Annotated in this window: 49 protein-coding genes and 2 pseudogenes (1 of these 51 cut by a window edge); 31 read left to right on the forward strand and 20 right to left on the reverse strand. The window is 57.7% G+C overall.

Going from position 1 to position 57304, the window contains the following annotated elements:
• Positions 1-98: 98 nt before the first annotated feature.
• Both AC3WRD_RS08430 and AC3WRD_RS08435 read right to left on the reverse strand, forming a co-directional pair.
• Complete coding sequence (locus AC3WRD_RS08430; protein ID WP_007944009.1) at positions 99-470, reverse strand: YajD family HNH nuclease; 372 nt, start codon at positions 468-470, stop codon at positions 99-101.
• A 49-nt stretch (positions 471-519) separates the two neighbouring features.
• Positions 520-1206: a spermine/spermidine synthase domain-containing protein gene (locus AC3WRD_RS08435; RefSeq protein WP_011332930.1), complete on the reverse strand. Its 687-nt coding sequence runs from the start codon at positions 1204-1206 to the stop codon at positions 520-522.
• A 79-nt stretch (positions 1207-1285) separates the two neighbouring features.
• Here AC3WRD_RS08435 and AC3WRD_RS08440 point away from each other — a divergent pair, with 79 nt between their 5' ends.
• Positions 1286-1570, forward strand: coding sequence for a hypothetical protein (locus tag AC3WRD_RS08440; RefSeq protein WP_096819383.1), 285 nt, complete (start codon positions 1286-1288; stop codon positions 1568-1570).
• Here AC3WRD_RS08440 and AC3WRD_RS08445 read toward each other — a convergent pair.
• The gene (locus AC3WRD_RS08445; protein WP_096819382.1) at positions 1567-2040 is read right to left on the reverse strand and encodes a cyclic nucleotide-binding domain-containing protein; all 474 of its coding nucleotides are present in this window, start codon (positions 2038-2040) and stop codon (positions 1567-1569) included. The two genes, AC3WRD_RS08440 and AC3WRD_RS08445, sit on opposite strands and share 4 nt — an antisense overlap.
• 108 nt (positions 2041-2148) lie before the next feature.
• Positions 2149-4203, reverse strand: a complete 2055-nt coding sequence (locus tag AC3WRD_RS08450; RefSeq protein ID WP_102620225.1) for a S9 family peptidase — start codon at positions 4201-4203, stop codon at positions 2149-2151.
• A gap of 99 nt (positions 4204-4302) precedes the next feature.
• Here AC3WRD_RS08450 and AC3WRD_RS08455 point away from each other — a divergent pair, with 99 nt between their 5' ends.
• From AC3WRD_RS08455 to AC3WRD_RS08465, 3 genes are read left to right on the forward strand one after another with little or no spacing between them, the layout of a single operon-like run.
• Positions 4303-4803 (forward strand): MFS transporter, encoded by a 501-nt coding sequence (locus AC3WRD_RS08455; RefSeq protein ID WP_102620226.1) that lies wholly within the window; start codon positions 4303-4305, stop codon positions 4801-4803.
• Between the two features lie 16 nt (positions 4804-4819).
• Positions 4820-5596 (forward strand): class II glutamine amidotransferase, encoded by a 777-nt coding sequence (locus tag AC3WRD_RS08460; protein ID WP_003222625.1) that lies wholly within the window; start codon positions 4820-4822, stop codon positions 5594-5596.
• 14 nt (positions 5597-5610) lie between these two features.
• Positions 5611-6153, forward strand: a complete 543-nt coding sequence (locus AC3WRD_RS08465; protein ID WP_102620227.1) for a DUF2937 family protein — start codon at positions 5611-5613, stop codon at positions 6151-6153.
• 34 nt (positions 6154-6187) lie between these two features.
• Here the strand turns inward: AC3WRD_RS08465 and AC3WRD_RS08470 are convergent, their stop codons facing one another.
• Entirely contained in the window at positions 6188-7099 is a 912-nt protein-coding gene (locus tag AC3WRD_RS08470) for a LysR family transcriptional regulator (RefSeq protein WP_102620228.1), read from the reverse strand.
• Positions 7100-7243: 144 nt separating this feature from the next.
• Between AC3WRD_RS08470 and AC3WRD_RS08475 the strand changes: the two genes are divergently transcribed.
• From AC3WRD_RS08475 to AC3WRD_RS08490, 4 genes are all read left to right on the forward strand, one after another.
• On the forward strand, positions 7244-8530 hold the full coding sequence (locus AC3WRD_RS08475) for an MFS transporter (RefSeq protein ID WP_102620229.1): 1287 nt from the start codon (positions 7244-7246) through the stop codon (positions 8528-8530).
• A 61-nt stretch (positions 8531-8591) separates the two neighbouring features.
• On the forward strand, positions 8592-9344 hold the full coding sequence (locus AC3WRD_RS08480) for a 5-oxoprolinase subunit PxpA (protein WP_102620230.1): 753 nt from the start codon (positions 8592-8594) through the stop codon (positions 9342-9344).
• A complete protein-coding gene (locus AC3WRD_RS08485; protein ID WP_102620231.1) occupies positions 9341-10045 on the forward strand; it encodes a 5-oxoprolinase subunit B family protein in 705 nt (234 codons plus the stop codon). The genes AC3WRD_RS08480 and AC3WRD_RS08485 overlap by 4 nt, the downstream gene beginning before the upstream one ends.
• A complete protein-coding gene (locus AC3WRD_RS08490; RefSeq protein WP_102620232.1) occupies positions 10042-10959 on the forward strand; it encodes a 5-oxoprolinase subunit C family protein in 918 nt (305 codons plus the stop codon). Before AC3WRD_RS08485 ends, AC3WRD_RS08490 begins: the two co-directional genes overlap by 4 nt.
• A 104-nt stretch (positions 10960-11063) precedes the next feature.
• Here the strand turns inward: AC3WRD_RS08490 and AC3WRD_RS08495 are convergent, their stop codons facing one another.
• The 3 genes from AC3WRD_RS08495 to AC3WRD_RS08505 form a co-directional block, all read right to left on the reverse strand.
• Positions 11064-12242 (reverse strand): vWA domain-containing protein, encoded by a 1179-nt coding sequence (locus tag AC3WRD_RS08495; RefSeq protein ID WP_007956512.1) that lies wholly within the window; start codon positions 12240-12242, stop codon positions 11064-11066.
• Positions 12243-12254: 12 nt separating this feature from the next.
• Positions 12255-13100, reverse strand: coding sequence for an AAA family ATPase (locus tag AC3WRD_RS08500; protein ID WP_007911294.1), 846 nt, complete (start codon positions 13098-13100; stop codon positions 12255-12257).
• A 142-nt stretch (positions 13101-13242) separates the two neighbouring features.
• Entirely contained in the window at positions 13243-14319 is a 1077-nt protein-coding gene (locus tag AC3WRD_RS08505) for a DUF748 domain-containing protein (protein ID WP_102620233.1), read from the reverse strand.
• A 128-nt stretch (positions 14320-14447) separates the two neighbouring features.
• Here AC3WRD_RS08505 and cysK point away from each other — a divergent pair, with 128 nt between their 5' ends.
• The 3 genes from cysK (at position 14448) to AC3WRD_RS08520 (ending at position 18635) form a co-directional block, all read left to right on the forward strand.
• Positions 14448-15422, forward strand: a complete 975-nt coding sequence (gene cysK / locus AC3WRD_RS08510) for a cysteine synthase A (RefSeq protein WP_102620234.1) — start codon at positions 14448-14450, stop codon at positions 15420-15422.
• 187 nt (positions 15423-15609) lie between these two features.
• Positions 15610-16548, forward strand: a complete 939-nt coding sequence (locus AC3WRD_RS08515; protein ID WP_096819371.1) for an aspartyl/asparaginyl beta-hydroxylase domain-containing protein — start codon at positions 15610-15612, stop codon at positions 16546-16548.
• A 1223-nt stretch (positions 16549-17771) separates the two neighbouring features.
• Positions 17772-18635 (forward strand): DMT family transporter, encoded by an 864-nt coding sequence (locus AC3WRD_RS08520; RefSeq protein ID WP_102620236.1) that lies wholly within the window; start codon positions 17772-17774, stop codon positions 18633-18635.
• 57 nt (positions 18636-18692) lie between these two features.
• Here the strand turns inward: AC3WRD_RS08520 and AC3WRD_RS08525 are convergent, their stop codons facing one another.
• Together AC3WRD_RS08525 and AC3WRD_RS08530 are read right to left on the reverse strand one after the other, a co-directional pair.
• Positions 18693-19601: a DMT family transporter gene (locus tag AC3WRD_RS08525; RefSeq protein ID WP_096819367.1), complete on the reverse strand. Its 909-nt coding sequence runs from the start codon at positions 19599-19601 to the stop codon at positions 18693-18695.
• Between the two features lie 84 nt (positions 19602-19685).
• On the reverse strand, positions 19686-21311 hold the full coding sequence (locus AC3WRD_RS08530; RefSeq protein WP_102620237.1) for a methyl-accepting chemotaxis protein: 1626 nt from the start codon (positions 21309-21311) through the stop codon (positions 19686-19688).
• Positions 21312-21728: 417 nt separating this feature from the next.
• On the opposite strand from AC3WRD_RS08530, the gene aceK reads away from it, so the two are divergent.
• The 5 genes from aceK (at position 21729) to AC3WRD_RS08555 (ending at position 29862) form a co-directional block, all read left to right on the forward strand.
• Positions 21729-23450 carry a bifunctional isocitrate dehydrogenase kinase/phosphatase gene (gene aceK / locus AC3WRD_RS08535; protein ID WP_102620238.1) on the forward strand — a complete coding sequence of 574 codons (1722 nt, stop codon included), beginning with the start codon at positions 21729-21731 and terminating at the stop codon, positions 23448-23450.
• 135 nt (positions 23451-23585) lie between these two features.
• On the forward strand, positions 23586-27497 hold the full coding sequence (gene hrpA, locus AC3WRD_RS08540; protein WP_102620239.1) for an ATP-dependent RNA helicase HrpA: 3912 nt from the start codon (positions 23586-23588) through the stop codon (positions 27495-27497).
• 318 nt (positions 27498-27815) lie between these two features.
• Positions 27816-28937, forward strand: a complete 1122-nt coding sequence (locus AC3WRD_RS08545) for a beta-ketoacyl-ACP synthase III (RefSeq protein WP_096819363.1) — start codon at positions 27816-27818, stop codon at positions 28935-28937.
• 80 nt (positions 28938-29017) lie between these two features.
• Positions 29018-29632: an RNA polymerase sigma factor gene (locus tag AC3WRD_RS08550; RefSeq protein ID WP_102620240.1), complete on the forward strand. Its 615-nt coding sequence runs from the start codon at positions 29018-29020 to the stop codon at positions 29630-29632.
• Positions 29626-29862 (forward strand): anti-sigma factor family protein, encoded by a 237-nt coding sequence (locus AC3WRD_RS08555; protein ID WP_096819361.1) that lies wholly within the window; start codon positions 29626-29628, stop codon positions 29860-29862. The genes AC3WRD_RS08550 and AC3WRD_RS08555 overlap by 7 nt, the downstream gene beginning before the upstream one ends.
• A 135-nt stretch (positions 29863-29997) precedes the next feature.
• Here AC3WRD_RS08555 and AC3WRD_RS08560 read toward each other — a convergent pair whose 3' ends face one another.
• Positions 29998-31329 carry a putative porin gene (locus tag AC3WRD_RS08560; protein WP_096819360.1) on the reverse strand — a complete coding sequence of 444 codons (1332 nt, stop codon included), beginning with the start codon at positions 31327-31329 and terminating at the stop codon, positions 29998-30000.
• 280 nt (positions 31330-31609) lie between these two features.
• Here AC3WRD_RS08560 and AC3WRD_RS08565 point away from each other — a divergent pair, with 280 nt between their 5' ends.
• Entirely contained in the window at positions 31610-32734 is a 1125-nt protein-coding gene (locus AC3WRD_RS08565) for a GNAT family N-acetyltransferase (protein WP_102620241.1), read from the forward strand.
• Positions 32735-32749: 15 nt separating this feature from the next.
• On the opposite strand, the gene aqpZ is transcribed toward AC3WRD_RS08565, so the two are convergent.
• From aqpZ to AC3WRD_RS08590, 5 genes are all read right to left on the reverse strand, one after another.
• On the reverse strand, positions 32750-33445 hold the full coding sequence (gene aqpZ / locus AC3WRD_RS08570; protein WP_096819358.1) for an aquaporin Z: 696 nt from the start codon (positions 33443-33445) through the stop codon (positions 32750-32752).
• 187 nt (positions 33446-33632) lie between these two features.
• Positions 33633-35465: an ABC transporter ATP-binding protein gene (locus AC3WRD_RS08575; RefSeq protein ID WP_102620242.1), complete on the reverse strand. Its 1833-nt coding sequence runs from the start codon at positions 35463-35465 to the stop codon at positions 33633-33635.
• 88 nt (positions 35466-35553) lie between these two features.
• Positions 35554-36117 carry a peptidylprolyl isomerase gene (locus AC3WRD_RS08580; protein WP_096819356.1) on the reverse strand — a complete coding sequence of 188 codons (564 nt, stop codon included), beginning with the start codon at positions 36115-36117 and terminating at the stop codon, positions 35554-35556.
• 3 nt (positions 36118-36120) lie between these two features.
• Positions 36121-36924: an alpha/beta fold hydrolase gene (locus AC3WRD_RS08585; RefSeq protein WP_096819355.1), complete on the reverse strand. Its 804-nt coding sequence runs from the start codon at positions 36922-36924 to the stop codon at positions 36121-36123.
• 14 nt (positions 36925-36938) lie between these two features.
• Entirely contained in the window at positions 36939-37862 is a 924-nt protein-coding gene (locus tag AC3WRD_RS08590; protein ID WP_007956543.1) for a PA3225 family LysR-type transcriptional regulator, read from the reverse strand.
• Between the two features lie 49 nt (positions 37863-37911).
• Here AC3WRD_RS08590 and AC3WRD_RS08595 point away from each other — a divergent pair, with 49 nt between their 5' ends.
• The 3 genes from AC3WRD_RS08595 to AC3WRD_RS08605 all read left to right on the forward strand — a co-directional run bounded on the left by AC3WRD_RS08595 (position 37912) and on the right by AC3WRD_RS08605 (position 40085).
• The gene (locus AC3WRD_RS08595; RefSeq protein WP_085710332.1) at positions 37912-38226 is read left to right on the forward strand and encodes a 3-phosphoglycerate kinase; all 315 of its coding nucleotides are present in this window, start codon (positions 37912-37914) and stop codon (positions 38224-38226) included.
• A 165-nt stretch (positions 38227-38391) separates the two neighbouring features.
• Positions 38392-38991, forward strand: a complete 600-nt coding sequence (locus AC3WRD_RS08600; RefSeq protein WP_096819354.1) for an FMN-dependent NADH-azoreductase — start codon at positions 38392-38394, stop codon at positions 38989-38991.
• A 212-nt stretch (positions 38992-39203) separates the two neighbouring features.
• Positions 39204-40085 carry a carboxylate/amino acid/amine transporter gene (locus tag AC3WRD_RS08605; RefSeq protein ID WP_102620243.1) on the forward strand — a complete coding sequence of 294 codons (882 nt, stop codon included), beginning with the start codon at positions 39204-39206 and terminating at the stop codon, positions 40083-40085.
• On the opposite strand, the gene AC3WRD_RS08610 is transcribed toward AC3WRD_RS08605, so the two are convergent.
• Positions 40030-40935 (reverse strand): LysR family transcriptional regulator, encoded by a 906-nt coding sequence (locus tag AC3WRD_RS08610; RefSeq protein WP_102620244.1) that lies wholly within the window; start codon positions 40933-40935, stop codon positions 40030-40032. The genes AC3WRD_RS08605 and AC3WRD_RS08610 overlap by 56 nt on opposite strands.
• A 169-nt stretch (positions 40936-41104) precedes the next feature.
• Between AC3WRD_RS08610 and AC3WRD_RS08615 the strand changes: the two genes are divergently transcribed.
• Complete coding sequence (locus AC3WRD_RS08615) at positions 41105-41749, forward strand: hydrolase (protein WP_085648570.1); 645 nt, start codon at positions 41105-41107, stop codon at positions 41747-41749.
• Positions 41750-41811: 62 nt separating this feature from the next.
• Here AC3WRD_RS08615 and AC3WRD_RS08620 read toward each other — a convergent pair.
• Positions 41812-42417: pseudogene (locus AC3WRD_RS08620) on the reverse strand (mechanosensitive ion channel family protein); the annotation flags it as partial.
• Between the two features lie 698 nt (positions 42418-43115).
• On the opposite strand from AC3WRD_RS08620, the gene AC3WRD_RS08625 reads away from it, so the two are divergent.
• The 6 genes from AC3WRD_RS08625 to AC3WRD_RS08650 all read left to right on the forward strand — a co-directional run bounded on the left by AC3WRD_RS08625 (position 43116) and on the right by AC3WRD_RS08650 (position 50763).
• Positions 43116-44471: an AAA family ATPase gene (locus AC3WRD_RS08625; protein ID WP_139272986.1), complete on the forward strand. Its 1356-nt coding sequence runs from the start codon at positions 43116-43118 to the stop codon at positions 44469-44471.
• Positions 44464-45189 carry an HNH endonuclease family protein gene (locus tag AC3WRD_RS08630; protein WP_102620246.1) on the forward strand — a complete coding sequence of 242 codons (726 nt, stop codon included), beginning with the start codon at positions 44464-44466 and terminating at the stop codon, positions 45187-45189. The genes AC3WRD_RS08625 and AC3WRD_RS08630 overlap by 8 nt, the downstream gene beginning before the upstream one ends.
• 607 nt (positions 45190-45796) lie before the next feature.
• Positions 45797-46945, forward strand: a complete 1149-nt coding sequence (locus AC3WRD_RS08635; protein ID WP_102620247.1) for a hypothetical protein — start codon at positions 45797-45799, stop codon at positions 46943-46945.
• Positions 46945-47409, forward strand: a complete 465-nt coding sequence (locus AC3WRD_RS08640) for a three component ABC system middle component (RefSeq protein ID WP_102620248.1) — start codon at positions 46945-46947, stop codon at positions 47407-47409. Before AC3WRD_RS08635 ends, AC3WRD_RS08640 begins: the two co-directional genes overlap by 1 nt.
• Entirely contained in the window at positions 47406-49427 is a 2022-nt protein-coding gene (locus AC3WRD_RS08645) for a DUF3732 domain-containing protein (RefSeq protein ID WP_084323623.1), read from the forward strand. The genes AC3WRD_RS08640 and AC3WRD_RS08645 overlap by 4 nt, the downstream gene beginning before the upstream one ends.
• Positions 49428-49743: 316 nt before the next feature.
• Positions 49744-50763, forward strand: a complete 1020-nt coding sequence (locus tag AC3WRD_RS08650) for a DUF4365 domain-containing protein (protein ID WP_102620249.1) — start codon at positions 49744-49746, stop codon at positions 50761-50763.
• Between the two features lie 950 nt (positions 50764-51713).
• Here AC3WRD_RS08650 and AC3WRD_RS08655 read toward each other — a convergent pair.
• The gene (locus AC3WRD_RS08655) at positions 51714-52184 is read right to left on the reverse strand and encodes a helix-turn-helix domain-containing protein (protein ID WP_102620387.1); all 471 of its coding nucleotides are present in this window, start codon (positions 52182-52184) and stop codon (positions 51714-51716) included.
• Positions 52185-52376: 192 nt separating this feature from the next.
• Here AC3WRD_RS08655 and AC3WRD_RS08660 point away from each other — a divergent pair, with 192 nt between their 5' ends.
• The 3 genes from AC3WRD_RS08660 (at position 52377) to AC3WRD_RS08670 (ending at position 55835) form a co-directional block, all read left to right on the forward strand.
• On the forward strand, positions 52377-53105 hold the full coding sequence (locus AC3WRD_RS08660; RefSeq protein WP_084323627.1) for a metallophosphoesterase: 729 nt from the start codon (positions 52377-52379) through the stop codon (positions 53103-53105).
• Positions 53106-53886: 781 nt separating this feature from the next.
• On the forward strand, positions 53887-54333 hold the full coding sequence (locus AC3WRD_RS08665) for a DUF6957 family protein (RefSeq protein ID WP_256580638.1): 447 nt from the start codon (positions 53887-53889) through the stop codon (positions 54331-54333).
• Positions 54334-54512: 179 nt separating this feature from the next.
• A complete protein-coding gene (locus AC3WRD_RS08670; RefSeq protein ID WP_102620250.1) occupies positions 54513-55835 on the forward strand; it encodes a HipA domain-containing protein in 1323 nt (440 codons plus the stop codon).
• A gap of 50 nt (positions 55836-55885) precedes the next feature.
• On the opposite strand, the pseudogene AC3WRD_RS08675 reads toward AC3WRD_RS08670, so the two are convergent.
• Positions 55886-56682, reverse strand: a pseudogene (locus tag AC3WRD_RS08675) (transposase).
• 111 nt (positions 56683-56793) lie between these two features.
• On the opposite strand from AC3WRD_RS08675, the gene AC3WRD_RS08680 reads away from it, so the two are divergent.
• On the forward strand, positions 56794-57304 hold the 5' portion of the coding sequence (locus AC3WRD_RS08680) for a VOC family protein (protein WP_102620251.1). The gene runs 338 nt beyond the window's last position; the window shows 511 of its 849 coding nt (coding positions 1-511); it begins with the start codon at positions 56794-56796; the stop codon falls past the right edge of the window.

Raw genomic sequence — 57304 nt, forward strand, 5'->3', positions numbered from 1 at the left:
CTCCGCGTCCCCTTCAAAGCCGAACGCGGAGCGTCCGAAGAGGCGTTCCCACGCGGACGGTTCGACGCCTCGACGTGGGAACGATCAGAGTGGTGGACTCAGTCTTCTTTCTTCATCAACCCGGCCAGCGCCGCAAACGGGTTGTGCGTGGCCTTGGCGATTTTCGGCGTGCTCAGCGAGCCTTCGCCGAAGTACTGCTGGTCGGTGTAGCGCGAGTGTTCGTTGTCGTGGCAGTACAGGCACAGCAGTTCCCAGTTGGAACCGTCCTGCGGGTTGTTGTCGTGGTTGTGGTCGCGGTGATGCACGGTCAGCTCGCTCAGGCGCTTGCCGGAAAACTCACGGGCGCAGCGGCCGCACACATGCGGGTACATCTTCAGGGCCTTGTCACGGTAGCCCATTTCCTTGTCGCGCTGGTTGTCGGCGAGGATGCGATCCAGCTTCGAAGTGTTGGTCGGGGTGGACGAACTCATGGGTTCACCTTTGTAGAAAGACTAATGACGGTTATGACGCAAGTTTAGCTCAGCCCTTGAGCTTCTCGGCAATCCAGATCGTGTGGCGGGTGCCCTTGTTGCCGTGGGCGAAGACCTGCACTTCCTCGGCCTTGAAACCGGCCTTCTTCAATTTGTCGGAAAACTGCCGGTCGGCGCTGGCCGACCACACCGCCAGCACACCTTTGGGCCGCATCGCCTTGGCGCACGCGGCCAGGCCAGCGGCGGAATACAGCCAGCTGTTGGCCTTCTGGGTCAGGCCTTCGGGGCCGTTGTCGACGTCGAGCATGATCGCGTCGAAACCGTTCGGCTCGCTTTGCAGCACCTTGGCCACGTCTTCCTGACGGATCACGGTGCGTGGGTCGAGCAGCGGGCGCCCGGACTTTTCACCGAGCGGGCCACGGTTCCATTCAACGACACCGGGCACCAGTTCGGCGACCACCACTTCGGCGCTCTTGCCCAGATGCTTGAGCGCGGAGGCGAGGGTGAAGCCCATGCCCAGGCCGCCGATCAGCACGCGCGAGTTCGGTCGGCCGGCAACCTTGCGGCACGGGATCTCGGCCAGTGCGTCTTCGGAACCGTGCATGCGGGTGTTCATCAATTGCCCGCCGTCGCCGCCCTGGATCTTGATGACAAAGTCCTCGCCATACTCGAACAGGCACAGGGCTCCGCCGTTGTCAGGGATCGGCGTGGTGTCGAGCAGAACGAAACGTTTCATGGAAATCTCTAAAGAGGGGGAGGCAAGCAGGCGCGTTGGGAGTAGCCTGAACGCAGACTTCAGGCCAACGGAGCCCTTGATGAAGCGCACCATTCTAACGGTCATTACCCTGGCCGCGCTCTCGATAACTGCAGTGCAGGCCCAACAGACGATTCCCGTCAGCCCGACGCCGCAACCGGGTTCGCCCGGCACTGCGACGCCAACCCCGTATCCGCAGATCAGCCCGGTACCGATTCCCAAGACTGGTTCGGGCAGTGGCGGGCCACCGCTGGTGCCGATCGAGATGCCCAGCCCGCCGTCCAAGGATCAGCCATTGCCGGGCCTCGAACAGAACGACGGCAAGAGCAAATCCCCCGGCGGCTAGATCTGTTGCGCAGCCAGTTGGCCGTCGGCCATGCGCAGGCGTTTGGACAGGGAGACGGCGAGGGCGCGGATGATCTTGGCGGCGATTTTTGGCGCGTCGTTGAGCATTTTTTCCAGTGAATCCTTGCCGAGGTTGAGCAACTGACAGTTGCTCGCTGCCACGCAGGTCGCTGAGCGGCGTTCGCCATCCAGCACCGCCATTTCGCCGAACGCGCGGCCGCTGCGCAGGGTGGCCATGGTTACGACCTGGCCGTCGCTGCCGGTTTTCTGCACGGCCACCTGGCCGGTGTGGATGATGCACATGAAACTGCCGGCATCGCCTTCGCGAAAGATCGCTTCGCCTTCAGCCACGGTGCTGATGCTGAAGTAGCCCGATGCGGCGGCGAAATCCGCCAGTTGCAATTGATCGAACAGGCCGCAGTCCATCAGCCAGTCGCGGATTTCGTTGTTCAGCAGGGTTGGTTCTGACATGTCGTGCGGTCTTTTTGTTGTGTCGGTTTGCAGGCTCGCGAGCGGGCGCCGAGTTGATTATCGGCGCCCGGCGTCGGGAATTAAGACCTGACTGACCGGCGGAGTTCCTCAGGCGATACCCAGAACCTTGAAAACAAATGCATATTCGAGGGCTACGTCACGTAATCCCTGATAACGCCCGCTCATGCCGCCGTGGCCGGCGCCCAGTTCAGTCTTGAGCAGCAACGGATTGTCGTCGGTCTTGGTCGCGCGCAATTTCGCCACCCACTTGGCCGCTTCCCAGTACTGCACGCGGCTGTCGTTGTAGCCGGCGATCACCAGGGTTGCGGGATAAGCCTGCGCGGTAACGTTTTCGTACGGCGCGTAGGCCTTGATCCGCTCGTAGACGTCCGGCTCTTCGGGGTTGCCCCACTCGTCGTATTCGGTGACGGTCAGTGGCAGATCCGGATCGAGCATGGTGTTGAGCACATCGACGAACGGCACTTCGGCAATCGCCACGCCGAACAGCTCCGGACGCTGATTGAGCACCGCACCGATCAGCAAACCGCCGGCGCTGCCGCCGCTGATTGCCAGTTGCTGCGCGGTGGTAATGCCGTTGAGGATCAGGAACTCGGCGCAGGCAATGAAGTCGCTGAAGGTGTTGTGCTTGTGTTCCTGCTTGCCGGCGCGATACCAGGCTTCGCCCAGTTCACCGCCGCCGCGCACGTGGGCGATGGCGAACGCCATGCCACGATCCAGCAGACTCAGGCGTGCATGGGAGAACCAAGGGTCGAGGCTCGAACCGTAGGCGCCGTAACCGTACAGGTACAGCGGCACCGGTTTGCCGACCATTTCCCGCTTCATCACCAGGCTGATCGGTACCAGCGTGCCGTCCGGTGCACTGGCCCACAGGCGTTGGCTGACGTAGGCGTCGGCGTCGAACGGACCGAGTACCGGGGTTTCCTTGAGCACCTCCTGCGCGCCGTTGGCGAGGATCAGTTGCCGAACCTGAGCCGGACGATTCAACGCCTCGTAGCGCAGGCGGATACGGTCGCTTTCGAATTCCAGGCTGTTTTGCACATAGAGGCTGTAGGCCGCGTCCGGCAATTGCACGCGATAAGGCGCCAGACCGTGTGGGCGAACTTCGATGATCGGCAAACCGCCTTCGCGCAGGCTCAGGGTCAGGGCTTCGGCGTTGAGGGTCACGCCATCGAGCATCACCGAATCGCTGTGGGGAATCAGGTCCTGCCAGTCGGCTTCGCTCGGCGCGATGCCGGTGTCCGGCGCCTGATACAGGGCGAAATTGATGCCGTCGCGGTTGGTGCGGATGAACCAGGTCCATTCGCCGTCGAGTTTGCCGTGGTCGACGTCGTATTCGTGATCCTCGACCCGAGGCGCCAGGCAAGCGAAGGGCAGGTGCGGCTGATTGGCGTCCAGCGCCCAGACTTCGCTGGTGGTCTTGCTGCCCAGGGACAGCAGCAATTGCTGTTCGGAGCTGGCGCGGTAGCAATGCAGGAAGAAACGCCCGTCCGGCTCATGGAACACCTCTTCGGCGGCAGTGCCGTCGAGGCGGTAGCGGAACAGCTTGTGCGGACGATGGGTGTCGTCGAGCTCGCCGAAGAACAGCGTCAGGCTGTCGTTGGCCCAGGTCATGCTGCCGTCGCAGTCCTGGAATTCCAGTTCGCTGACACGCTCGCTGGACAGTTCCTTCACGAACAGCGTGTAAATCTCGTCGCCCGAGGCATCGACGCTGTAGGCCAGACGCTGGTGATCCGGGCTGATGCTGAACGCGCCGAGGGAGAAAAAGCCGCCATTGGCCAGGGCGTTCGGATCGAGCAGCAGCTGTTCGCGGCTTTCGTCGAGGGTCAGGCTGTCGTCGGCCGGACGCGGGCAGCGGTAGTGGCGGGGGTATTCGTCACCCGCAGTGGTGCGCGTGTAATACAGATACGGGCCCCATGGCGACGGCAGGGACAGGTCGGTTTCGAGAATCCGGCCCTTGATCTCTTCGAACAGGGTTTCGCGCAGTCCGGCCTGATCGGCGGTCTGCGCCTGCTGGTAGTCGTTTTCGGCCTTGAGGTAGTCGAGCACCGCGTCGGTGTCGCGTTCCTGCAGCCAGGCATACGGGTCGTGACCGGCATCCTTGCGGGCAATCGGGGCGCTGGTGACGTTGGCGGATACGGGCATGGAGGGCTCTCGAACATGACAAATGAGGACCGCACGGACGGCGGGGAAGCCTGATGTGCGAAAAGTCGTTACTATAAGCGCCTCTTTGCCTGCCTTGCCATGGACACCATGACCGAGAACGACTATCTGATCGCCTGGGGCCTTTACGCCTTTGCCGCCGTGGGCTGCCTGTTGGTGTGGATGCGCATGACCCGCTGGATGTGGCGCTGGCTGCGCGAGCCGCTGCGTGTGCTGATGGCGGTGCTGCTGTTCAGCCCGACCATCATCGACCCGGTGAAGGAAAAATTCGCCCCGTCCATTGCCATCACGGCGCTGGATCTGGCGTTCAAGGTGGGCAACAACGCCTTTCGTGCGATTTCCGAATTGCTCATGTACGCCATGATCGCGTTCGGCCTGTACCTGATTTTCGTGCTGATCCGCTTCCCGATCGAACACGCTTCGAAGGCTCGCAAGGAACAGGCCGAGGCCGCCCGCGCTGCCGCCCGTGCCGACGACGAACGTGACGGCGATCAACCGTTCGGCGCCGCCGGCGATGATCGTTATGGCCGTCCACCGCTGCCGAACAATCCGCAGCGCATGCGCGTCGAGCCGCGTCTGTAATCACGAGAGTCCGCACATGTGTGAACTATTGGGCATGAGCGCCAACGTGCCGACCGACATCGTGTTCAGCTTCACCGGGCTGATGCAGCGCGGCGGTCGTACCGGCCCGCACCGTGACGGTTGGGGCATCGCGTTCTATGAAGGTCGCGGGCTGCGGTTGTTCCAGGACCCGGCGGCTAGCTGCGAGTCGGAAGTCGCCAATCTGGTGCAGCGTTATCCGATCAAGAGCGAAGTGGTCATCGGCCATATCCGCCAGGCCAACGTCGGCAAGGTCTGCCTGTCCAACACCCACCCGTTCGTCCGCGAACTGTGGGGGCGCAACTGGTGCTTCGCGCACAATGGCCAGCTCGCCGATTTCACCCCGATCAAGAGTTTCTACCGCCCGGTCGGCGATACTGACAGCGAAGCGGCGTTCTGCGATTTGCTCAACCGCGTACGTGCAGCGTTTCCGGAACCGGTCGATATAGAAGTGCTGCTGCCGGATCTGGTCGCCGCTTGCGCCGAATACCGCAGCAAAGGCGTGTTCAACTGCCTGCTCAGCGACGGCGACTGGCTGTTCTGCTATTGCTCGACCAAACTTGCGCAGATCACCCGTCGCGCACCGTTCGGCCCGGCGCGGCTCAAGGACGTCGATGTGATTGTCGACTTCCAGGCCGAAACCACGCCCAACGACGTGGTCACGGTGATTGCCACCGAACCCTTGACCGAAAATGAAACCTGGACCCGCTACGAACCGGGCCAATGGAGCCTGTGGCGACGCGGCGAATGCGTAAGCCAGGGCACGACCGAATAAAGGATCTCTCCCCGATGTTGCTCAGTTATCTACGGCTGGTGTTGTTTGCGGCGGGCCTGTTGATCGGTGTCCAGGTGCCGGGATTCATCAACGATTACGCCAAGCGGGTCGAAGCGCATCTGATCGAGGCGCAGACCGGTCTGCGTGGCTTCCAGGGCACTGCCGAGCAGTTTTTCAAAGGTGATATTCAGGCGCTGGTCGCTCATTATCGCGCCAGTGAAGACCCTGTGTTTCGCAGCGATGCCGACAGCCTGAGCACTTTGCTCGCGCGTCAGACCGCGCTGGATAAGCAGTTCCAGGCCATGCAGGGCCCGTGGTACATCCGTGTGCTGCAAGTGGCGCTGGCCGCTGATCCGGACATCCGCAAGGAGACCTGGAACGGCTACAGCTATCAGATTCTGCTGACGCCGGAAGCGATGATCTGGGGCATGAGTGGCGCGTTGTTGCTGTCGTTCGGTCTCGAATGCCTGTTCCGTCTGATCGACTGGGTGGTGCTGGGCGGCAAGCGCCTGCGCCAGAGCCGGCCGATCGAAGACCGGGATGTGCGCGGGCTGTAAGCTTCGATGCATCGTTCCCACGCCGTGGGAACGATCAACTCAGAACGATGTAATCCGTGCCGACCTTGCGCGCATACCCCTCCAGCACCTGCTGACACAACGTCACAATCTCTTCGACCCATTCCACACCGACCCGCCACGACACCACGACCTGCAGGTTCGGCGGGCGCTGTTCGATGTCGAGCAAGGTCAGTTCGCCCCGCGCCAGTTCCTCGGCCACCAGCACCGGTGGCAGCGCGCCAATACCGAAGCCATCACGCAACAACCGGGTGATCGCCGACACCGAATTCACACAGTTCAACCGTGGCGCCAGCACGCCCTGGGCCTGCATCAGCGCCAGAATGTCCTGATGTGGCCGGGAGTTTTTCGAGTAGGTGATGATCCGTTCCTGCGCCAGGTCGGCGAGGCTTTGGTAGTTGCGGTTGTAGATCGAATTGCTGGCGACGATCCAGCCGATGGGGTGACTGGCCAGTTCCAGGCTGCGCACGCTTTCATGGCGTACCAGATCGGTTTGCAGGATCAGATCGAGAAAGCCTTTTTGCAGCTGATCGCAGAGGTTAAGCGACGTATCCGCCACCAGCTCGATTTCTACCCGTGGATACAGATCGGTCATCTGCGCCACCAGCGGGCTGAGCCAGGTGTGAATCACCGTGTCCATCACCCCGATGCGCACCCGGCCGACCTTGCTCGATCGGGTTTCGATCGACTGCTTCAGCGCCTGCATCGTGTCGAGCATCTGCTCGGCGTACTCCAGCACTTTCAGGCCTTCGGGGGTCAGGCTGACGCCGCGTGAGTCGCGCAGAAACAGCTTCACCCCAAGCTCGCCCTCGAGCACCGCGATCCGGCTGGAGATCGAAGCCTGGGTGGTGAACAGCTTGTCAGCGGTCAGGCGAAAACTCTTCAGCCGGGCGACCCAGACAAAGGTCTCGAGAAACTTCAGGTTCATGGCAACAAATTTTTCTTATGTCTTGGGCGGGTTTTTATTCGTTGGACGCGACCGGGTGACGCACCCAAAAATCGACGCATCCGGTCCCACGATAGGCGTCGTCGGGGCTACGAACAAGACCAATAATAATTGCGGAGATTTGCCATGAGTGCTCCCGACACCCTCCCTTTGTCAAAGGCCACGGCCCGTCCCGGACCGTTCGACTGGTATCGCAACATCAATCAGCAGGAGCGTCGCACCTTCTGGAGTTGCAAGATCGGCTACGGTCTGGACGGCATGGACACTCAGATGCTGAGCTTCGTGGTGCCGACCCTGATCGCGATGTGGGGCATCACCACGGGTCAGGCCGGGTTGATTCACACCAGCACGTTGATCGCCTCGGCCGTCGGCGGCTGGGTGGCGGGGATTCTCTCCGACCGCATCGGCCGCGTGCGCACCCTGCAACTGACGGTGTTGTGGTTCGCCTTCTTCACCTTCCTCTGCGGCTTCGCCCAGAACTACGAGCAATTGCTGATCGCCCGCACCCTGATGGGTTTCGGTTTCGGCGGCGAATGGACCGCCGGCGCGGTGCTGATCGGTGAAGTCATTCGGGCCAAGGATCGCGGCAAGGCGGTGGGCATGGTGCAATCCGGCTGGGCGTTGGGCTGGGGCCTGACGGCCATTCTGTATGCGCTGCTGTTCTCGGTGCTGCCACCGGAAGATGCCTGGCGAGCATTGTTCATCCTCGGCATCGTGCCGGCGGTGTTCGTGATTTTCGTCCGCCGTCTGGTGAAAGATCCGGAGATCTACCGCGAAGCCAAGGCCAGGCAAACTCCGGAAAGCCCGTCGAAGTTCTACGAGATCTTCGCTCCCGGCATGCTCTTCACCACGATCCGTGCTTCGTTGCTGACTACTGGTGCCCTCGGCGGCTATTACGCGATCACCTCCTGGCTGCCGACTTTTCTGAAGAACGAGCGCGGCTTGAGCGTACTCGGCACTGGCGGTTATCTGGCGATGGTGATCGTCGGTTCCTACGTCGGTTACGTGATCAGCGCCTATTTGACCGACCTGCTGGGGCGCAAGAAGAACTTCATCCTGTTCGCGGTCGGCTCGTTCACCATCGTTCTGCTCTACACCCAATTGCCGGTCAGCAATGGCGTGATGCTGTGGCTGGGTTTCCCGCTGGGCTTCTTTGCCTCGGGGATTTTCAGCGGCATGGGCGCGTTTCTGACGGAGTTGTTCCCGACGCGGATTCGCGGTTCGGGGCAGGGCTTTTGCTACAACATCGGCCGGGCGCTGGCGGCATTGTTCCCGCTGCTGATCGGGCTGCTCAGCCAGAAGGTGCCGCTGAGTGTAGGCATCGGTGCCTTTGCGGCAGTGTCCTACGGCGTGGTGATTCTTGCGGCATTGAGCCTGCCGGAAACCCGTGGCAAGCAACTGGACGCGCAGTAACTGATAACCTGCGACAACTGTCCTACAGCATAAAAAGATAACAGCTACAGGAGTGTTCACCGTGAGCCGCCTGCTATTGAACTGTGACATCGGCGAGAGCTTCGGCAACTGGACCATGGGTCTGGACGCGGAGGTCATGCCCTTCATCGATTGCGCCAACATTGCCTGCGGTTTCCACGCAGGCGACCCAAGCATCATGCGCAAGACCGTCAGCCTGGCCCTGAGCCACGGCGTGCAGATCGGCGCGCATCCGGCCTATCAGGATCTGGTGGGTTTCGGCCGACGTTCCATGGCGTACACCGCCCAGGAACTGCAAGACATCCTGCATTACCAGATCGGCGCCCTCGACGGCATTTGCCGTGCCCAGGGTGGAAAAGTCAGTTACGTCAAACCCCACGGCGCAATGTACAACGACATGATGGCCAACCCGGCGCAGTTGCGGGCGGTGATCCAGGCAGTCGCAGCTTACGACCGCAGCTTGCCGCTGATGCTGATGGCAACCCGCGACAACGCGGCGGCGCAACAGCTTGGCGACGAATACGGTGTAACCCTGTGGTTCGAAGCCTTCGCTGACCGCGCCTACGACAGCGCCGGCCGACTGGTCTCGCGGCAACTGCCGGGGGCGGTGCATCACGACGCCGAAACCATCATCGAGCAAGCACTGACCATCGCCCGGGGCGACAACCTCACCGCCAGCGACGGCAGCGCGCTGCACTTACAAGCCAACACCTTGTGCGTACACGGCGACAACGCCAGTTCAGTGGCGGCCGTGCAACGCATTCGTCAGGCCTTGAACGAGCAGAGCGCGCCATGAATCCGCGGGTGGAAGTGGTGGCACTGGATTGTCTGATGCTGCGCCTGTTCGATGAAATCGCCGAAGCCAACATGCCGTGGATGCTCGCCGCCAGCGAGCGGTTGCGCACGGTGTTCGGCGAGCATTTGATTGATCTGGTGCCGTCGTACACCACGTTGATGGTGCATTACGATCTGACCGAATTGAATCCGAGTCAGGCTCGGGATTTGATTGCCGAAGCCTTGATTGACCTTTCGCCCAATGCGCGAACCGGCGGCCAGTGTCACGTGCTGCCGGTTTGGTACGATTTGAGTGTCGGCCCGGAACTGAGCCTGCTGTCGCAGCGCAGTGGTTTGTCGGTGGAAGAAGTGATCTGCCGTCACAGTGCGCGTGAATATCAGGTGTTCGCCCTGGGTTTTGCACCGGGGTTTGCCTTCATGGGGCTGGTGGACGAAGTCCTGGCGGCCCCGCGTCTGAACACACCTCGCAAGAAAGTCGCCGCCGGCAGCGTCGGCATCGCCGAACGGCAAACTGCCGCGTATCCGGTGGTGTCTCCCGGTGGCTGGAACCTGATCGGTCGCACGCCGGCAAAACTGTTCGACCGTGAACGCGATGGCTACAGCCTCATGCAGCCCGGCGATACCGTGCGTTTCGAAGCAGTGAGCCACGCCGAGTTCATCCGTCTCGGCGGTGACGACACGCCTCTGGAGGCCCTGGCATGAGCCGACTGACAATTGAAGCGAGCACACCGCTGTGTCTGTTGCAGGACGCCGGACGATTCGGCGTGCGTCATCTGGGTGTGACCCAGGGCGGCGCGGCGGACTGGCGGTCGATGGCCTGGGCCAACTGGCTGCTGGGCAATGGCCTGGATTTGCCGGTGATCGAAATCACCCTTGGCGGGTTTGCGGTGGTGGCGGAGGACGACTGTCTGCTGGCGTTGGCTGGCGCCGATCTTGGCGCGCAGATTGACGGTGAAATGTTGGCGCCGTGGCGCAGTTTCAAACTGCGCAAAGGGCAGACCTTGAAGTTCACCCAGCCGTTGTTGGGGGCTCGGGCCTATCTGGCGGCGCCCGGTGGTTTCAGTGCGCCGAAAGTGTTGGGCAGCAGTGCCACGGTGGTGCGCGAAGAGCTCGGCGGCCTCGATGGTTTTGGCTTGCCGCTGGCCAAGGGTGCTTCGCTGAGTTATCAGGGCGAAACCCTGTTGGTGCGTGAGGTTTCGGCACAGCATCGGCCGGATCTGCGCCTCGACGCGCCGCTCGATCTGGTGCTTGGCGCGCAGATCGGTCAGTTCAGCGGGCAGAGCCTGTTCGATGCATTCAACAGTGCCTGGACGCTGGACAGCCGTGCCGATCGCATGGGCATTCGTCTGTTGGGGACGGCGTTGCAGTATCAGGGTAAGCCGATGATTTCCGAGGGCATCCCGCTGGGCGCGGTGCAGGTGCCGCCGGACGGGCAGCCGATCGTGTTGCTCAATGATCGGCAGACCATTGGCGGGTATCCGCGATTGGGAGCGTTGACGCCGTTGGCGCTGGCACGCCTGGCGCAGTGTCTGCCGGGGGCGAAGGTCAGGTTGCGCCCGGTGGTACAAGAAGTTGCACACCGGGAACATATCGAATATCTACAGCGCTTTACTTGATCGTTCCCACGCTCCGCGTGGGAATGCCGCCCGGGACGCTCCGCGTCCCAGTGACGCAGAGCGTCACTTGATGCATTCCCACGCAGAGCATGGGAACGATCCGCTTACTTGGACAGAAACCGCATCCCCTCTTCCAGCCCGCGCAACGTCAGCGGATACATCTGATCCTCGATCAGATCCCGCACGATATTGGTCGATGAGGTGTAGCCCCACGTATCTTTCGGGTACGGGTTAATCCAGATGAGCTTCTTGTACTTCTCCATGAAGCGCTGCATCCACACGTAACCCGGCTCTTCGTTCCAGTGCTCGACGCTGCCGCCGGCCTGGGTGATTTCATAAGGCGCCATGGCGGCGTCACCGATGAAGATCACTTTGTAGTCAGCACCGTACTTGTGCAGCAGGTCCTGGGTCGACGTGCGCTCGGAGGTACGGCGCATGTTGTTCTTCCACACCGATTCATAAATGAAGTTGTGGAAGTAGAAGTACTCCAGATGCTTGAACTCGGTCTTGCAGGCTGAGAACAGTTCCTCGCAGATCTTCACGTGGGCGTCCATCGAACCGCCGATGTCGAACAGCAGCAACAGTTTCACCGTGTTGCGCCGCTCCGGGCGCATCTGGATGTTCAGCAGGCCGGCGTCCTTGGCGGTGTGGTCGATGGTGCCGTCGATATCCAGCTCTTCCGCCGCGCCCTGACGAGCGAATTTACGCAGACGGCGCAGGGCGACCTTGATGTTGCGGGTGCCCAGTTCCACCGAGTCGTCGAGATTCTTGTACTCGCGCTGATCCCAGACTTTCACCGCTTTGCCCTGGCGCTTGCCGGCGTCGCCGACCCGAATGCCTTCCGGGTTGAAACCGCCGGAGCCGAACGGGCTGGTGCCGCCGGTGCCGATCCATTTGTTGCCGCCGGCGTGGCGTTCTTTCTGTTCTTCCAGGCGCTTCTTGAACTCTTCGATCAGCTTGTCCAGGCCGCCGAGGGATTGGATCTGTGCGCGTTCCTCGTCGGTCAGCGAACGCTCGAACTCCTTGCGCAGCCAGTCTTCGGGAATCAGCGCCTGCAAGTGGTCGTCGAGTTTTTCCAGGCCGTTGAAGTAGGCGCCGAACGCACGGTCGAACTTGTCGAAATGCCGTTCGTCCTTCACCAGAATCGCCCGGGACAAGTAGTAAAACTCGTCCATGTCGGCGAACGTCACGCGCTGTTTCAGCGCGTTGATCAGGTCGAGCAGCTCGCGCACCGACACCGGTACCTTGGCTGCACGCATTTCATTGAACAGGTTGAGCAACATGGCGTCAGCCTCTTAGCGGGTGCCGCGACGGCTCATGAACGCCAGGCGTTCAAGCAGTTGCACGTCCTGTTCGTTCTTCACCAGCGCACCGGCCAGCGGCGGGATGGCTTTGGTCGGATCGCGCTCGCGCAGCACTGCTTCGCCGATGTTGTCGGCCATCAGCAGTTTCAGCCAGTCCACCAGTTCCGAGGTCGACGGCTTCTTCTTCAGGCCCGGCACCTTGCGCACGTCGAAGAACACGTCCAGCGCTTCGCTGACCAGGTCCTTCTTGATGTCCGGGTAGTGAACGTCGACGATTTTCTGCAGGGTGGTGCGGTCGGGGAACGCGATGTAGTGGAAGAAGCAGCGGCGCAGGAAGGCGTCCGGCAGCTCTTTCTCGTTGTTGGAGGTAATGATGATGATCGGACGCTTCTTGGCCTTGATGGTCTCGTCGATCTCGTAAACGTAGAACTCCATCTTGTCGAGTTCTTGCAACAGATCGTTGGGGAACTCGATGTCAGCCTTGTCGATTTCGTCGATCAGCAGAATCACGCGTTCTTCAGACTCGAACGCCTCCCAGAGCTTGCCCTTCTTCAGGTAGTTGCGCACGTCGTGGACTTTTTCATTGCCCAGTTGCGAGTCGCGCAGACGGCTGACCGCATCGTATTCGTACAGGCCCTGATGGGCCTTGGTGGTGGACTTGATGTGCCAGGTGATCAGCTTGGCGCCGAACGATTCGGCCAGTTGCTCGGCGAGCATGGTCTTGCCGGTGCCCGGTTCGCCCTTGACCAGCAGCGGCCGCTCCAGGGTGATGGCGGCGTTGACCGCCAGCTTCAGGTCATCGGTGGCGACGTAGGCCTGGGTGCCTTCGAACTTCATCTGCTAATCCTCGAACGGTAACGCCGACCTGAACGGGCAGGGCGGGGGCGAAATAATCGGATGCCCGACTATAACGCGCGGCCCGGTCGACTGTGAACGCAGACGGCTTATTCAGTCTCTGAATGGGGCGTCACATGTTGACTCAACCCGCATCCGGCTTCGGACGCTCATACCGGGCATTGAATGCCTGGATGAATCCATTGCGCAAAATCTGCAAAAACGCTTCGAACGCGCTGATATCTTGCTGATGGACGCTGCCGCTGAGTTCGACCTTGGTTGCGAACTGGTTTTTGGCCTGGTTTTTCAGCACGGTTTCAGTGCCGCCGACCAGCGCCTCCCAGACTGAGCGGAAGATGCTTTTGTTCTTGTTTTCCACGTCCTGTTGCCAGTTGAACACTTCGACATCCCGCAGCAACGGCTTGATGTAGCCCGTCAGCTGGGCTTTTTTGGCCTGGGCCTCGATGACCACGTCGCCGTGGCCGGCGCTGAAGTCGAACTTGCCATAGGCCGAGGCAAAGTCGTTCATGCGCTTGAGTTCGAGGTCGCGGGCACGCAGGCGGAACTCGAAGTCTTCGAAGTTGCTCAGCGGGTCGAAGGTGGCGGAGGTTTCCAGTGGCGCCTGGCCCAGCAGCAGGGCCTTGCCTTCGAAGCGGGCATCACGCTTGCCCTGGGTGTCGACGACGTTGGTCAGGTTGTAAATGCTCGCTTCGACGTTCGTAGCGTTCATGTTCACGGGCGGTTTGGAGTTGAAGTTGCGGAAACTGATGCGACCATCATTGATCTGCACTTCGTCGAGGGTGATCGGCAGCAGCTTGCCCAACTGCGCGCGCCAGTCGGTGCCTTTACCGGTCTGGGAGTTCTGTTTGTTGGCACCGCCATCGACGAAATTGACTTCGGGTCTGAAGAACTTCACCTGCGCTACTACCGCGTGGTCGTACCACAGCGAATGCCAACTGACGGACAGATCGATCAACGGTGCATTGACGAACGGCACCGGTACCTTGCCGTCGACCTTGACGATCTTCAGTCCGTTGATCTTGTACGCACCGCGCCACAGGGCCAGGTCCACATCGGTGACCTGCCCACGGTAGTCGCCCATGTTGGCCAGCTTGTCATTCAGATAGTCGCGCACGAGAAAGGGCAGGGCGATGTGCAGGGCGATCAGTAGCACAACGACAGTGGTGAGGATCCACAACGGCCAGCGGTAGCGACGCTTCATGGCGGCAATTCCCGAACGGTGTTAAGCGATGGACTGCCGCCTGTAGCAGACGTTCGACCCGACTGGACTGGCAGGAGCAACAGGCTTACCTTGGAGAGCTGAATTCAACGCTGCATAAGGACCCAGCCATGAGCCGCATTTTTGCTGACAACGCCCATTCCATCGGCAATACGCCGCTGGTGCAGATCAACCGCATTGCGCCCCGTGGCGTGACCATCCTGGCCAAGATCGAAGGTCGCAACCCGGGCTATTCGGTGAAGTGCCGGATCGGCGCGAACATGATCTGGGACGCCGAAAGCAGCGGCAAACTCAAGCCGGGCATGACCATCGTCGAGCCGACCTCGGGCAACACCGGCATCGGCCTGGCCTTTGTGGCGGCCGCTCGCGGTTACAAATTGATGCTGACCATGCCGGCCTCGATGAGCATCGAGCGGCGCAAGGTGCTCAAGGCGCTGGGTGCCGAGCTGGTGTTGACCGAGCCCGCCAAAGGCATGAAAGGCGCAATCGAAAAGGCCAACGAGATCGTCGCCAGCGACGCGGGCAAATACTTCATGCCGTCCCAGTTCGACAACCCGGCCAACCCGGCCATCCACGAAAAAACCACCGGTCCGGAAATCTGGAACGACACCGACGGTGCGATCGATGTACTGGTGGCGGGCGTCGGCACCGGCGGAACCATCACCGGTGTGTCGCGGTATATCAAGAATACGGCGGGCAAACCGATTCTGTCGGTGGCGGTGGAGCCGGTGTCTTCGCCCGTGATCACCCAGGCGCTGGCCGGCGAAGAGATCAAGCCGAGCCCGCACAAGATTCAGGGCATTGGCGCCGGTTTCGTACCAAAGAACCTGGATCTGTCGATGGTCGACCGGGTCGAGCGCGTGACTGATGAAGAGTCCAAGGCGATGGCCTTGCGCCTGATGCAGGAGGAAGGGATCTTGTGCGGCATTTCCTGCGGTGCGGCGATGGCCGTTGCAGTGCGCCTGGCGGAAACCCCGGAAATGCAGGGCAAGACCATTGTGGTGGTGCTGCCGGACTCCGGTGAGCGTTATCTGTCGAGCATGTTGTTCAGCGATCTGTTCACCGATCAGGAAAACCAGCAGTAAGCGTCCCGTTGATTCAGGTCAGCCAGGGTTCAGGACCGATATGTTAATTAATGCTTTGTTGCGCAATTCTTAACACTGAATCTTGGGTCGGGCGGGTTTTTCCCGGAGCCGGTAGTGTTTATCATGGCCGGCCGCCATGTCGGGTAAATGACATTGCGTGGCGTTGTCTTTTTTCAAGGAGTTGTTGATGACCTTTTCGTTAGCCGCCAAGGTGTCGGTGTTGCTGCTGTTTGTGGGCAGCATCCTCTACGTGCATTTGCGCGGCAAGGCGCGTTTGCCGGTGCTGCGTCAGTTCGTCAACCATTCGGCGCTGTTCGCTCCGTACAACGCGTTGATGTACCTGTTCTCCGGCGTGCCGTCCAAGCCCTATCTGGATCGCAGCAAATTCCCGGAACTGGACGTGCTGCGCGACAACTGGGAAACCATCCGCGACGAAGCGATGCACCTGTTCGACGAGGGCTACATCCGCGCCGCCGAGAAGAACAACGACGCCGGTTTCGGCTCGTTCTTCAAGAAGGGCTGGAAGCGTTTCTACCTCAAGTGGTACGACAAACCGCTGCCATCGGCCGAAACCCTGTGCCCGAAAACCGTGGCACTGGTCAGTGCCATCCCCAACGTCAAGGGTGCGATGTTCGCGCTGTTGCCGGGCGGCAGCCATTTGAATCCGCACCGCGATCCGTTCGCCGGTTCCCTGCGCTATCACCTCGGTCTGTCGACGCCCAACTCCGACGATTGCCGGATCTTCGTCGACGGTCAGGTTTACGCCTGGCGCGACGGTGAAGATGTGATGTTCGACGAGACCTACGTGCACTGGGTCAAGAACGAAACCGAAAAGACCCGCGTTATCCTGTTCTGCGACATCGAGCGTCCGCTGAGCAACCGCCTGATGACCCGCATCAACCGCTTCATCAGCGCCTGGCTGGGTCGCGCCACCGCACCGCAGAACCTCGACGACGAACGCGTCGGCGGGATCAACCAGGCTTATGCCTGGACCAAGAACTTCAGCGACCGGTTCAGTGGTGTGGTCAAACAGTGGAAACGCCGCAATCCAAAGGCCTACCGCGTAATGCGGCCGGTGCTGGCGGTGGTGGTGTTGACGTTGCTGGGGTATTGGCTTTTTGGTTGAGGCTGGATGCAGAAATGAAAAACCGCTCACTTGAGCGGTTTTTTGTTTTCTGAATCAGGGACGTCCAGCGAGTAAGCTTGGTTCATCGATAGAGGTGCCAGTTGCAATGATCTGTAGGAGCCGCCGTTGACTGGCTGTCAGTACCGTCGGATCAGCTTCACCCTTCATTGCGTGCGGTTTTTTCTTTCTGGGGGACTTTTTTATTTCTTTGCGCATGTTCCCACCGTGGTTGATCAATATTTGAGCGTTTTTCACAATACTAGGCTCCCTACTGTTTTGACAAGACGACCATCGTTATCCAGACCGAAGCCGAGCTGTTCGTAAATTGGCACTGCTCCCTGGAATGGCTCTTGAACCTCGATCAAACTGCTGCCAATGATGCGGGCGTATTGCTCAATAGCCAGAACGGATAACGGTGCAACGCGGTTTTTCAATGGATGAGTTTCTCTTGGCCGCCCCTCCAGTCGTACGATTCGAATGCGTCGTCGACTTTTATTCGGGTTGGCAAAGCAAAGTCCGCACAGTTCAGATTCAAACCAGATTGCGATGTCGAGAGCGAGAGGTTCGCGTGCTTTCCATCCAATGACGTCTACCCATGAAAAGTGCGGGCTCTCCCAACATTCAAAAGCGCTCAGCGCCAACGAGTCGATAGGTCAAGAGTTGTGGGGCCAGCGATCTCCAGATCAATCTGGAGTTGAGTAGTGGCAGCGCGGGCAAGTTTTCTTGCCTGCGACTTGTACAACTGATACCGCAGATGATTCCGTTCCCTTGGCATGTGATCTCGCGCATTCCATATCCCCATCAATGGTCGTTGCAATTGCAAACGAGCCTATGCGCCTACCCTCAGCCTGTCGCTACTGGCCCTTTGTCCAACTCATTGCAATCCATGTCGCAGGCTGGTTATAGTCGGCGCTCGTGAGTTCTACGGCTCACCTTTCAACCCTTCAAAAAAGATCAGCCCAATGCCTGCATCCCTCATCAACGCGGTAGTCGATTCAGCGGTCAACGCTGGCGTCGTGCCGTGCGGGAATCAGCAGCCTGTGCAGATCAGTCATTACCCCCCACCTGTCAGTAGCACGCCGGTGTGCGCAGTCGTATCACCGCCGGGCGTTGGCGTTTCGGGCTGATCAGCGTTTTCTGCTGACCCCTGTGCCTGCCTGAAAAAACCTACTGAATTTCAGCTTCGGCTGAGTTGGCTATTTGCCTGACTACAGGTGGTATTCATGTTTGTCCTTTCGAAAAAGTCCGCGCTCGCGGCGGCGTCCACGAGCCTGTTCGTTCTGCTGTGGAGCAGCGGGGCGATCTTCTCCAAGTGGGGGCTGGCCCACGCTTCGCCCTTTGCCTTTCTGCTGATCCGTTTTGTGATTGCCCTGTGCGGGCTGGTGCTGCTGGTGCCGTTGCTCAAGTTGAAGCTGCCCAAGGGTGGCAAGCCGATGCTGTATGCGATGGCCACCGGGGTGGTGCTGTTGGGGGCTTACCAGATCTTCTATCTGCTGGCACTGGACCTGAAGGTCACCCCCGGCGTGATGGCCACCATCATGGGTGTGCAACCGATTCTCACGGTGGTGATCATGGAGCGTCAGCGCTCGGCGAGCCGCATTTTCGGTCTGGCGCTGGGACTGGCCGGTCTGATCATGGTGGTCTACCAGGGCATTGGTCTGGCCGGGATGTCTTTGGCGGGAATGCTGTTCGGTCTGCTGGCACTGGCGAGCATGACGTTCGGCTCGATCATGCAGAAGCGCATCACCGACAATCCCCTCGGCACGCTGCCGGTGCAGTATCTGGCGGGGCTGTTGTTGTGCGGGATCTTCGTGCCGTTCCAGCCTTTTCACTTCGAGCACAGCGCCGGCTTCATCGTGCCGGTGCTTTGGATGGGACTGGTGGTGTCGGTGCTGGCGACCTTGCTGCTGTACCGACTGATCGCCCGGGGCAATCTGGTGAATGTCACCAGTCTGTTCTATCTGGTGCCAGCGGTGACGGCGGTGATGGATTACCTGATCTTCGGCAATCGCCTGGCGGCGTTGAGCGTGTTGGGGATGCTGTTGATCATCGTCGGTCTGGTCTTTGTGTTCCGTAAACCGGCATAAGAAACGCGTATGAAAAAGGCCCGGGAGGAAACTCCCGGGCCTTTTTACATCTGCTGATCAGCGAGTCGCGACTTCTACCGGTTTCACCGCCGCCGGCTTCAACACCAGCCACAGCGCAATCGCGATCAATACCCCGCCATACACGTGGGCCATCGACAGCGGTTCATCGAGAAACAACGCGCCCCACAGCACGCCAAACGGCGGGATCATAAAGGTCACCGTCATCGATTTCACCGGCCCGATGGAGCTCAGCAGACGGAAGTAAATGATGTAGGCAAATGCGGTGCAGCCCAGACCCAGGCCCAACAGCGACAACCAGACATTCCAGCCACCCCAGCTCACCGGCGGCTGAGTGATGACGCTGTAGCCAAACAGTGGCAGCAGGAACAGGGTAGCGCCAAGCATACTGCCCAAAGCCGAAAGACGGCTGTCGAGCCCGCCGGCCTGATCCAGCCAGCGTCGAGCGAGGAACCCGGCGAAGCCGTAGCAGGTCGTTGCGAGCAGGCAGGCGACAGCGCCCATCAACAGCGGCAGGTCGAACGCGACCGGGCCGGCGCGGGTCAGCACGCCCACGCCGAGCAGGCCAAGGAAAACCCCGGCCAGTTTGGCCACTGTGAGTCTTTCGCTGAAGAACAGCCCGCCGATCAACACGCCCATCAGCGGTGTGGTGGCATTGAAGATTGCGGAGTACCCGGCCGGCAGCACCTGGGCAGCGACGGAATACAAGGTGGCCGGAACGCCGGAGTTGATCACACCCAGTAGCATCACGGTCTTGAGTTTGCCTTTGAAGTCCCAGCTGATGCGCATCAGGCCGAGGATCACCAGCAAACCGACCGCCGCGATCGAGACCCGGAAAAATCCGGTAGGAACGGTGCCGATCGTGGGGGCGATGATGCGCATGAACAGGAAGCTCGCACCCCAGATCGCGGCCAGCGACAACATGCGGAAAATATCGACAGGGCTCACGGGCAACTCCTTCCTTGATGGGGACGAGAGTGTTGCCGAGCGCCCTGACGATGGCAACCGCTAAACGGGCATTTAATTTTTCGCTCAGAGCACGAAGCGCGTCACCAGGCCGTTCAGGTCGACGGCCAGGCGCGACAGTTCCTGACTGGCGGCAGACGTTTGGGTCGCACCGGCGGCGGTCTGGGTCGACAGGTCGCGGATGGTCACCAGGTTTTCGTCGACTTCCCGGGCCACCAGCGCCTGCTGTTCGGCGGCGCTGGCGATCACCAGGTTGCGCTGATTGATCTGAGAAATCGACGCGGTGATTTTCTCCAGTGCATGACCGGCACTGTTGGCTCGGCGCAGGGTCTGGCTGGCCTGTTCGGCGCTGCTTTGCAACGCGCCGACCGTGGCGCCGGTGCCTTGCTGGATGCTGCTGATCATCAGCTCGATTTCTTCGGTGGAATTTTGCGTACGTTGCGCCAGCGAGCGAACCTCGTCGGCGACCACCGCAAACCCGCGTCCGGCCTCTCCGGCCCGTGCCGCTTCGATGGCGGCGTTGAGTGCCAGCAGGTTGGTCTGCCCGGCGATGCCGCGAATGACCTCCAGCACCTTGCTGATGTCCTGGGCCTGGGTCGCAAGACCCTCGGCCTGTTCGGAGGCGCCGAGCACCGCGCTGACCAGTTCCTGAATCGAGTTGATGGTCTCGCTGACCTGCACGTGCCCGTGCTTGCTGTCTTCGTTCGAGGCTTCGGACGCTTCGGCACTGGACACCGCATTGGCCGCGACTTCATCCACCGCCGTGCTCATCTCGGTAACCGCGGTGGCGGCTTGTTCGATCTGGTCGTTCTGCTGTTGCAGGCCGCGGGTGCTCTGTTCCATCACCGAACTCATTTCCTCGGCGGCGGAGGCCAGTTGCTGGGCTGACTCGCTGATGCCGCGAATGGTCGAGCGCAGATTGCCCTGCATTTCAGCCAGAGCGTTGAGCAACTGCGCGGCTTCGTCCCGACCCTCGCTGTCGATGCGACCGCTGAGATCCCCGGAGGCAATGCGCCGTGCCACGTTCAACGCCTGATTGATCGGCGCGGTGATGCTGCGGGTCAGCAGCCAGGCCAGCAGCAACGTGGCGATCAGGGCGATGACGATGATCGTGGCGACGATCCACAGCGCCTGCTGGTACATCGCCGCCGCAGACCTGGCGGCGGCATCCGCGCCTTGCTGATTGAGACTGATCATTTGCTCCAGGGTCTTGTCGAGCACCGTGCCCTGCGGCGCCAGTTCATTGGTCAGGCGCGCGTAGGCCTGATCGTTCTGTCCGGCGTCGATCTGCTTGAGGATCTGGTCGAGGATGCTCAGGTACTTGGCCGTGTCGGCGCCCAGACCTTCCAGCATCGCCCGTTCCTGATCGTTGGCGATCAGGGCTTTATGGTCGTCGAGGCGTTTGAGCAATTCCTGGCGTTGCGCGGTGAGAATGCCTTTGCTTCGTTCGCGAATGGCCGCCTGGGTGCTGGTGATCAGGCGCAGGGATTCGAGGCGGATGCTGGCGATGTTCGCTGCCGCGTCATGGATGCTTTCGATGCTGGGCATCCACGATTCTTCAATCACCGCCGCGCTCTCGCGCAGGGTTTTCATCTGTCCCAGGCCGAACAGGCCAACCACCACCAGCAGGCTGGCCAGAACGGCAAAACTCAAACTGGCGCGCAAACCTATGCGCAGATTCCGGATAGACATCAATGTGCTCCTTGGGCATTGGGGGAGAGGTCGTCCTCGTGGGCCGAGGATCTTGTTGTGAGGCGGGTGATGGCGGGCTGTATATCAAAGTGCCAGTATCTTGGTAAGGGCCGTTTTTGACCGACGCCGCGAGGAATGGACAGGCGTGAACACCTCGTGCAAAGGCGCGGACTAGAGATGTCGTTGATAAGTTGGATCCGAAACCCAGAGAAAACGCGGGCTGGCGCCGTGCAGGGGGAAGTGCCGTTCTGGATGTTTACTGACCGAACGGTCGATTCAAAAAACTTTGATAAAAACTGTGTCGCTGTACAACCCGGTCGAGGATTTGGCAGAAATTGCACTTCTCCTGCCCCCGCTTCCGTGGCTAAGCTCAGGCCTTCGAGCGCAGATTCTTCAATTCCCGCAGAGGTCTCATCTATGCCGCAGCAATGGCCAGCCACCGACATCGCCCGCATGATCCTCGATGGCTTTGACGATTACCGCGAGCATTTCCGGCGGATCACCGACGGCGCCCGGGAACGCTTCGAGCAGGCGCGCTGGCAGGAGACGCAAACCGCGTCGGCGGCGCGGATCAACCTCTACGAAGACAAGGTCAACGAAACCATCGCGCGCCTGCGCGAGTATTTCGAGCCGGACACGCTGATGGAGGTCAGTTGCTGGCCGTTGGTGAAAAGCGCCTACATCAGCATCATCGACCTGCGCTTCGACGATGAACTCTCCGAGACCTGGTACAACTCGATTTTCTGCGGCCTGTTCAGCCACGACCTGATCAGCGACGGCTGCATGTTCATCCACACCACCCGGCCGAGCCTGCGTCGCGCACGGGCTGCGCAGACCCGCACCTACAAGCCGCAAGGGCAGTTGTCGGGCATGCTCGCGAGCATCTTTGCCGATTATCGTTTCAGCGAGGCATATGCCGACTTGCCCCGCGACTTGCAGCGTCTGGAAGCGCAACTGCGCGAGAACCTGCCGGACTGGGTGTGCAAGGACCCGGAACTGAGCGTCGAGTTGTTTTCCTCGGTGCTGTACCGCAACAAGGGTGCCTATCTGGTCGGACGCATCTACACCAACGACGATCAGTGGCCGCTGGTGATTCCGCTGCTGCACCGCGAGGGGCGGGGGATACAGATCGACGCGCTGATCACTGACGAAGCCGATGTGTCGATCATCTTCTCGTTCACCCGTTCGTATTTCATGGTGGATGTGCCGGTGCCGGCGGAGTTCATCGGCTTCCTCAAGCGCATCCTGCCGGGTAAGCACATCGCCGAGCTGTACACCTCGATTGGTTTCTACAAGCACGGTAAATCCGAGTTCTACCGCGCCCTGATCAACCACCTGGCCAACACCGATGACCAATTCATCATGGCGCCGGGCGTGCGCGGTATGGTCATGAGCGTGTTCACGTTGCCGGGCTTCAACACCGTGTTCAAGATCATCAAGGACCGTTTTTCGCCGTCGAAAAACGTCGACCGCGCCACGGTGATCGAGAAGTACCGACTGGTAAAAAGCGTCGACCGCGTCGGGCGCATGGCTGATACCCAGGAGTTCGCCGACTTCCGTTTTCCGCTGAGCAAGTTCGATCCGGCCTGTCTGGCGGAATTGCTGGAAGTCGCGCCGTCCACGGTGTCGCTGGAAGGTGAAACCGTGCTGATCCGCCACTGCTGGACCGAACGCCGGATGACCCCGCTGAACCTCTATCTGGACAACGCCAACGAAGCCCAGGTACGCGAAGCGCTGGAGGATTACGGTCTGGCGATCAAGCAACTGGCGGCGGCCAACATCTTCCCCGGCGACATGCTGCTGAAAAACTTTGGCGTCACCCGCCATGGCCGGGTGGTGTTCTACGACTACGACGAAATCTGCTTCCTCACCGAAGCCAACTTCCGCCATATCCCGGCACCCCGTACGCCAGAGGACGAAATGGCCTCCGAACCCTGGTATTCGATCGGTCCGTTGGATGTGTTCCCCGAAGAGTTTCCACCGTTCCTGTTTGCCGATGCAGCGCAGCGCAAACTGTTCGATCAGTTGCATGGCGAGTTGTACAACGCCGATTACTGGAAGGGCTTGCAGGAGGCGATCCGGGCCGGAAAGGTTATCGACGTCTTTCCGTATCGGCGCAAGGGGCTGGATAACGAATAAAGCAGGCGCAAGCAGCAAGCTACAAGCGTCAAGTCAAAGGCCGCTTTCAACTTGCGGCTTGTAGCTTGGCGCTTGTAGCTGCTTTTCTGCGACAATCGCGTCCTTGCGCCACTAGACGACCGAATTGCGTACCCGATGACCGACGAATCGCCCTCCATCGACAAACTGCTGAAAAACCTCGATCACGCCATGCTCGCCGACCGCCACCGGCTGCGGCGGCAGTTGCTTGAGCTGCGCAAGAAACCTGACGAGGCCAAACTGGCCCAGTGGGTGGCGCGCATGCAGGCGTCCTGCGATCAGGTGCTGGCGCGCAAGGCCAGCCTGCCGGTGATCCGTTACGACGACAGCCTGCCGATTGCGGCCAAGCGTGACGAAATCAAGAAGGCCCTGGAAAAGCACCAGGTGCTGATCATCGCCGGCGAAACCGGCTCGGGCAAAACCACCCAGTTACCGAAAATCTGTCTGGAAATCGGTCGCGGCCAACATGGCCTGATCGGCCACACCCAGCCGCGTCGAATTGCGGCGCGCAGCGTGGCCAGCCGGGTCGCCGAAGAACTCGGTACGCCGCTGGGCGCGCTGGTCGGCTATCAGGTGCGCTTCGAAGACCAGAGCGATTCCAACACCCTGATCAAACTGATGACCGACGGCATCCTGCTGGCGGAAACCCAGAACGACCGCTACCTCGAACGCTACGACACAATCATCGTCGACGAAGCCCACGAACGCAGCCTCAACATCGATTTCCTGCTCGGTTACCTGAAAACCCTGCTGCCGCGTCGTCCGGACCTGAAGGTCATCATCACTTCGGCGACCATCGATCTGGAGCGTTTCTCCAAGCATTTCGATGATGCACCGATTGTCGAAGTGTCCGGCCGCACCTTCCCGGTGGACACCTGGTATCGCCCGCTGACGCTGGAGCAGGACGAAGAGGGCAACCGCGTCGAGGACGACCTGACCGTGGATCAGGCGATCCTCGCCACCCTCGACGAAATCGCCGCCTATGAGCGCAGCGAGCGCCGCAGTCCTGGCGACGTGCTGGTGTTCCTGCCCGGCGAGCGCGAGATTCGCGACGCCGCCGACATGCTGCGTAAAGCTCAGCTCAAACACACCGAAATCCTGCCGCTGTACGCGCGCCTGTCGCCGGCCGAACAGCAGCGGATCTTCCAGTCTCACCCGGGCCGTCGCGTGGTGCTGGCGACCAACGTCGCCGAAACGTCGTTGACCGTGCCGGGTATCCGTTACGTGATCGACAGCGGCACCGCGCGCATCAGTCGCTACAGCTACCGCGCCAAGGTCCAGCGGCTGCCGATCGAAGCGATTTCCCAGGCCAGCGCCAATCAGCGTAAAGGTCGTTGCGGTCGGGTCGAGCCGGGCATTTGCGTGCGCTTGTACAGCGAGGAGGATTTCCTCGGTCGGCCGGAATTTACCGATCCGGAAATCCTGCGCACCAACCTTGCGGCGGTGATCCTGCAGATGCTGCATCTGCGCCTCGGCGAGATCACGGATTTCCCGTTCATCGAGCCGCCGGACGGCAAGGCGATCAGCGACGGTTTCAACCTGCTGCAAGAGCTGTCGGCGGTGGATCGCAACAGTCAGCTGACCCCGCTCGGCCGCCAGTTGGCGCGCCTGCCCGTGGACCCGCGCATGGGCCGCATGCTGCTCGAAGCGGCAAAACTCGGCAGTCTGCAGGAAGTGCTGATCGTCGCCAGTGCCATGTCGATTCAGGACCCGCGTGAGCGTCCGCCGGAGCGTCAGCAAGCGGCCGATCAGGCTCATGCCCAGTGGAAGGACATCGATTCGGACTTCGCCGGTCTGGTCAATCTGTGGCGCGGTTTCGAAGAGCAGCGCCAGGCGCTGACTGCCAGCCCGCTGCGCAACTGGTGCCGCAAGAATTTCCTCAACTACCTGCGCTTGCGCGAGTGGCGCGATTCCCATCGTCAGTTGAGCCTGATCTGCCGCGACTTGCAGCTGAGCCTCAATAAAGAGCCGGCGGACTATCCGAAGCTGCACAAAGCGGTACTGGTCGGTCTGCTCAGCCAGATCGGTCAGAAAACCGAGGACGGCGACTATCTTGGCGCCCGTCAGCGGCGGTTCTGGATTCACCCGTCGTCGGGCATCGGCAAGAAGCGCCCGCAGTGGGTGATGACCGCCGAACTGGTGGAAACCACCAAGCTCTATGCGCGGATGGTGGCCAAGATCGACGCCGACTGGATCGAACCGCTGGCCGGGCACCTGATCAAGAAGAACCACTTCGAACCGCACTGGGAGAAAAAGCGCGGCCAGGTCGTCGCGTTCGAACAGATCACCCTGTTCGGCCTGATCGTGGTTGGTCGTCGGCCGGTGCATTACGGCCCGGTCGATCCGGTGGTCTCGCGGGAGCTGTTCATCCGCGAAGGCCTGGTGCGTGGCGAGATTCAGTCCCGGGCCAAATGCCTGACGGCCAACAAGCAACTGCTGGAACAGCTCGACGAACTGGAAGCCAAGGCTCGCCGCCGGGACATTCTGGCCGACGAGGAAACCCTGTTCGCGTTCTACGATGCGCGACTGCCGGCGGAGATCCACCAGACCGCGACGTTCGACAGCTGGTATCGCGTCAACAGCCAGAAAGACCCGCAACTGCTGATCATGCGCGAGGAAGACGTACTGGCCCGCGAAGCCAGCGAAGTCACCGCCCAGCATTACCCGGACACACTGCACATCGGCGACCTGGAACTGGCGCTGAATTATCACTTCGAACCGAATCACCCGCGTGACGGCGTGACCCTGCGCGTACCGGCACCGCTGTTGCCGATGCTGCCGCCGGAACGCCTGGAATGGCTGGTGCCGGGGCTGATCGAGGCCAAGTGCATTGCGCTGGTGCGTAACCTGCCCAAGGCCTTGCGCAAGAACTTCGTGCCGGTGCCGGACTTCATCAAGGCTGCGCTGCAACGCATGACCTTTGCCGAAGGTTCGTTGCCGCAAGCGCTGGGCCGTGAATTGCTGCGCATGACCGGTGCGCGGGTCAGCGACGAAGCCTGGGCGGAAGCTGAGCAACAGGTCGAAAGCCATCTGCGGATGAACCTGGAAATCGTCGACGGCCAGGGCAAGTTCCTTGGCGAAGGGCGGGATCTGGCGGAGCTGACCGCACGTTTCGCCGAAGCCAGCCAAGCTGCGTTGGCTGTGCCACAGAGCGCGAAAAGCCAGCAACCGGTGGAAGCCAAGGTCTTCGCAGCGGTGGCGGAAAAGACTCAGCAGAAGATTGCCGGGTTGTCGATGACGGTCTATCCGGCGCTGGTGGAGGAGGGCGGTACGGTCAAGGAAGGGCGCTTCTCGACCCCGGCCGAAGCCGAGTTCCAGCATCGCCGCGCCTTGCAGCGACTGTTGATGCAGCAACTGGCTGAACCGGCCAAGTTCCTGCGCGGCAAGTTACCGGGCCTGACCGAACTGGGCCTGTTGTACCGCGAACTGGGCCGGGTCGATGCGCTGGTGGAAGACATTCTGCTGGCCAGTCTCGACAGCTGCATTCTTGATGGCGAAGATCCGTTGCCTCGTGACGGCGCAGGTCTGGCCGCGTTGGCCGAGCGCAAGCGTGGCAGCTGGACCGAGCACGCCGAACGGGTGGCGCGTCTGACCCTGGAAATCCTCAAGCTCTGGCACGGTCTGCAAAAACGCTTCAAGGGCAAGATCGACCTGGCTCAGGCGGTGGCGCTTAACGACATCAAGCTGCAGCTCAGCCATCTGGTGTATCCGGGCTTCGTCCGCGAAACGCCGATGCTGTGGCTCAAGGAGTTGCCGCGTTATCTGAAGGCCGTCGAGCAACGTTTCGAAAAACTGGGCGCGCAGGTGCAGAAGGATCGGGTCTGGAGCGGCGAACTCGCCGGGCTCTGGACGCAATACCAGACGCGCGCGGCCAAACACGCGCAGGAAAGCAAACGCGATCCGCAGCTCGAGCTGTATCGCTGGTGGCTGGAAGAGTATCGGGTTTCGCTGTTCGCCCAGCAGTTGGGGACGAAAGTGCCGATCTCCGACAAGCGCCTGAACAAACAGTGGACACAGGTCGAACCCTAGCGAGTGCCTGATCGCTCCCACGCTCTGCGTGGTAGCGCTTCCCCGGACGCCCTGCGTCCGCTTTTGGGACGCGGAGCGTCCCTGGCTGCATTCCCACGCGGAGCGTGGGAACGATCACCAAAAGGCGCCAAATGCCAAGGTTTATGGCAAACTTCGCGCCTATAAACGCCGGCCCCGCGGTTTTGAGCCTTGTCAGCCGCGGGAGAGGTCGGAATAAAGCGATGCCAGGTTTTTGCGTCCCCTCTATGGGAATAGACCCTTTGCGTGTTGGCACGTCGGTGCCAGCACTTTCTGCCTGAACAGATTAGAGAAACGACCATGCATAACGTCGTCATCAGCGGCACCGGCCTGTACACCCCGGCCAACAGCATCTCCAACGAAGAGCTGGTGCAGTCTTTCAATACCTACGTCGCGCAGTTCAACGCCGACAACGCTGACGCCATCGCCAGCGGTGAAATCCAGGCCCTGACCGAATCCAGTGCCGCGTTCATCGAAAAAGCCTCAGGCATCAAGAGCCGTTTCGTCATGGACAAGGACGGCATTCTCGACCCTGCGCGCATGGCGCCACGCCTGCCGGAGCGTTCCAACGACGAGTGGTCGGTGCTTTGCCAGATGGCCATCGGTGCCGCCGAACAAGCCCTGCAGCGTGCCGGCAAGACTGCCGCCGACATCGACGGCGTGATCGTCGCCTGCTCCAACCTGCAACGCGCCTACCCGGCCATCGCCATCGAAGTCCAGGAAGCGCTGGGCATCCAGGGTTTCGGTTTCGACATGAACGTCGCCTGCTCGTCGGCGACTTTCGGCATCCAGCAAGCCGCCAACACCGTGCAACTGGGCCAGGCCCGGGCGATCCTGATGGTCAACCCGGAAGTCTGCACCGGTCACCTGAACTTCCGCGACCGCGACAGCCACTTCATTTTCGGTGACGCCGCCACCGCCGTCGTCATCGAGCGTGCCGATACGGCGACGTCGAAACACCAGTTCGACGTGGTCAGCACCAAACTGCTGACCAAGTTCTCGAACAACATCCGTAACAACTTCGGCTTCCTCAACCGCGCGGCGGAAGAGGGCATCGGTGCCCGCGACAAACTGTTCGTGCAGGAAGGTCGCAAGGTGTTCAAGGACGTCTGCCCGATGGTGGCCGAGCTGATCGGCGAGCATCTGGAAGAGAACAAGCTCAACGTTGGCGACGTGAAGCGTTTCTGGCTGCACCAGGCCAACCTGAGCATGAACCACCTGATCGTGCGCAAGTTGCTGGGCCGCGAAGCCACCGAAGAAGAAGCGCCGGTGATTCTCGACACCTACGCCAACACCAGCTCCGCCGGTTCCGTGATCGCTTTCCACAAGTACCAGGACGATCTGGCGGCCGGTTCGCTGGCGGTACTGAGCTCGTTCGGTGCCGGTTATTCGATTGGTAGCGTGATTCTGCGCAAACGCTGAGTCCGTGTTAAAAGATCGCAGCCTGCGCGCTTCTTCGGGAGCCGTCGCAGGCTGCGATTTTTTTTGCCCGTGAGGTATCGATGGCTGCAACGGATGACACTCAATTGCTCGAACGCCTGCTGGCCGGCGAGCAAAAGGCTTTCAAGGAACTGGTCACGACATACCAGAGCGCCATGCGCGCGGTGGCTTATGCGATTGTCGGTCAGCGTCATGTCGAGGAAGTGGTGCAGGACGCGTGGCTGTCGGTGGTGCGTCATATCGGCAGTTTCGAGGGCCGCTCCAGTCTCAAGACCTGGCTGCTGACCATCACCGCCAACTCCGCCAAGGGTCGCTACAAGCAGAATCGCCGGGAAGTGCTGATGGATGATCTGCCGTCGCCCCACGGCACCATCGACGACGACCGTTTTTCTCCCGGCGACGGTCACTGGCTGGTCGCACCGTTCGCCTGGCATCAGGACACGCCCGAGGCGCTGCTCACCGAGAATGAACTGCGCGAATGCCTGGAGCACACGCTGCTCAGCCTGTCAGAACTGCAAAGCAGTGTGCTGTTGCTGCGCGAGCGTCAGGGCCTGGAGCTGGAAGAGATCTGTAATCTTCTGGAGATCTCGCTCTCCAATGTCCGTGTGCTGCTGCATCGGGCACGCTTGAAGGTCTTCGCGACCGTGGAACATTTTGAGGAGACCGGCGAATGTTGACCTGCAAGGAGCAAGTGGCACGATCCAGCGATTATCTCGATGGCCAGTTGAGCTTTCGCGAGAAGCTGATGGTGCGTCATCACCTGATGTTCTGCCCCAATTGCCGGCGTTTCATTCGCCAGATGCGGCTGATGCAGGCGACGTTGCGCAAGATGCCGGAGAAACCGGAAGGGGATCTGGACGCGTTGGCCGAGCGCTTGGCCGAGCAGCGACGAAAAGACAATTCCTGAGGCAAAAAACAGCCCGGCACAACGGCGGCGAACGGATGATGGGGATCGCTGCTGCTGCGCCGGGCTGTAGGAGAAAAGCAGCTTCAAGCGACAAGTGAGGCATTCACTCGCGGCTTGAAGCCTGGCATTGCTGTTTTAGAACTTGGCTTCGGCATCCAGTTGCAGGGTGTTGATGTCGGAGTCAGTCTTCTTGAGGCTGGCGTTGGTGTAGTCCGAGTTAGCCATGAAATACGTGGCGCCCAGGGTGAAGTTCTTGTCCAGCTCGTAGCTCACTTTCAGCTTGCTGCCGCGCGAACCGGTGTAGCCGTTGGCGAAGTCGGAGTCGGTGAAGGCACCCACCACAGCGTTACGCTGTACATCGCGGTAGTTGTAGTCGATCCCGAAGCCGTAAACCTTGGTCTTGACGCCGGCCAGCCAGCCAGTGTCCTGGTCGTTGCTGGCGTCGTTGTTGTTGACGTACTGACCGTAGATCGACAGCGGTACTGGCAGGTTGGCGACGTCCAGCTGACCAAAGCCTTCATACAGTTTGAAGGTTTCGTTCGGGCTGTTGCCGTTGACGGCCAGGGCGCATGGCGCGGTCACGGTGCCGGTGGTCGGGCAGGCACTGTCCTTGTCGTTGTCGTAGGAATAGATACTGCCGCCCAGGGTCAGTTTCAGGCTGTCGGTCAGTGCGAAACGACCGCCCAACTGGCCGGCGTACAGGCGCAGGTCGTGCTTGAACTGCACGCCTTCGCCATCGACGTTGTCCTTGAGGGTGTAGTGACCGGCGCTACCGAACAGCTCGGCGCTGCCGTTCAGCGGGTACTTGTAGGTGACGGCCAGGCCTTCCGGGTTGATGTCGCTGTCCCAGATGATGTCGCCCATGCTCACCCAAGGCTGGTTCATTTTACCGGCGATCAGGTGCAGGTTCTTGATGGCGTCAGGGTGGTAGTCGACGTAACCCTGGTCGAGCCAGATCTGCTTCTTGTCGAAGTAGTTGTTCAGGTCCTGGTTGGTGGAGCGGGCGTCGTCGCTGCTGCCGGTGGCGATACGGATACCGGTGTCCACCTGCGGGTTGATTTCGGTGTAGGCACCCAGACGGGCACGAATGCGCTGACGGTCCTGGTCCTTGGCGTTCGGTACGCCATCGTTCTTGACGGTTTCCTGACGGAAACGCACGTCACCCTTGAACTGGGTCTTGGCAGCCCAGGCCAGTTTCTGGTCGAAGGTGCTCAGTTCGTTGGTTTTCTTCGCGGTCGCCGCGATCTGCTCGTTGGTCTCTTGCTGCGCCTGCTGCGCGATTTGCTGGGCCTTCTGATCCTGGGCCAGTTCAGTTTGCAGTTCTACGTACTGCGCCTGGGTAATGGAACCGTTGGCCTTGAGCATTTCGAGCAGTTTGGCGTCGACTGCGGCACTGGCCGGAACACTCATGGCCAGCAACAGGCCACCGCACAGGGCTGCCGCAGTTTTCGTGGAAGCAAGACGCATAGCAATCTCCGAAGATGAGAGGGATGGCTGAACCATCCTGGGCACAACCGACGATTTGAACGTCGGAAAACTGTGTCCGGGTAGAACCCGGCGCTCTAAAAACAGGCGCCAGTATCGCGATGGTTTATGACAGAGCAGTGGCACGGTGATGGCAGATTGATGACGATACAAAACTTCCGTGAACTATTGATTTAGAGCGCTGTCGCGCAATTGGTCGTGTGCAAGATCAAGGCGATGGGCGATACTCGCGAGGCTTTCAGGCCCGGATGTGGAGAGGAAAATGCCGTTGCAGCGCCTGCAAAAACTGTCGGAAATCGAACCGGCGCTCTGGGATGCACTGGTGCCGGACAACCAGCCGTTTCTGCGCCATGCCTTCCTCGGCGCGCTGGAAGACAGCGGCAGTGTCGGCCCGCACACCGGCTGGCAGCCGGAGCATTTGCTGCATGTCGAAGACGGTCGCTTGATCGCGGCGCTGCCCGGTTATCGCAAGTGGCATTCCTACGGCGAATACGTGTTCGATCACGGCTGGGCCGACGCCTGCGCCCGCGCCGGCATTGATTACTACCCCAAGTTCCTGAGCGCCGTGCCCTTCAGCCCGGTCAGTGGTCCACGGTTGCTGGCGGCGAACGTCGAGGATGGATTCGAACTGCTCAAGAGCCTGCCGGGCTATCTGCAAATCGAAGAACTCTCCAGCGCCCACATCAATTTCACTGACCCCTTCACCGACGCTGCCATGGCCGAACAACCGGGCTGGCTGCAACGCATCGGCTGTCAATATCACTGGCAGAATCGTGGCTATCGCGACTTCCAGGACTTTCTCGACGTGCTCAGTTCGCGCAAGCGCAAACAGATGCGCAAGGAGCGCGATCAAGTGGCGGGGCAGGGCTTCGAATTCGAGTGGCTGGAAGGACGAGAACTGGACGAGGCGCAGTGGGATTTTGTTTACGCCTGCTACGCCAACACCTATGCGGTGCGTCGTCAGGCGCCGTATCTGACACGGGAGTTTTTCAGTCTGCTGGCCGAGCGCATGCCGGAATCGATTCGTGTCGTGCTGGCCAAACAGGGTTCAAGGCCGGTGGCGATGGCGTTCAGTCTGGTGGGGGGCGACAGCTTTTACGGTCGTTACTGGGGTTGCCTGGCCGAGTTCGACCGGCTGCATTTCGAAACCTGTTTCTATCAGGGCATGGACTACGCGATTGCCCAGGGTTTCCAGCGCTTCGACGCCGGCGCCCAGGGCGAACACAAACTGATTCGCGGCTTTGAACCGGTGATCACCCATTCCTGGCACTACCTGCGTCATCCCGGCCTGAAAGCCGCCGTGAAGGATTTCCTTCAGCAGGAACGCGCCGGTGTTCTGGCTTACGCGGAAGAGGCGAGGAGCGCCTTGCCGTATCGGCAAGCCTGATCCTCGCCGCTGCCCTCAACTGTCTTCCTTGCCCAACCAGCGATAGACCACGCCGCCAACCACCGCGCCCAGCAACGGCGCGACCCAGAACATCCACAACTGCGCGATCGCCCAGCCACCGACCATCAGCGCCGGGCCCGTGCTGCGGGCCGGGTTGACCGAGGTGTTGGTCACCGGAATCGAGATCAGGTGGATCAGCGTCAGGCCCAGGCCGATGGCAATCGGTGCCAGTCCGGCCGGCGCGCGCTTGTCGGTGGCGCCGAGGATGATCACCACGAACATGGCGGTCATCACCAGTTCGGTGACGAACCCGGCGGCCATCGAGTATTTGCCCGGCGAGTGCTCGCCATAGCCGTTGGAGGCAAGGCCGGCGGCGATGTCGAAACCCTCCTTGCCGCTGGCGATGTGGTAGAGCAATGCCGCTGCCAGAATCCCGCCGATCACCTGGGCGATGATGTAGGCAGGCAGCTCTTTGGCCGGAAACCGACCGCCGACGACCAGACCGACCGACACGGCCGGGTTGAGGTGACATCCGCTGATGTGGCCGATGGCAAACGCCATGGTCAGCACCGTCAGACCAAACGCCAGGGCGACCCCCAGCACGCCGATTCCCATAGGTGAAGACGCGGCGATCACCGCACTGCCACACCCGCCCAATACCAACCAGAACGTACCCAACAACTCAGTGACTGAACGTTTGAACAGAGACATGAGAGTGTCCTTGATAGACGTGCTATCGAGACTGCATCGAGTTGTGCTTCCTTGCAGAATTACGACAGGTTCATCTCCAGAACCTTCGCTGATTACAGCAGGGATTCAAGGGATTTCCAGCAGGCGATAAAAAACCGCCAGAGCCCGTGGCAGAGGGGCTGTGGCGGTTTTTGTGTTTCGCGCAGGGTCAGTCGATGCCGACAAACCCTCCGGTCTGGTGCGCCCACAACCGCGCATACAACCCGCCATGGGCCAGCAGTTCGGCATGGTTGCCGCTTTCGGCGATCTTGCCGTTTTCCAGCACCACCAGCCGATCCATTCGGGCAATGGTCGAGAGGCGGTGGGCGATGGCGATCACGGTCTTGCCCTGCATCAGGGTTTCCAGGCTTTCCTGGATCGCCGCTTCGACTTCCGAGTCCAGCGCCGAGGTCGCTTCGTCCATGATCAGGATCGGCGCGTCCTTGAGCAGCACTCGCGCAATCGCGATCCGCTGGCGCTGGCCGCCGGACAGTTTCACCCCGCGCTCGCCGACATGGGCATCGAAACCGGTGCGACCTTCGGCATCCGACAGCAGCGGGATGAACTCATCGGCACGGGCCTTGCGCACCGCCTCCCAGAGTTCGGCGTCGGTGGCGTCAGGCTTGCCGTACAGCAAGTTGTCGCGGATCGAACGGTGCAGCAGCGAAGTGTCCTGGGTGATCATGCCGATCCGTGCGCGCAGGCTTTCCTGGCCGACTTCGGCGATGTTCTGGCCGTCGATCAGGATCCGCCCACCCTCGACGTCGTACAGGCGCAGCAGCAGGTTGACCAGGGTCGATTTGCCGGCACCGGACGGGCCGATCAGACCGATCTTTTCCCCCGGTTTGATGGTCAGGTTGAGGTCGCCGATGATGCCTTTCTTCTTGCCGTAGTGAAAATCCACGTGCTCGAAACGCACTTCGCCACGGGCCACGGCCAGCGGTTTGGCCTGTTCGTGATCGGTGACGCTGACCGGTTGCGAAATGGTCTGCAGACCGTCCTGGACCATGCCGATGTTTTCGAAGATCCCGGTGACCACCCACATGATCCAGCCGGACATGTTGACGATACGGATCACCAGACCGGTCGCCAGGGCGATGGCACCGACGGTGATCAGCGACTGCGACCACAGCCACAGCGCCAGCGCGGTGGTGCCGACGATCAGCAGGCCGTTCATGGTGGTGATCGCCACGTCCATGCTGGTGACCACACGACCGGCCATCTGGGCCTTTTCGGTCTGCTCCTGCATGGCTTCGCGGGCGTAGTGCTGTTCGAAGTTGGTGTGGGCGAACAGCTTCAGGGTGGCGATGTTGGTGTAGCCGTCGACGATCCGGCCCATCAGCTTCGAACGCGCATCCGAAGCCGCGACCGAGCGATCCTTGACCCGTGGCACGAAGTAATAGAGTGCGCCGATGTAAGCGGCGATCCACGTCAGCAGCGGGATCATCAGGCGCCAGTCGGCCTCGGCGAACAGCACCAGCGAACTGACCGCGTAGATCAGCACGTGCCACAGCGCATCCACCGCCTGCACGGCGGAGTCGCGCAGCGAGTTGCCGGTCTGCATGATGCGCTGGGCGATGCGCCCGGCGAAGTCGTTCTGGAAGAAGTTCAGACTCTGCTTGAGCACGTAGCTGTGGTTCTGCCAGCGAATCATGCTGGTCATGCCCGGGCTCAGCGTCTGGTGCACCAGCAAGTCGTGCAGGCCGAAGAAGATCGGGCGCAGCACCAGTGCAACCACCACCATCCAGGTCAGTTCGAAAGCGTGGTCGTGGAAGAAATTCGGATTCGGCGTGCCCTGGGCCAGGTCGATGATGCGGCTCAGGTAACTGAACAGTGCCACTTCGATCAGTGCGGCGAACAGGCCGACCACCAGCAGGGCGGCGAAACTTGGCCAGACCTGCTTAAGGTAATAGGTATAGAAGGGAAGAACACGGTTCGGCGGAGCCGCCGTCGGGGCGTCACGGAATATGTCGATCAGTTGTTCGAAACGGCGATAGAACATCAGATAACCGCCCGGAGTACGGGCTCTCCTTTTATCAGTGTGAGCGGCGTGACATCAGGTCAGCGCCGCTCGATACGCCCTGTAAAGCTTAGTCGATGCGCTTGGCCGACTTGATGATCACAGGGTCGACAGGCACGTTTTGCATGCCCTGTTTGGTGGTGGTCTGGGAGTTGACGATGATGTCGACCACGTCCATGCCCTTGACCACTTTGGCGAACACGGCGTAACCGGCGTCGCGGCCCGGATCGAGGAACGCGTTGTCGGCAACGTTGATGAAGAACTGGCTGGTGGCCGAGTTTGGATCGGAAGTACGGGCCATCGACAGGGTGCCGCGAACGTTGTGCAGACCGTTGCTGGCTTCGTTCTTGATCGGTGCCTTGGTGTCTTTTTGTGCCATCTGCTGGGTGAAACCGCCGCCCTGAGCCATGAAGCCCGGGATCACGCGGTGGAAAATGGTGTTGGTGTAGAAGCCGCTGTCGACGTACTCAAGGAAGTTCTTGGTACTGATCGGCGCCTTGACCGGGTCCAGCTCGATTTCGATGGTGCCGTTGGTGGTCACCAGTTCGACGTGTGGCGCCTTGGCCGGCGTGGCAGCCATCAGGTTGGCGGCGAACAGCACGGTGCCGGCGGCGAGGGCGATTTTTTTCAGCATGGTTCAGTGATCCTGAGGGTGAATATCGGCTGTGGCGAGAAACTCCAGCAGCGTTTGATTGAAACGTTCGGGTTGATCGAGCGGGGTGGCGTGGCGTGAATCGGCGATCACCACCAGCCGCGCATCGGGCAGCAGTCTGACATAGGTTTCTTTCAGCGAAACGGGGGTGTAGTCCCGGTCGGCGCTGACGACGAGCGTTGGACAGGAGATCCTCGAAAGTCGTTCCTGAACCCCCCAGCCAACAATCGCATCGAAGCTGGCGAGATAAGCACGTTTGTCGTTTTTTGCCCAGCGCTCGGCCATCTTCTGTCGCAAATCTGCCTGCTCCGGCTTGGGGAACAGCTTGGCGCCAAGGGCTTTGCCGATGGTGGCCAGGCTCAGCAGGCGCATCAGGCTCCAGCGCTTGAACCACTGCCAGTAATCGTCGCGGCTGCGCACCTTGACCTCGGGCGCGCTGTTGACGATGGTCAGGCTCTTGAGCATCTGCGGCTGATCAACGGCGAACTGGAAGCCGATCATGCCGCCCATGGACAGCCCGGCGTAGTGCACCGGGCCGAGCTTCAGGTGTTCGATCAGGGCGACGATGTCGGCGCTGAACCCGGCGATGCTGTAGCGTTCGCGGGGCTTGTCGGAACGGCCATGGCCGCGCACGTCCGGGACGATCACCCGGTATTGCGCGGCCAGTGCCGGGATCTGCATTTCCCAGTCCAGCGTGCTGGAACCGAGCCCGTGAACCAGCAGCAACGGATCGCCGTGGCCATATTCCTCGTAGTGCAGGTTGCAACCTTCATGCTCGAAATACGCCATCGGTGAACTCCGTGTCAGGCTTGTTCGGGGGCGGCGAACGGTGCGTCCAGCGGCAAGGTGTCGAAGGTGCGCAACAGTTCGACGAGGATCTGCGAGGCCGGGCCCAGCGGTTTGTCCTTGTTCGAATACAGATAGAAACTCGGATTGCGGCTGCCGCCCTGATCCAACGGTAGCAGCTTGAGCAGGCCTTCCTTCAATTCACGTTCGATCATGTGCCGTGGCAGCCAGGCAAAGCCCAGGCCGCTGGAAACGAAATTGGCGGCGGTGGCGAGGCTGCCGACGGTCCAGCGCTGTTCGGCACCGAGCCAGCCGACGTCCCGGGGTTGCTGGCGGCCGGAGTCGCGGATCACCACTTGCATCTGGGTTTCCAGGTCCTGGAAATTCAGCTCGCGGTTCAGCCGATGCAGCGCGTGTTCGGGGTGGGCGACGGCGACGAATTCCACGTCGCTCAACTCCGCGCCGAGGTAACCGGGAATGCTCAGACCGGTGATGGCCAGATCGGCTACACCTTCAAGCAACACTTCCTCGACACCCGACAGTACTTCTTCACGCAGACGCACGCGGCAGCCACGGCTCTGCGGCATGAACGCGGTCAGTGCGCGAACGAGGCGGGCGCTCGGGTAGGCGGCATCGACCACCAGCCGCACTTCGGCCTCCCAGCCTTGCTCCATATGATGGGCGAGGTCCTCCAGTTGGCTGGCCTGCTTCACCAGTTGTCGCGAACGCCGCAGCAACACGCCGCCGGCTTCGGTCAGCACTGCCTTGCGGCCGTCGATGCGCAGCAATGGCACACCGAGCTGGTCCTGCATGCGGGCGACGGTGTAGCTCACCGACGATTGCGAACGGTGCAGGGCCTCGGCGGCCTGGGCGAATCCGCCGTGGTCGACCACCGCCTGCAACGTTCGCCATTGATCAAGGGTCACGCGGGGCGCTTTCATCAATAGCTCCTCTTGTCCTAAGCTGGCTGTCCCTCATGGAGACTGCCGAATGAAAAAATTCTGTTGTGTGGTGCTGGCGCTGCTGCCGCTGACCGCGTTTGCGTATCCGATCGATGTGCAGAAGAATCTCAATGGCCTGAAGATCGACTACGAGTCCTTCGATACCGATAAAGACATCGGCTCCATCCGGGTCGCCAACTACGGCGAGGTCGACGCGGTCTGCAAAGTCGTATTCAGCAACGGCCCGGAGGCGCCGCGCACTCGCAATATCGAAGTGCCGGCCGGCAAACATACCAACGCCACCGCCAAGTTCTCCCGCGAGATCATCAAGCTGCGCGTCGAACTGAGCTGCAACCCGAAATAACACCCGCCTCTTTGTGGGAGCCCGTGTGCTCCCACAAGGTATGCGTCAGCTTATAAACGAATTTATCGATGCTTTATAGCAGTTATTTGCGCTTTTTCATCGATACGACTCTGTTTAACCTTCACTCCATCGACTTACAACATTCTCGGATGGAGGCTACACACCATGTCCCGCGTTCTGATCATCGAAAGCAGCGCCCGCCAGCAAGACTCGGTATCCCGTCAACTGACCCAGACCTTCATCAGTCAGTGGAAAGCGGCACACCCGGCCGATCAGATCACCGTACGTGACCTCGCCGTGAACCCGGTGCCACACCTGGACATCAACCTGCTGGGCGGCTGGATGAAATCCGCCGAACAGCGCAACGACAGCGAGCAATCCTCGCTGGATCGCTCCAACGCATTGACCGATGAACTGCTGGCCGCCGACGTGCTGGTGATGGCCGCGCCGATGTACAACTTCGCGATTCCAAGCACCCTGAAAGCCTGGCTCGACCACGTGCTGCGTGCCGGTGTGACCTTCAAGTACACCGAAACCGGCCCGCAAGGCCTGCTCAGCGGCAAGCGTGCCTACGTGCTGACCGCTCGCGGCGGCATCTACGCCGGCGGCCCGGCGGATCACCAGGAACCGTACCTGCGTCAGGTGATGGGTTTCATCGGCATCCACGACGTGACCTTCATCCACGCCGAAGGCATGAACCTGGGCGGCGACTTCCAGGAGAAAGGCCTCAACCAGGCCAACGCGAAACTGTCCCAGGTCGCTTGATATGTTAATCGCCAGATAATCGCCGATTGTTCTAGTGACCTGGCGCAACCCCTTCAAGGCTCTACGCGCATCGAACCTCCCTTTGCACTTGTTGCTCCTGAGTGCTGTAGCCCGATTGAACGCTTTAGCGAGATCGGGCTTTTTTTTGCCCGGGATTTAGCGATGGCCGGGAAAAACCGCTATCGTCGCCGCCATTCGAAATCGAGGCGACCATGGGCTATCTACTTATTGTCACGCTGATCCAGGCGTTTTCCTTCAGTCTGATCGGCGAATACCTGGCCGGGCATGTCGACAGCTACTTCGCGGTGCTGGTGCGCGTGGTGCTGGCCGGGCTGGTGTTCATCCCGCTGACCCGCTGGCGTTCGGTGGAGCCGGCGTTCATGCGCGGCATGTTGCTGATCGGCGCGTTGCAGTTCGGCGTGACCTACGTTTGTTTGTACCTGAGCTTCCGGGTACTGACGGTGCCGGAAGTGCTGCTGTTCACCATCCTCACGCCGCTGCACGTGACCCTGATCGAAGACGCGCTCAATCGCCGCTTCAATCCATGGGCGCTGATCGCGGCGCTGGTGGCCGTGTGCGGTGCGGCGGTGATTCGCTATGACCGGATCAACCCGGACTTCTTCATGGGCTTCCTGCTGCTGCAACTGGCCAACTTCACCTACGCCGCTGGGCAGGTGTTGTACAAACATCTGGTGGCGAAGCACCCGAGCGATCTGCCGCACTACCGGCGCTTCGGCTTCTTCTACCTCGGCGCACTCGCGGTGGCGTTGCCGGCGTTCCTGCTGTTCGGCAAATCCAACTTCCTGCCCGAAGCGCCGTTGCAATGGGGCGTGCTGGTGTTCCTGGGCCTGGTCTCGACCGCACTCGGCCTGTACTGGTGGAACAAGGGCGCATGCCTGGTCAACGGCGGCACCCTGGCGGTGATGAACAACCTGCACGTGCCGGTGGGATTGCTGCTGAACCTGCTGATCTGGAATCAGCACGAAGAGCTCGGGCGGTTGTTCCTCGGTGGCGGCGTGATTCTGGCGGCGGTGTGGATCAGTCGGTTGGGGATTCGCAAGCCGGCGCCAATTGCCCCACCAGAAACTCGATAAACGCGCGGGTCTTCTGCGGCACCCGCCGGGCTGACGAATACACCGCGTTGATGGTGATCGCCGGGGCTTGCCATTCGCACAGCACCGGCACCAGCCGCCCGGCGGCCAGCGCTTCTTCGACGATGAAGTCCGGCAGCAGCGCAATGCCCATGCCGGCCTCGGCCGCTTGCGCCAGCAGGTCGCCGTTGTTGGCGTGCAGCGGCCCGGTGACGTTGACGCGCTGGGTTTCCTTGCCATTGCACAGTTGCAGGCTGACGCCGCTCTGCAGATAGCCGTAGTTCAAGCATTGATGCGAGCGCAGATCCTGCGGGGTCTGCGGCGTGCCCGCGCGTTCGAGGTAAGCAGGGGAGGCGACCATGATTCGCGGCGCTGGCGCCAGTTGTCGGGCGATCATGGTCGAGTCGGGCAGGCTGGCAATGCGGATGGTCACGTCGAACCCGCCGCGCACCGGATCGACCTGCTGATCGCTGAGCACCAGTTGCAGCTCGATGTTCGGGTGCTGCTCGTGGAACAGCGGGATCAGCTTGCCCAAGCGCCGCAGGCCGAACGACATCGGCGCGTTCACCCGCAATACACCACGCAATTCGCCAACCCCGTCCCGGGCTCGCTGCTCGGCCTCGTCCAGTGCCGCAATCACTTCCCGCGCCGCTTCGAAATATTCGGCGCCAGCCTCGGTCAGGTGCAGGCTGCGGGTGGTGCGTTGCAGCAGTTGTACGCCGATGGCTTCTTCCAGCGCCTGAATCTGTTTGCTGACTTTCGACCGGGGCACGTCCATGGCCCGGGCGGCAGCCGCGAAGCCGTTTTCGCCGACCGTCACCACGAAGGCGCGCATGCATTCGATACGATCCATGATTGTCCCTGTTTTAGAATCAATGATTCTCGATTTTAGGGAATTGTCCCTTTATCGGCTAGCCCCTAAAGTGACATCCAAGCCGAGACAACAACGCCGAAGACGGCAAGCGACTCGACTCACTCATTACTCAATCGAAACTCTGAATCGACATCAAAAGGAACGCGCCATGTCTATCCGTGAACTGCTCAACCCAACCAACTCCGCCCTGATCCTGATCGACCACCAGCCGCAAATGGCTTTCGGCGTACAGTCGATCGACCGTCAGACCCTGAAGAACAACACCGTCGGCCTGGCCAAGGCAGCGAAGATCTTCAACGTGCCGACCATCTACACCTCGGTCGAAACCGAAAGCTTCAGCGGCTACATCTGGCCGGAACTGCTGGCGGTGCATCCGGAGCAGAAGCCGATCGAGCGCACCTCGATGAACTCCTGGGAAGACAAGGCGCTGGTTGACGCGGTGAAGGCCACCGGCCGCAAGAAGCTGATCATCGCCGCGCTGTGGACCGAGGTCTGCCTGACCTTCCCGGCCCTGGAAGCCCTGGCCGAAGGCTACGAGGTGTACATCGTCACCGACGCGTCCGGCGGCACTACCAAAGAAGCCCACGACATGTCGGTACAGCGAATGATTCAGGCGGGCGCAGTGCCGGTGACCTGGCAGCAAGTGCTGCTCGAGTACCAGCGTGACTGGGCGCACAAAGACACTTATCAGGCAGTGATGGACCTGGTGCTGGAACACAGCGGCGCATACGGCATGGGCGTCGACTACGCCTACACCATGGTGCACAAGGCACCGCAGCGGCAGGCCAAGTAAGTCGGCAGGACAAAAAAAGACGCAACCGGGGTTGCGTCTTTTTTGTTGTCCGCGAGAAAGGTCTACATTCGTTGTTTTTCGGCCTCGGGAATGTGGCTTGCACCCAGGACTGCCGGCAACAACCCGGAGCGCAGATCCCCGCCGCTCGGCTGCTGATACAGACTCAGGCCAAACTCAGGCAGCACCGCCAGCAGGTAATCGAAAATATCCCCCTGGATCCGCTCGTAATCGGCCCACACCGTGGTGGTGGTAAAGCAGTAGATTTCCAGTGGAATGCCCTGGGCCGTGGTCTGCATCTGGCGGACCATGCAGGTCATGTTCGGCTGAATCTCCGGGTGGCTCTTCAGATAGGCCAGCGCATAGGCGCGGAACGTACCGATGTTGGTCATGCGCCGACGGTTGGCCGACATCGCCGCGACGTTGCCCTGCGCTTCGTTCCAGGCCTTGAGCTCGGCTTTCTTGCGGCCCATGTAGGCGGTCAGCAGGTGTACCTGGGAGAGTTTTTCTTCTTCATCGTCGCGGATGAAACGCACGCCGCTGGCATCGATAAACAGACTGCGCTTGATCCGCCGCCCGCCGGACTGCTGCATGCCGCGCCAGTTTCTGAACGACTCGGACATCAGGCGCCAGGTCGGGATCGAGACGATGGTCTTGTCGAAGTTCTGTATGTGTGAGCTCGGAGCATAAATGGACATGGCAAAGCTTTACAGATCAGTAGGTTAAGTTTTTCTGTCCAATGTCCATTTTTCCCGATATCGATGGACACCCCGCTCATCCGTCCAATCCCGCAAGCACTGATGCCCCTCTCAACCGAGCACCTGTAATCACCAATCACAGGTACTCCACTAAGCCATCGTACGCCCTAAGCTCTCGCTGCAGGAGAGTCCCCACGACCATCACATCTCCGCGATCGCCCACCGCATCACGTCTTTTTCAAACCTGCTCGGGCGAAGCGTCTCGTCCTGCGGTGCCAGGTTTCTTCAGCTTATGGCGAAGTTGGTTGAGGTGTTGAGACGGCAAGAGTCTGCCTTTGATCTGGGGGTAGATTTGAGTCGGAATTTCTGGATAAGGCGCTTCAGAAAACCTCAAGGTGCGCGCAGTGATGTATTTGATTCTATCAAGATGTTCTACAACGCTAAGGGTCGCCATGGTGTTAACAATCGGTTGTCAATGGTAAAGTTTGAAAAGCGTTTCACAGTAATCTTGCAAGGTGCCTGAAGAGTCCGGGGCGATTCAGATCACAGATCTACAGATCTACAGATCTACAGATCTACAGATCTACAGATCTACAGATTGGCGGGTGCTCAGAATACTCTTGAATCAGTGCCTTTAATTGCGCAAATTCTAGAAAAAGGAATTCAGCTGAATGATTAATTTTATCAAATTTCAAGATTGGGGTGAGATTTGGAGAACTATACCGTTCGTGGCGGTAGAGGGATTAATAGGTCAGCACGGATTTAGAAGTACCATCGTTACTGGGCAGAACGGATCCTATAAAAGCACGATGTTGAGAGAGCTGGTCGCGGGGGTGATCGCTCCTAAGTCTACGTCGGCCACAGTAAACGTAAGTGATGGCTTGAGCATGAAGCATGTCATTTGCGCCTCAGGTTCCGTTGCAGACAGGTTCCCTTCTAAGGAAAAATCTGGTGGTGGTAGCACCGAGTTCGCTACAGAACAGTACGCATACATTGGGCAAAGGGTAGGAGCGAATCTACTCAGCAAAAAAAGACCCTTTGAGACGGTGCTGATATTTGCTTTGGATGGAAATAAGTCCGCGCGCTATGAGTGGCCGTTTTACAAAAAAGCTCATGAATTTGCTAATATTATTCCCGAACTAGAAGTGTCAGTTCAAGTGCGCAAAGAAAAAGCTCGTCGATCCGTGAATTTGCTTTCAAGGGTGGAGCAGGGTTTTGCAGTGGAGTCGCTGAGGGGGTCATTGAATATCGATGATTTTAGGGCGTCGCAGCATATCTCAGAAAGTGTGGCTTTTAGTGTTTTGAATGAATTTGATGAGCATGTATTTAAAGACTTCTCCGAATTTATGCGCTCGTCCAAATCCACATTTGTTTTAAATATGGGTAGTGGTGGCATACGCTGTAAAACTGCGTCTAATGATGTGGTTCGCCTAGGCTTTATGCTTGATATTTTTTCGCTTCGCGATGTAAAGGTTCAAAGGGTAGGTGTCCAACAGCCTTTCTCCATATTTGAGTTGAGCTCTGGTGAGTATCATATGTACACGAATCTCATGGGGCTTGGTTTTGGTGTGGAGGAAGGTTCGCTGATGCTTTTGGATGAGCCCGATAATAGCCTTCACCCACAGTGGCAGCGAGATTTCATGGCCGCAGTCCATGGGATCTGCCAAGTAGGGATGAAGTCTGGACATTTGATTGTATGCACCCATTCTCCGCTTATTGTCGGTGCCGCGCTGGAAGGTAGCACGATTGTGGATTTGTCAAATGATGAGCCCATCGTCAGTGTGGCTTCATTTGGCGCTTCATCTGATGACATTCTACTGGAGCAGTTCGGGATAACTTCTAGCCGAAATCGGATCGTAGTGGATGTGGTTCAGCGCGCAGTGTCTATTATAGAAAAAGATGGGTTTGAACATCCCGATCTGCTCGCATTGACCGATGAGTTGATGTCTATTAAGTCGGCTCTGAAATCCGAAGACCCCCTCGTTGAAGTGATCGAGGCGATTCTTGGAGCGTCGGGAGATGATTAACGTTGGTTTTGAGCGGATTCATCCGATCCCAGTTCTGCCTGATGGCATTGTGGCCGCAGACCTGCTAGGTCTTGATTGGGACAGCGGTGTAAAAGCAGTTACGGCATTCAAGGGTGCCTTGAAGCCATTGTTGCGCAAGGCGCAAAAGGCAAAATGTAGTCTCTGTCGGCGGATGCTTTACGATGATTATGCCGTCCACTTGGAGCATTTCATCGAAAAAAATATACATGGTGATTACACGTTCGAAGTAAGAAATTTATCTTTGTCTTGTGGGACGTGCAATTCAAAAAAACAAGGGTACAACCGAACTTTAAATAGTTTGATTAAAAGGCGTGCAGGTCGTAAAAAACTGGAAGCTGAGAAGCACTGTCCTGCGCTCGCCGTGAAGATTCCTGCCAATGCACCATTACCCACTACGCCTGAAAGCTATCGTTGGGTTCATCCTTACTTTGATCAGTACTCAGATAACATTGAAATCCAGAAAGGTTGGATATTTATCGGTAAGTCCAGGAAGGGGATCAGGACTATTCGTTCAGTGAAGCTTAATGCCTTGGCTCAGATTGAGCGCAGAGCCCTGATGGAGCGGTTTGAGGCACGGCCTGGTCGGTTATCGATGCTGCTGGGCGCAACTGCCGAACTGAACAATCACCGAGCAGGGCACATTTTTCAACTGGTAGCCAAGAAACTGTGGCAACGCCGCGAGGCCTCCGGCATTTAGCAGGCCTGCACCGGTATGTCGATCACCCGTCGCTTGATGTGCCTGGGTCGGGGCAAGCTCTAGGGAGGGGCGCTGGTGCCTGCCTTTCATGGCGCCAATCATCAAAGAGGGGAAGGGCAACCTTCCCCTGAAGTTGCATTCTTGCAGGCTTGGACTGCTTGCATAACGTAAGCGGGATCCGGCAGTTCGGTCGTCAGTATGCTCACTCGTCCTGTGGTCTTTCCGAACTGGCTTAGACCTGTTGCCCAAGTGCTTGCGTTGATGGGCATCTTGGCGTCGTTGCATTCGAACCTGAATCCCCGTTCTCTTTTGTGAAAGCCATGAAGCCCTCTTGCTGACCGTGAAAACAACCCGTTGGCATATCAAGCTATGCGCCGACATAGGGGTTTTTGCTAACAAAATGCCATCAAGCTACAATCGAAGATCTATCGCTTTATGATGCTGTATATATAAACAGTATTTGTAGTTTGTCTTTTCGAGGTACACGGTTGCGGTACCTGAATTGATTTTTCCAGTTGTGGTAATGGATTTGCCAGGACGGCTTCATCTCATTCTCCTCGCAAAATACATCCTCGCCGCAACGGTGAAGCAATGATTGGAGAATGGTGTGAGCAAGCTCAGCAACGATGCAACCAAGCTACTCGAAGCTATAAGCTACCAACTTATCGTAACCTTGGAATACTGCCATGACTTGGTAGATGGGCAAACCTTGTGGCTAGAGGTTTTTGGCGATGTGACCGTCAGCGGAAGCGTTCAAGTTGAAGTCAAAAACTTTGTGGATGACCTCACCGATGGTCATAACAATTTCTGGAATACGCTAAAAAACTGGTTGTCGCCAAAGTTTAAGCAAGAAAAGTATTCTGAGCTAGTTTTGCTCACCACACAGGCATATGGTGCAACGGCAGAGCTCCGACATTGGAATAATCAGTCTGGCGAAGAACGGCTGAAGTTTTTGGATAAGGTACTTTCGGATAGTGAAGCCCGTATTGCCACTTCGGGTAAAAAACCTTCTAAAGCAGTAAAAAATCAGCAATTCGTGATGGCCAGTGAACGCAGATGCGTTCTCCAGGATGTAATAGAAAAAGTAAAAATCATCTCTGCCGAACCTGATTTAAAAACACGAGCAGAGAATGCTAAGAGTCGCTACGGAAAGGGTGTAGATCCGTCGAAGCGTGACGAGTATTTTGAAGCGCTACTGGGGTATCTCATTGAACCATGCCTCTCTAAGCCTGGCTGGATGATTAGTTATTCTGATTTCGACCTTAAGCTATCCAGATTATTAGCTCAGTACGGACGCAATTCCCGTAAATTTCCTACGATAGATACCGATGCATTTGCGGGACAGGTCGATTTGTCCGCCTATGCTGATAGGTTATTTGTAAAAAAACTCTATGAAATCGAATACGGTAAACGGGTGCCTGAAGCTATTCTAGAGCACTTAGTTACTGTGCATACGATCAGTAGCGAATTCAAGCGATTCACCGTCGAAAAATCTGATGTCGACAATTATAAGAAAGATCAACTCAAGCGACACAAAAGCCTGAGGTCGGCAGAGATGAGACGTTGCTCAAGAAAGCCGAAGGAAGACTGGTGTTTCGAGTCACAAAATTTCTTCGACACCCGATGCGGGGAACCCGTCGATGGAATGCCTGCATTTGACGGTACAACGTCTGAATTTCGAAATGGAATCTGGCATATGTTGGCAGATGACGAAGACGAAGAAGGAAACGAGAAATTGCATTGGAGGCTTTGGTGATGAGGCTTTCTACGGTCGATCATATCCATACCTTACAGCGTAGCCCTTTTATTATGGCTCCAATTCTTCATGCGTTCTTTAGCGAATTGAAAGAGACCCAGAAGAATATTTTGTTCGGTTATCTCGTACTTCCATTTGTTCTGCATGACGCTACAGGCTCCTATTTGCGGAGCATTAGCGAACGCAATACTTGGCGAACCATGGTGTCTGACAAGACACGCATCGCCGGGGTGCACAAAAGAATTCACTCGCTGAGAGAGGTCACCAACATTACGTTGATGAGCCTTATCAATTCAGGGTATCTGACAATAGATGACGACATGGTCGTTCGGGCTACAAAGAAAACCTTTCCGCCATTAAATGGAATGGGGAAGAAAATAGCCTCGGCCCGTAATCTAGCAAGGCTTCTGGACGATCGGGAAGCTCCACCTGTATTCAAGTCGCTAGGGATAGTTCAACTATGAAGTGCTTCGTAAAGTCGGTGGGTGTGATTGATCACGATAATGTTATCCATCAAGTAACGCTCAAGACTGGCTTGAACATCATCACTGGCAAGTCATCCATGGGTAAGAGCGCGATTATCGAGATTTTTGATTTTTGCTTTGGTAATAGTGATGACACAATTCCAAAGGGTGTCATAACAGAGCGCTCGAAAATATATTTTACATTACTTCAGTTTGAGAAGGAACAACTGCTCCTGGCACGTATGCGGAGTGTCGATAAGCTCTTTATCAGCGAAGTGAATGGTACGCTTGACGAAATTTTCCTGAAAATGAAAAACGTTAAAGAGTTTTTCTCGTCCAGCTTGTTCTTGCCGCTGCGGGATTTTAAGAAGGAGCTTGGTCGATATTTTTCAGTCACCATGACGGATATCGATGAAGATCTTAGTAGTCGTGAACTAGGTAAGTCGAAGAGCTCAACCCCTTCGGTTCGCAGCTTCGTGTCCTATATGCTTCAGCATCAAAATTTGGTGGCGAACAAACACGCGCTTTTCTATCGTTTTGATGAAAAGGAGAAACGTGAGCAGGCCATCGAACATCTAAAAATTTTCATGAACTTCGCAGATCAAAAATATTTCTGGCTGTCCCAAGAGAGCAATCAGCTCAAGGCAGAACTGAAAAAAATCGAAGCTCAGATACCTAAAAAGAAGGAAGAGAAAGAGCAGTTCATTAAGAGAGTTGACCAACTCTTGGCGGAGTACAAATCAGTCAGTGGTACGGATCTCATAGGGCTGACAGGTGCTCAAATTGCAGGAAGCGTGAAACCCTCGTTCAAAAAGATAAGAGACGCCAACGTTCGCATCGACAGCTTGACGGACACTTATTCAGTACGCAAAAAATCTTTGGAAGAGGAACGCTCGAAGCAGACGGTCATCGTTCGCGGACTACAAGATAAAGTCCACGCTGTGCAGTCTTCGATCAGCCTCACTGAAGATTTCGCCAAAGGTATCACCGAAATTCCTGTGCCCGAATACGCCGAAATCAGTGATGCCCATTGCCCATTTTGCGATGCGCCCAGTGAGCAGGTGGATCAGGAGGCAAACAAGCTGACAGTTGCTATTGACTGGATGAACCGTGAGCTCAGAACTTCTTCCTATGTGCGTGAAAGCTTTCGAGATGAAGAAAGTAAGTTGAGTAAGGCGCTTGCGAAGGAAAAAGATACTCTTTCCGGTATTCAAGCCAACATTAATCAACTGGCTAAACAGGTCGAGGATCTGAAGAGAAGTAAAACGGTTGATGAGATCGCATTGCGCGTCAAGCATCGTCTTGAGGACGTGATCGAGGATTATGGGAGTCGAGGAAAGTCGGAGTTCGAAGCTACACAGCAGTTAATTAAGGACAGGCTTGCAGAAATAAAACCGCTTTTGGATGAGTACGACGTTCCTGGTAAAATGGCTGATCTAAGTGATCTTATCAACAGTGAAATGTCTCGAATCGGCGCAGGTTTTGATTTCGAGGAGGCTTACCAGCCTATTAACTTGAAATTTGACCTTCATACCTTCGACCTTTGGCATGACAGCCCCACAATGGGCAATGTGTACTTACGCTCGATGGGTAGCGGTGCCAATTGGCTGTACACGCACCTGACTCTGTTCCTGGCACTGCATTCTGTATTCGCTCTAAAGCACGAAGAGGGCTGCAAAATCCCTCCTATCTTATTCTTGGATCAGCCGACGCAGGTCTATTTCCCCGCCAAGATTGATCATCGAGAGGAGGGGTTCGATCCCAAAGCGTTGGCGGCGCTCACGGAGCGGGCTAAGCATGTCGACGAAGACATCGGTTCCGTAACCAACATGTTCGACAAGCTTGTCGAGTTCTGCGAGCAAACTGAAAAAGCCACTGGCTTAATGCCGCAGGTCATCGTAACTGATCATGCTGATGAGTTGACTCTAAAAGGGCAGGCTACCTTCCAGTCATTTGTGCGTGCTACTTGGCGTACGCGGGGCTTCATCGCTAAACGTCTAGCTGACGCGATCGCTTGATGTACATTGCACCTACTCCCGCACTGGGAGTAGGTGCTACGTATTCAGTACGTCCCTCAGACTAACTTATACGTACTTGATGATGTTATGTGCTGCCTCTGTTCCCGGTTCGCGAGCGTGGTTCAGTACGCCGTTCCTTTCCATGCCTACCGGTCACTCAATATCCTCACAGTAGAGGCGCATGATTTTAGTTATCTCATGAGCGCGCCCACCGCTAGAGTGGTTTAGTTTTAAGGCATAGTGCTACCATCGCAAGTCGGGCTGCTTACGGAAGACGAACCGGCCGTTATGCCCATCACTAAAAGGACGCCACACCATGTCAACTCGCTCACCCTCGCAAAAAATTGGAGCCAGAGGCCATAAGTGGCTCGCCTCCCATGTTGAAGAAAGTCTGCATTGGTTATCTCGTGACCTCGGCGAGGACTATGGGATCGATATGGAATTTGAGTTGCACGAAGGTGAGGTGCAAGGAAATATATTAAAAGTACAGATAAAATCCGAAGATCAGTGTAAGCAAAAAAATGGTCTTGTGAAAATTGTGATAGATCGGAAGTATCTCCGTTATGCAGATGCCTGTCGATATCCTGTTTTGCTGGTATTTGTTTGTCTTGCCACAAAGCAAGCATGGTATATCTGGCTACAGCAGTGGCTGCTGGAACAGCGTGCAGAAATTGATCCGCTGGCCATGGTTAATAAAACTTGGACGGTTTGGGTTCCTGTGACACAAACTGTTCAAGCAGGCTTGCAAGGTGAGCTCAAAGGTATCGCACGCTGGGAGGGGCAGACTCAACTAACTTTAACACTTAGTGATGCCATCCGATGTGCCAGAGCTGTCAATAAAAATGAGATAGCTGAGGCTGTTCAGCCGCTTTTAGGCACGTCTTCCTCGCAAGGAGGGGTCATTAGCTTAAATACACTAATAGCTGAGGCTGTTGCACTTGGAGATAAATTAAGAAATACGCGTGATGGAAATCGAGTGGTAGAGCAGATTTATAATGTTATTCGACATTTTGGTAATGTGGTTACCAAAGAAACTGCACTAAAACTTGTTATGCGTGGAGAGTCTTTTTCGCGTGCTGGGGTGAATTCTATAGGAGTGCTCTATGAGCATCATTTTGAACACGCCCGTTCGTTAGAGCTTTCGAAAGTATTTGAAGAAATTGCACCTCAAGTAGCTTTCTACTGCGCGTTCCGAGAGTCGAGCCCTCAAGCCAGTTCTTTCCCATCTAAAGATTTCCGATTCGCTGGGCTGAAATATATTGCTCCGGAAGATGAAATGGGGAGATTTATTAATAGAGGGACTTCATTTGTTTTGGACTGCCTAGTGTGGGAGTGAAGGTTGGGTCAAATGCTGCTATAAATTTTTTGCAAGCGGAAGGCGATTGCACTCCAGCTTGGATGAAGGGGGGGGTGTGCAGTGCCATGGCTCGATGCGTACTTCAACTTTAAAAGTCGTTGCATCGATATGAATTTTCTTTGAGTGCTTGGATTTTGTTGAATGAGTCAAAACTTATCAAGATCACAAAAATATACACTTATCACTCTCTCATCCATTTCATTGGTCTTGGCCGGAGTTTGGTTAATAGTTGAGCTGGCGTATAACGGTAGCGCACCGTTCAATATGGAACCCTTGGTCGTTACCTGTGCCAGTTCTATTCCTATCTTGACGCTATGGTGGCCGTTTAACCCTAGATATAGGTCGAGAAGGAAATCTGGGCGGGTGACAGTGCAGCTTCACCTGAGGCACTCTGCTGAGCTGGGGGAGGGTGACTATGGGTTTCATCCAAATTTCTCAGAAAACTCCCCCACATCTGTCCATCTTCAAACACGCTTCCATCCAAGCTTAATTGGGGCGGCAATAGCTGGAGATGCCAATTACTTCACTGACGTTAAGGATGCGAGTTCCTACGAACTATCACCTGAGGATATGTCCCCTAACGTGGATGATATTATCATCTTGAAGAATAGGTACAACAATTACGCGTTGCTTCGGGTTGTCTCCATCAATCCTCCTGCTTCAAATGTTCGAGGGACGGATGTAGTGATTGACTATGTTATTAATCCTAAAGGCGGATTGAACTTCAGCTAGCTGCTGACACTATAAAAGATGAAACTTGAAAGAGGCCAATCAAAGTAGGTCGTAGAGGTGCAGCGATCATTGAATTCTGCACATTGCGAATGGAGGTCTCGTTTCGTCGATGAGCAAGTTTGATCAGCTGAATAATTATATATAGAGCTCGAATCAATGTAAGCAGCAAAGACGATGGAGCGAAGCGAGTACGAAACTCAATCCTTTTGCCAGTAACGATGTACTGTGGATTTTGACAATCCAAGAACCTTGCATGTTTCAGCTTGGCTTAAACCTTCAGATTTTAATCTTTTAACCGCCTCTGCATTTTCGTTATTGGCCGGTTTCCCAGGGTGGCGCTTGATCAGTTGGCTTCCGGCATATTCGCTCTCCAGCTGCTTGATACCTCCCAAGTATTTGAAGTCACTCAGTTGGGCATGGGCGCGTTCGAGAGCTTGATCGGGAGTATTGCCATCTCGCAGGGCAACGCATATCGCCAATAGAGCCACGGGATCAAAGTCTAATGCGGCGGCAAGACTCATCAGCTTGCCAAGGCTGGGGTTGGCATTGCCCTGCTCCAACGCACTGATATGGCGTTGCACGCTGACGTCGGCCAGATCCTCATACCCGAATCCACGTTGCCTGCGAATCACTCTGATTGCTGCTGCAAGCTGTTTAGTGAGCGACATGTTCGTCCCAAAAGACAAGGATGGGGCCACATCGCAGCTGTTCCGATAAATGCAATTTGTTGCTATTATCGGAACTTCTGGCTTTTCGACCCTGCGCATCTGCTCCGTTAGGAGGGTAGGTCGCACTCACCACGCGTGAAGCTGCGCCTAGGGTCTAAGCAATATAGGTTTAAATCGAGATCGAGCGAGCCCATGAGGATTCGAATTTACTCAGACCTGCACAACGAGTTCGCCCCATTTGAACCGCCCTCGACTGACGCAGACATCGTCGTCCTAGCCGGCGACATCGACACCCAGGCGAGAGGCGTCAGCTGGGCCAACGAGACGTTCAACCAGCCCGTCCTTTACTGCGCAGGGAATCACGAATTTTACAAAGGCCACATCGACCACACTCTTCGAAAAATGCGAGAGGCCGCTGCGCCGCATGTGCATGTGCTGGAAAACCAGGTTTGGATTTGCAACCAAACACGCTTTCTGGTCACAACAGCCTGGACGGATTTCTCATCCACCGGAGACCCGGTGGAAGCGATGGTGACTTGCGGCATGTGGATGAATGACTTTCAGGTGATCAGAGCAGAGGAACGCTTTCGCCGGCTGCGTCCGGCGGACGTGATCGAACGAAATCACGATGCCTTCGACTTTCTGGTCGGTGAACTCGCCAAGCCTTTCGAAGGAAAAACGGTTGTTATCACGCACCATTGCCCAGTTCCGGAGGTGGCTGGTGATAAGCATGAGGGCCATTTAAGTGCGGCTTATACAAACCAGTGGCACTCGTTAATTTCGATGGTGGACGTCTGGATTTTTGGGCATACACACCGTGCCGTGGATGTTGAACTGAACGGGTGCCGTTTGATCACGAACCCACGTGGATACCCAAAAGAGCGCACAGGCTTCATCTCGGATTTCACGATCGAAATCTGATCGGTGATGGAGGAGGGGGAGGATGTACTGGATCAAAACTTACGGAGCGAGATTGTCCGACTTCAGGTTTCACAGGTATCCAGCGGTCATTGAGAGAGCGCGAGCTGTCATCGCTGATCCAGACGTTGTTGGGTACCTTTTGTGCGCTCTGGAGCGGCCTCAAAAAATTACAGGTCTTCTGTTCTGTGACCCGGCGCAAAAGTACCCAGAAGGTTTACCCATACATGCACTACCAGTTGTAGATCGAAGCCAGCGTGCAGGCTACGACGTTTTTACGACAATCGATGGTGGGATTTTTGTCGTTGCCCACTGGCTTTTTCAGAACGGTGCTTTAGATCGTTTCGATCGAGTTCATTGAGGTGCTTTGTGGGTTGCTCGTGGTCGATAACAGAGGCTTAGGAAAAGAAAGTATGGCTTTGCCAACATGCGTTTTGGACGCCAAGAAAATTGATTTCGGCGTCCAAGTGACAGGCTACCTGTGCTGCGCCGAATTCCAGCCTCCCTGCATGATCGGAGTGGTTTTTTCTGAAACACGTGGACGGTTCTCGGATGGCAAAACAATCCGGACTTCTCAGATAGAACGAGTGGTTGAGCTGCAGGGGTATCAACTATTCGAGACATACAACGGTAGTCGATATGTAATTTGCCACTGGTGGCATGAAAACGGCGCCATGCCTGAGATCAATATGATCCACTAGCGAACAACAGGCTTTGCAATCGGCATCCCAAGTTACTCAAATCCCACGATGCACGGCTCCCAGATGTCTGGAACCGTGTCGCTTTGAAAGTCTTTAGAAAACAAGGCAACAGTGTGCAAGCAGATTTGATTGAAGATTTACTGTATGGCCCCGCCCAGATGCTCGGTGGCTCTCAGCTTGAAGACGGTGAGCTCATTCAACTGGCGCGTGAGGAGTTCGAGGGGCAGCCATTTTGCATTGTTCGGAATTGGATGCTGCTCGACCTCCTGCTCGCCGAGGCCCAGGAGCGTGAAGTGAAGAAGCAGGGACTTCAGCCCACTGTACTTTTCATTAGCCATGCTGTGTACGACAGTGATGCCAGCGTCCCAGCTAGCGATGGTTTCGTCACTGGCTATCAAAAAGACTTTCACGGCTGCTTTTTTGAAAGCAAAGACAAGCTGTACATCCTGGCTGGCCGTGGTGCAAGAAAGCACGTGAGTGTGCCTGCGATCTCAGCGCTGCATGAAAATTTGTCTTGGCCCGTCAGGTAGTGGCGAGATTGGGAAGAGTTCTATGTTTGGACGGAGTGCTTCGCTCGCGATTGGAGTGATTCAGCGACGCTGATCGAGAAATTATTCCCCGCTGTCCCGCTGCTCGGACAACAGCCCAGTAGCTCTTCGTACTCAGATTGATCAAGGCACAGTGAGGCTTCGGTAATTCGCCGACACGTATGGAATCCATCACTCTTCAAATTCACTCGAATGGCCGTTGGCGCGATGCATTGGTGGTCAGCTTCGATTTACCTAGAGATAGCCTGCGAAGTCGGTGCAACATCAACTATTTGCCCGAATACCTTGTGGATCAGTTCATTCAACTGGGTACGGTTAAAGCGCCGGCTGTCAGTGCGAACTTCCCGCTGGAGTGGGATATTCGGCGTGAGCCTGCTCCAGCTTTTCTGCGCGATATCATCCCGGCTGGTGCTGGACGCCGGCACATCTTGGCGAGAACGGTAGTACCGTCGGATATATCTTTCGACCTATTTTTGCTGCAGCAATTCGCTGCTGCTCCCATTGGGCATATGCGTATAAAACGTGCGGCTGGAGCGCTGTGTTCCGCACAAAAATCGACTGGTGGGTTTCACCGAGACGAGGTTGTTCAGGCAGGTATGGGCTTTCTCGACCAGGCCAAGAAATCGGGAATGGCGATAAGCGGTGCCCTTGGCGCCGGCGGCGAAGCTCCAAAAATGCTACTGGTCGAAGACGCTTGGGGGCAGCTTTATCCTGAGGGGTCGCTACGCGACGCTGATGTGTGTAGACATTGGTTTGTTAAGTTCCCGCGTAACAGCGCCACTCAATTAGATCGCGACATCCTTCATAGCGAATACTGCTTTTACCGCGCGCTGGACGAGTTGGGGGTCGACACGATCACCGCCGAGGGGCTGGCATACGAAGCAGCGAAGATACCTAGCATTTGGATGCAAAGATTCGATCGTAAGGTTTCTGCGGAAGGAGTGGAGCGCATCGCAGTCGAGTCGATGTACTCATTATGCGGAGCTAGGGATCGAGGTGGTTTTTTGAATCATTTCGACGTCGTGGATCGGCTAGCGGAAACATGGATTGCTGCCGGCCAAGAGTCTGAAATTCCGGACATGATTAGCGAATACTTGCGACGGGATTTGATCAATCAGGTCGCCGGGAACACCGACAACCACGGCGGAAATCTATCGATCCTTCGGGGCAAGGAGCGAGTGAGCTTTGCACCGGTTTACGATCTTGCACCCATGTTGCTGGATGTTGAAGGCATAGTGCGGATCACCCGGTGGTCAGCACAGATAGAACGATTAGGTTCGGTCGATTGGAGGGCTGTGTGTGCTCGCTTCGCGCATAGGGCAGAACCGGAATGGCTGTTCGATCGTTTACAGGCGGATGCCCGGTTGCTGCTGGCGTTGCCGGATTTGCTACAGGATCTAGGACTGAGGCAGGAAGTCTGGCGCTCGCCGATGATTCCGCTCAGGTGTCTCGAAGATACGTTTCGCAGGTGGAAGTTGATGTGATTGATCTACTTCCTGCTAACGGTTTCTTTTTTGAGAGCAAAGTGTAGTGATCAACTAATCCCGGACACGACGTTAAGTTTTTCCTCGGCCCGAGCTGGTGCCAACCCACCATTGAATTGGTGAGGCCGAATCCAGTTGTACCGATGCATCAAGAAGTGGCTGATATCGCGCTTGGCTTCTTGAGTCGTTCTGTAGCCCGTGGTCGGTATCCATTCCGTTTTTAGGCTGCGAAACACGCGCTCCATTGGCGCGTTGACGCTCCTATGTCAACAAGATCGAGCTGAATCGGCTAAATCTGCCAAGATCAAAGGGTATAGCTCCCTGACGATATAGCGCTTTAAACAGCGCTGGATTTCTTTGGAAGACAAACCTTCAGCGCTACGACTTTGCGTGAACAACTCGTTCACCCGGCTGCGCAACCGAAGTCGTTCAACATCAGGCGTGCGGCGCCTAAGGCGCTGGGCGTAGTAGCACGAACGAGTGACTTCAAACAGCTTGCACAGCCAATCAACCGGCTCATGGACGCTCAACTGATTGATCAGCGCGTACGCTCGTGATCTTCCGACATCAAGAGCGCGGTAGCCTTTTTTAATATCGATTTTTCCCGTTCAAGCCGGGCAATCCGGGCTTCCAGCTCCTGAATTTTCTGTTGTTCCGGGGTCAATGCTTTGCTCTGCGGCGTAACACCTTGGCGCTCTTGCTGAACCTGATCAACCCAGCGGCGCAGGGCCGACTCGCCGACGCCAAGTGAACGGCTGGCTTCGATGTAGCTGTAGTTTTGCTTGAGCACGAGGTCGGCAGCCTCGCGTTTGAATTCAGCAGAAAAGGAACGGCGTTGTTTGGTCATCTGACACCTCGATCTGGCGAGCATTCTCACCTAAATGGGTGTCCGGTTTCATTAGACCACTACAGACAGAGCGAGCTGTCGATTTCACGCATCAATGAATAAGGGAAAGCTATGACCGCAAAAGTCGGAAGGGTTGATCATCCTGTTGTGGCGGTGAACGACCTCAGGGCGACGCGTGCGCAGTACCTGAAGCTGGGTTTTGTAGTCCCGCCTAGCGGGAAGCATCAGGAGTGGGGCACCGAAAATCTATGCATCATGTTTCCAGGGGATTATTTGGAAATCCGTGGTATCGGGGATCCGAGTAAATTTCTGGCGGGTGTCGATAAATTCCTAGAGAAAGGTGAGGGGCTATACAGCGTCGCTTTCAATGCGAAATCCGCTGATGAAAGCTACCTGGCAGGTATTAAATCTGGCTTGGGCATTGAACCGCCCAAGGCGTTGAACCGTAAGCTCGTACTCGAAGACAAGGTTCTAGACCTTCATTTTCGGACAGTGATGCTTGACCACAGTCTTTACCCTGGATTGACTCATGCCAATCTCTGCGAGCACCTCACTGCGGACACCTTGCGCCAGCCAGGCTGGCTGGATCATCCAAATGGTGTCGTTTCGTTTGGTCGTATAG

The sequence above is a fragment of the Pseudomonas sp. FW215-R2 genome (assembly GCF_058789255.1).

Bases quoted from the DNA above. Each gene is read 5' to 3' on its own strand.
- AC3WRD_RS08430 (WP_007944009.1), bottom strand. From the start codon at position 470: ATGAGTTCGTCCACCCCGACCAACACTTCGAAGCTGGATCGCATCCTC.
- AC3WRD_RS08435 (WP_011332930.1), bottom strand. From the start codon at position 1,206: ATGAAACGTTTCGTTCTGCTCGACACCACGCCGATCCCTGACAACGGC.
- AC3WRD_RS08440 (WP_096819383.1), top strand. From the start codon at position 1,286: ATGAAGCGCACCATTCTAACGGTCATTACCCTGGCCGCGCTCTCGATA.
- AC3WRD_RS08445 (WP_096819382.1), bottom strand. From the start codon at position 2,040: ATGTCAGAACCAACCCTGCTGAACAACGAAATCCGCGACTGGCTGATG.
- AC3WRD_RS08450 (WP_102620225.1), bottom strand. From the start codon at position 4,203: ATGCCCGTATCCGCCAACGTCACCAGCGCCCCGATTGCCCGCAAGGAT.
- AC3WRD_RS08455 (WP_102620226.1), top strand. From the start codon at position 4,303: ATGGACACCATGACCGAGAACGACTATCTGATCGCCTGGGGCCTTTAC.
- AC3WRD_RS08460 (WP_003222625.1), top strand. From the start codon at position 4,820: ATGTGTGAACTATTGGGCATGAGCGCCAACGTGCCGACCGACATCGTG.
- AC3WRD_RS08465 (WP_102620227.1), top strand. From the start codon at position 5,611: ATGTTGCTCAGTTATCTACGGCTGGTGTTGTTTGCGGCGGGCCTGTTG.
- AC3WRD_RS08470 (WP_102620228.1), bottom strand. From the start codon at position 7,099: ATGAACCTGAAGTTTCTCGAGACCTTTGTCTGGGTCGCCCGGCTGAAG.
- AC3WRD_RS08475 (WP_102620229.1), top strand. From the start codon at position 7,244: ATGAGTGCTCCCGACACCCTCCCTTTGTCAAAGGCCACGGCCCGTCCC.
- AC3WRD_RS08485 (WP_102620231.1), top strand. From the start codon at position 9,341: ATGAATCCGCGGGTGGAAGTGGTGGCACTGGATTGTCTGATGCTGCGC.
- AC3WRD_RS08490 (WP_102620232.1), top strand. From the start codon at position 10,042: ATGAGCCGACTGACAATTGAAGCGAGCACACCGCTGTGTCTGTTGCAG.
- AC3WRD_RS08495 (WP_007956512.1), bottom strand. From the start codon at position 12,242: ATGTTGCTCAACCTGTTCAATGAAATGCGTGCAGCCAAGGTACCGGTG.
- AC3WRD_RS08500 (WP_007911294.1), bottom strand. From the start codon at position 13,100: ATGAAGTTCGAAGGCACCCAGGCCTACGTCGCCACCGATGACCTGAAG.
- AC3WRD_RS08505 (WP_102620233.1), bottom strand. From the start codon at position 14,319: ATGAAGCGTCGCTACCGCTGGCCGTTGTGGATCCTCACCACTGTCGTT.
- cysK (WP_102620234.1), top strand. From the start codon at position 14,448: ATGAGCCGCATTTTTGCTGACAACGCCCATTCCATCGGCAATACGCCG.
- AC3WRD_RS08515 (WP_096819371.1), top strand. From the start codon at position 15,610: ATGACCTTTTCGTTAGCCGCCAAGGTGTCGGTGTTGCTGCTGTTTGTG.
- AC3WRD_RS08520 (WP_102620236.1), top strand. From the start codon at position 17,772: ATGTTTGTCCTTTCGAAAAAGTCCGCGCTCGCGGCGGCGTCCACGAGC.
- AC3WRD_RS08530 (WP_102620237.1), bottom strand. From the start codon at position 21,311: ATGTCTATCCGGAATCTGCGCATAGGTTTGCGCGCCAGTTTGAGTTTT.
- aceK (WP_102620238.1), top strand. From the start codon at position 21,729: ATGCCGCAGCAATGGCCAGCCACCGACATCGCCCGCATGATCCTCGAT.
- hrpA (WP_102620239.1), top strand. From the start codon at position 23,586: ATGACCGACGAATCGCCCTCCATCGACAAACTGCTGAAAAACCTCGAT.
- AC3WRD_RS08545 (WP_096819363.1), top strand. From the start codon at position 27,816: ATGCATAACGTCGTCATCAGCGGCACCGGCCTGTACACCCCGGCCAAC.
- AC3WRD_RS08550 (WP_102620240.1), top strand. From the start codon at position 29,018: ATGGCTGCAACGGATGACACTCAATTGCTCGAACGCCTGCTGGCCGGC.
- AC3WRD_RS08555 (WP_096819361.1), top strand. From the start codon at position 29,626: ATGTTGACCTGCAAGGAGCAAGTGGCACGATCCAGCGATTATCTCGAT.
- AC3WRD_RS08560 (WP_096819360.1), bottom strand. From the start codon at position 31,329: ATGCGTCTTGCTTCCACGAAAACTGCGGCAGCCCTGTGCGGTGGCCTG.
- AC3WRD_RS08565 (WP_102620241.1), top strand. From the start codon at position 31,610: ATGCCGTTGCAGCGCCTGCAAAAACTGTCGGAAATCGAACCGGCGCTC.
- aqpZ (WP_096819358.1), bottom strand. From the start codon at position 33,445: ATGTCTCTGTTCAAACGTTCAGTCACTGAGTTGTTGGGTACGTTCTGG.
- AC3WRD_RS08575 (WP_102620242.1), bottom strand. From the start codon at position 35,465: ATGTTCTATCGCCGTTTCGAACAACTGATCGACATATTCCGTGACGCC.
- AC3WRD_RS08580 (WP_096819356.1), bottom strand. From the start codon at position 36,117: ATGCTGAAAAAAATCGCCCTCGCCGCCGGCACCGTGCTGTTCGCCGCC.
- AC3WRD_RS08585 (WP_096819355.1), bottom strand. From the start codon at position 36,924: ATGGCGTATTTCGAGCATGAAGGTTGCAACCTGCACTACGAGGAATAT.
- AC3WRD_RS08590 (WP_007956543.1), bottom strand. From the start codon at position 37,862: ATGAAAGCGCCCCGCGTGACCCTTGATCAATGGCGAACGTTGCAGGCG.
- AC3WRD_RS08595 (WP_085710332.1), top strand. From the start codon at position 37,912: ATGAAAAAATTCTGTTGTGTGGTGCTGGCGCTGCTGCCGCTGACCGCG.
- AC3WRD_RS08600 (WP_096819354.1), top strand. From the start codon at position 38,392: ATGTCCCGCGTTCTGATCATCGAAAGCAGCGCCCGCCAGCAAGACTCG.
- AC3WRD_RS08605 (WP_102620243.1), top strand. From the start codon at position 39,204: ATGGGCTATCTACTTATTGTCACGCTGATCCAGGCGTTTTCCTTCAGT.
- AC3WRD_RS08610 (WP_102620244.1), bottom strand. From the start codon at position 40,935: ATGGATCGTATCGAATGCATGCGCGCCTTCGTGGTGACGGTCGGCGAA.
- AC3WRD_RS08615 (WP_085648570.1), top strand. From the start codon at position 41,105: ATGTCTATCCGTGAACTGCTCAACCCAACCAACTCCGCCCTGATCCTG.
- AC3WRD_RS08625 (WP_139272986.1), top strand. From the start codon at position 43,116: ATGATTAATTTTATCAAATTTCAAGATTGGGGTGAGATTTGGAGAACT.
- AC3WRD_RS08630 (WP_102620246.1), top strand. From the start codon at position 44,464: ATGATTAACGTTGGTTTTGAGCGGATTCATCCGATCCCAGTTCTGCCT.
- AC3WRD_RS08640 (WP_102620248.1), top strand. From the start codon at position 46,945: ATGAGGCTTTCTACGGTCGATCATATCCATACCTTACAGCGTAGCCCT.
- AC3WRD_RS08645 (WP_084323623.1), top strand. From the start codon at position 47,406: ATGAAGTGCTTCGTAAAGTCGGTGGGTGTGATTGATCACGATAATGTT.
- AC3WRD_RS08650 (WP_102620249.1), top strand. From the start codon at position 49,744: ATGTCAACTCGCTCACCCTCGCAAAAAATTGGAGCCAGAGGCCATAAG.
- AC3WRD_RS08655 (WP_102620387.1), bottom strand. From the start codon at position 52,184: ATGTCGCTCACTAAACAGCTTGCAGCAGCAATCAGAGTGATTCGCAGG.
- AC3WRD_RS08660 (WP_084323627.1), top strand. From the start codon at position 52,377: ATGAGGATTCGAATTTACTCAGACCTGCACAACGAGTTCGCCCCATTT.
- AC3WRD_RS08670 (WP_102620250.1), top strand. From the start codon at position 54,513: ATGGAATCCATCACTCTTCAAATTCACTCGAATGGCCGTTGGCGCGAT.